42 protein-coding genes and 2 pseudogenes are annotated in these 56511 nt (G+C 60.7%); 23 read left to right on the forward strand and 21 right to left on the reverse strand.

The genetic code is table 11. The features are described 5' to 3' along the window. From DPV79_RS42890 to DPV79_RS36160, 7 genes are all read left to right on the forward strand, one after another. The coding region (locus tag DPV79_RS42890; protein WP_165843612.1) for a beta strand repeat-containing protein at positions 1-1673 on the forward strand (1673 nt) is incomplete at its 5' end. Between the two features lie 102 nt (positions 1674-1775). Next, on the forward strand, positions 1776-3653 hold the full coding sequence (locus DPV79_RS36135; protein ID WP_113047691.1) for a peptide transporter: 1878 nt from the start codon (positions 1776-1778) through the stop codon (positions 3651-3653). Between the two features lie 91 nt (positions 3654-3744). Further along, positions 3745-5559, forward strand: a complete 1815-nt coding sequence (locus DPV79_RS36140) for a methyltransferase domain-containing protein (RefSeq protein WP_113047660.1) — start codon at positions 3745-3747, stop codon at positions 5557-5559. 27 nt (positions 5560-5586) lie between these two features. Next, positions 5587-5907, forward strand: a complete 321-nt coding sequence (locus DPV79_RS36145; RefSeq protein ID WP_133295756.1) for a hypothetical protein — start codon at positions 5587-5589, stop codon at positions 5905-5907. 197 nt (positions 5908-6104) lie between these two features. Beyond that, on the forward strand, positions 6105-6461 hold the full coding sequence (locus DPV79_RS36150; protein ID WP_113047662.1) for a transposase: 357 nt from the start codon (positions 6105-6107) through the stop codon (positions 6459-6461). A 1183-nt stretch (positions 6462-7644) separates the two neighbouring features. Beyond that, positions 7645-8379 (forward strand): DUF2968 domain-containing protein, encoded by a 735-nt coding sequence (locus DPV79_RS36155; protein ID WP_113047663.1) that lies wholly within the window; start codon positions 7645-7647, stop codon positions 8377-8379. Between the two features lie 742 nt (positions 8380-9121). Then, positions 9122-9760 (forward strand): hydrolase, encoded by a 639-nt coding sequence (locus DPV79_RS36160; protein ID WP_113047664.1) that lies wholly within the window; start codon positions 9122-9124, stop codon positions 9758-9760. Positions 9761-10290: 530 nt separating this feature from the next. Here the strand turns inward: DPV79_RS36160 and DPV79_RS36165 are convergent. The 8 genes and pseudogenes from DPV79_RS36165 to DPV79_RS36200 all read right to left on the reverse strand — a co-directional run bounded on the left by DPV79_RS36165 (position 10291) and on the right by DPV79_RS36200 (position 16183). After that, a complete protein-coding gene (locus DPV79_RS36165; protein WP_244321864.1) occupies positions 10291-10632 on the reverse strand; it encodes a carboxymuconolactone decarboxylase family protein in 342 nt (113 codons plus the stop codon). Between the two features lie 111 nt (positions 10633-10743). Beyond that, complete coding sequence (locus tag DPV79_RS36170) at positions 10744-11799, reverse strand: aromatic ring-hydroxylating oxygenase subunit alpha (protein WP_113047666.1); 1056 nt, start codon at positions 11797-11799, stop codon at positions 10744-10746. Positions 11800-11852: 53 nt separating this feature from the next. Further along, the gene (locus DPV79_RS36175; protein WP_113047667.1) at positions 11853-12419 is read right to left on the reverse strand and encodes a nitroreductase family protein; all 567 of its coding nucleotides are present in this window, start codon (positions 12417-12419) and stop codon (positions 11853-11855) included. Between the two features lie 51 nt (positions 12420-12470). Then, positions 12471-13154, reverse strand: a complete 684-nt coding sequence (locus DPV79_RS36180) for an iron-containing redox enzyme family protein (protein WP_113047668.1) — start codon at positions 13152-13154, stop codon at positions 12471-12473. Between the two features lie 795 nt (positions 13155-13949). Beyond that, positions 13950-14346: pseudogene (locus DPV79_RS43505) on the reverse strand (GPW/gp25 family protein); the annotation flags it as partial. Between the two features lie 12 nt (positions 14347-14358). Next, a pseudogene (locus DPV79_RS36190) lies at positions 14359-14912 on the reverse strand (AAA family ATPase); the annotation flags it as partial. Between the two features lie 97 nt (positions 14913-15009). Then, complete coding sequence (locus DPV79_RS36195) at positions 15010-15759, reverse strand: DNA/RNA non-specific endonuclease (RefSeq protein WP_113047669.1); 750 nt, start codon at positions 15757-15759, stop codon at positions 15010-15012. Positions 15760-15829: 70 nt separating this feature from the next. After that, a complete protein-coding gene (locus DPV79_RS36200) occupies positions 15830-16183 on the reverse strand; it encodes a hypothetical protein (protein ID WP_341867644.1) in 354 nt (117 codons plus the stop codon). Positions 16184-17075: 892 nt separating this feature from the next. Here DPV79_RS36200 and DPV79_RS43700 point away from each other — a divergent pair. The 3 genes from DPV79_RS43700 to DPV79_RS36210 all read left to right on the forward strand — a co-directional run bounded on the left by DPV79_RS43700 (position 17076) and on the right by DPV79_RS36210 (position 22125). Then, positions 17076-17210 (forward strand): hypothetical protein, encoded by a 135-nt coding sequence (locus DPV79_RS43700; RefSeq protein ID WP_279636639.1) that lies wholly within the window; start codon positions 17076-17078, stop codon positions 17208-17210. Positions 17211-17331: 121 nt separating this feature from the next. After that, positions 17332-19656, forward strand: coding sequence for a LamG-like jellyroll fold domain-containing protein (locus tag DPV79_RS36205; protein ID WP_425267373.1), 2325 nt, complete (start codon positions 17332-17334; stop codon positions 19654-19656). A gap of 66 nt (positions 19657-19722) precedes the next feature. After that, positions 19723-22125: a sialidase family protein gene (locus tag DPV79_RS36210; protein ID WP_113047670.1), complete on the forward strand. Its 2403-nt coding sequence runs from the start codon at positions 19723-19725 to the stop codon at positions 22123-22125. Positions 22126-22433: 308 nt separating this feature from the next. Here the strand turns inward: DPV79_RS36210 and tssE are convergent, their stop codons facing one another. From tssE to tssK, 6 genes are all read right to left on the reverse strand, one after another. Then, positions 22434-22859 (reverse strand): type VI secretion system baseplate subunit TssE, encoded by a 426-nt coding sequence (gene tssE / locus DPV79_RS36215; RefSeq protein WP_113047671.1) that lies wholly within the window; start codon positions 22857-22859, stop codon positions 22434-22436. 12 nt (positions 22860-22871) lie between these two features. After that, positions 22872-25580, reverse strand: coding sequence for a type VI secretion system ATPase TssH (gene tssH, locus DPV79_RS36220; protein ID WP_113047672.1), 2709 nt, complete (start codon positions 25578-25580; stop codon positions 22872-22874). A gap of 133 nt (positions 25581-25713) precedes the next feature. Continuing rightward, a complete protein-coding gene (locus DPV79_RS36225) occupies positions 25714-26199 on the reverse strand; it encodes an Hcp family type VI secretion system effector (protein ID WP_113047673.1) in 486 nt (161 codons plus the stop codon). A 96-nt stretch (positions 26200-26295) separates the two neighbouring features. Next, the gene (locus tag DPV79_RS36230) at positions 26296-28077 is read right to left on the reverse strand and encodes an OmpA family protein (protein ID WP_113047674.1); all 1782 of its coding nucleotides are present in this window, start codon (positions 28075-28077) and stop codon (positions 26296-26298) included. Continuing rightward, the gene (locus DPV79_RS36235; RefSeq protein WP_113047675.1) at positions 28074-28805 is read right to left on the reverse strand and encodes a DotU family type IV/VI secretion system protein; all 732 of its coding nucleotides are present in this window, start codon (positions 28803-28805) and stop codon (positions 28074-28076) included. The genes DPV79_RS36230 and DPV79_RS36235 overlap by 4 nt, the downstream gene beginning before the upstream one ends. Beyond that, positions 28802-30154 (reverse strand): type VI secretion system baseplate subunit TssK, encoded by a 1353-nt coding sequence (tssK, locus tag DPV79_RS36240; protein WP_113047676.1) that lies wholly within the window; start codon positions 30152-30154, stop codon positions 28802-28804. Before tssK ends, DPV79_RS36235 begins: the two co-directional genes overlap by 4 nt. Positions 30155-30752: 598 nt before the next feature. On the opposite strand from tssK, the gene tssB reads away from it, so the two are divergent. The 12 genes from tssB (at position 30753) to tssJ (ending at position 49450) form a co-directional block, all read left to right on the forward strand. Continuing rightward, positions 30753-31265: a type VI secretion system contractile sheath small subunit gene (gene tssB / locus DPV79_RS36245; RefSeq protein ID WP_113047677.1), complete on the forward strand. Its 513-nt coding sequence runs from the start codon at positions 30753-30755 to the stop codon at positions 31263-31265. Positions 31266-31338: 73 nt separating this feature from the next. Next, positions 31339-32871 carry a type VI secretion system contractile sheath large subunit gene (gene tssC / locus DPV79_RS36250; protein ID WP_113047678.1) on the forward strand — a complete coding sequence of 511 codons (1533 nt, stop codon included), beginning with the start codon at positions 31339-31341 and terminating at the stop codon, positions 32869-32871. 88 nt (positions 32872-32959) lie between these two features. After that, positions 32960-35629 carry a type VI secretion system Vgr family protein gene (locus DPV79_RS36255; RefSeq protein WP_113047679.1) on the forward strand — a complete coding sequence of 890 codons (2670 nt, stop codon included), beginning with the start codon at positions 32960-32962 and terminating at the stop codon, positions 35627-35629. Between the two features lie 2 nt (positions 35630-35631). Beyond that, positions 35632-37536 (forward strand): phospholipase D-like domain-containing protein, encoded by a 1905-nt coding sequence (locus DPV79_RS36260; protein WP_113047680.1) that lies wholly within the window; start codon positions 35632-35634, stop codon positions 37534-37536. 3 nt (positions 37537-37539) lie between these two features. Next, positions 37540-38844, forward strand: coding sequence for an SEL1-like repeat protein (locus DPV79_RS36265; RefSeq protein WP_244321865.1), 1305 nt, complete (start codon positions 37540-37542; stop codon positions 38842-38844). Between the two features lie 96 nt (positions 38845-38940). Continuing rightward, on the forward strand, positions 38941-39189 hold the full coding sequence (locus DPV79_RS36270; protein ID WP_113047681.1) for a PAAR domain-containing protein: 249 nt from the start codon (positions 38941-38943) through the stop codon (positions 39187-39189). 10 nt (positions 39190-39199) lie between these two features. Beyond that, positions 39200-40414, forward strand: coding sequence for a hypothetical protein (locus DPV79_RS36275; protein ID WP_113047682.1), 1215 nt, complete (start codon positions 39200-39202; stop codon positions 40412-40414). A gap of 20 nt (positions 40415-40434) precedes the next feature. After that, a complete protein-coding gene (locus tag DPV79_RS36280; RefSeq protein ID WP_113047683.1) occupies positions 40435-43965 on the forward strand; it encodes an ImcF-related family protein in 3531 nt (1176 codons plus the stop codon). Next, on the forward strand, positions 43962-45548 hold the full coding sequence (gene tssA, locus DPV79_RS36285) for a type VI secretion system protein TssA (protein ID WP_113047684.1): 1587 nt from the start codon (positions 43962-43964) through the stop codon (positions 45546-45548). The genes DPV79_RS36280 and tssA overlap by 4 nt, the downstream gene beginning before the upstream one ends. A 12-nt stretch (positions 45549-45560) precedes the next feature. Further along, positions 45561-47375 (forward strand): type VI secretion system baseplate subunit TssF, encoded by a 1815-nt coding sequence (tssF, locus tag DPV79_RS36290; RefSeq protein WP_113047685.1) that lies wholly within the window; start codon positions 45561-45563, stop codon positions 47373-47375. Next, positions 47372-48466 (forward strand): type VI secretion system baseplate subunit TssG, encoded by a 1095-nt coding sequence (tssG, locus tag DPV79_RS36295; protein WP_113047686.1) that lies wholly within the window; start codon positions 47372-47374, stop codon positions 48464-48466. Before tssF ends, tssG begins: the two co-directional genes overlap by 4 nt. A gap of 453 nt (positions 48467-48919) precedes the next feature. After that, a complete protein-coding gene (gene tssJ / locus DPV79_RS36300; RefSeq protein ID WP_113047694.1) occupies positions 48920-49450 on the forward strand; it encodes a type VI secretion system lipoprotein TssJ in 531 nt (176 codons plus the stop codon). 458 nt (positions 49451-49908) lie between these two features. Here the strand turns inward: tssJ and DPV79_RS36305 are convergent, their stop codons facing one another. From DPV79_RS36305 to DPV79_RS36330, 6 genes are all read right to left on the reverse strand, one after another. Then, entirely contained in the window at positions 49909-50757 is an 849-nt protein-coding gene (locus tag DPV79_RS36305; protein WP_113047687.1) for an ABC transporter permease, read from the reverse strand. After that, on the reverse strand, positions 50729-51919 hold the full coding sequence (locus tag DPV79_RS36310; RefSeq protein ID WP_113047688.1) for an ABC transporter substrate-binding protein: 1191 nt from the start codon (positions 51917-51919) through the stop codon (positions 50729-50731). Before DPV79_RS36310 ends, DPV79_RS36305 begins: the two co-directional genes overlap by 29 nt. Before the next feature lie 28 nt (positions 51920-51947). Next, the gene (locus tag DPV79_RS36315; RefSeq protein WP_048022032.1) at positions 51948-52712 is read right to left on the reverse strand and encodes an ABC transporter ATP-binding protein; all 765 of its coding nucleotides are present in this window, start codon (positions 52710-52712) and stop codon (positions 51948-51950) included. Beyond that, positions 52709-53788, reverse strand: coding sequence for an acyl-CoA dehydrogenase family protein (locus tag DPV79_RS36320; RefSeq protein WP_113047689.1), 1080 nt, complete (start codon positions 53786-53788; stop codon positions 52709-52711). The genes DPV79_RS36315 and DPV79_RS36320 overlap by 4 nt, the downstream gene beginning before the upstream one ends. Further along, complete coding sequence (locus DPV79_RS36325) at positions 53785-54351, reverse strand: carboxymuconolactone decarboxylase family protein (RefSeq protein ID WP_113047695.1); 567 nt, start codon at positions 54349-54351, stop codon at positions 53785-53787. The genes DPV79_RS36320 and DPV79_RS36325 overlap by 4 nt, the downstream gene beginning before the upstream one ends. 91 nt (positions 54352-54442) lie before the next feature. Beyond that, positions 54443-55423 carry an AraC family transcriptional regulator gene (locus DPV79_RS36330; RefSeq protein WP_244321866.1) on the reverse strand — a complete coding sequence of 327 codons (981 nt, stop codon included), beginning with the start codon at positions 55421-55423 and terminating at the stop codon, positions 54443-54445. 388 nt (positions 55424-55811) lie between these two features. Here DPV79_RS36330 and DPV79_RS36335 point away from each other — a divergent pair, with 388 nt between their 5' ends. Further along, a complete protein-coding gene (locus DPV79_RS36335) occupies positions 55812-56024 on the forward strand; it encodes a hypothetical protein (protein ID WP_021162876.1) in 213 nt (70 codons plus the stop codon). 76 nt (positions 56025-56100) lie between these two features. On the opposite strand, the gene DPV79_RS36340 is transcribed toward DPV79_RS36335, so the two are convergent. Further along, a partial coding sequence (locus DPV79_RS36340) for an NUDIX hydrolase (protein ID WP_244321867.1) occupies positions 56101-56511 on the reverse strand: 411 nt, incomplete at its 5' end.

Here is a 56511-nt window from a genome sequence, read left to right on the forward strand (position 1 = left end):
GCGTGGGCAACACGACGGTGTCGGGCGACAACGTGACGGTGGGCACCGGCGGCGACATCGGCGGTGACAACGTGACGGGCCACGCGAACCAGACGTGGACGCAGCAGCCGAACAGCACGGTGGCGGGCAACACGAGCACGAACATCACCGCACCGAACCTGAACATCGCGGGCAACACCGGGATGGCGGGCGTGGGCAACACGACGGTGTCGGGCGACAACGTGACGGTGGGCACCGGCGGCGACATCGGTGGCGACAACGTGACGGGCCACGCGAACCAGACGTGGGCGCAGCAGCCGAACAGCACGGTGGCGGGCAAGACGAGCACGAACATCACCGCACCGAACCTGAACATCGCGGGCAACACCGGGATGGCGGGCGGGGGCAACACGACGGTGTCGGGCGACAACGTGACGGTGGGCGCCGGCGGCGACATCGGCGGCGACAACGTGACGGGCCACGCGAACCAGACGTGGACGCAGCAGCCGAACAGCACGGTGGCGGGCAACACGAGCACGAACATCACCGCACCGAACCTGAACATCGCGGGCAACACCGGGATGGCTGGCGTGGGCAACACGACGGTGTCGGGCGACAACGTGACGGTGGGCACCGGCGGCGACATCGGTGGCGACAACGTGACGGGCCACGCGAACCAGACGTGGACGCAGCAGCCGAACAGCACGGTGGCGGGTAAGACGAGCACGAACATCACCGCACCGAACCTGAACATCGCGGGTAACACCGGGATGGCGGGCGTGGGCAACACGACGGTGTCGGGCGACAACGTGACGGTGGGCACCGGCGGCGACATCGGCGGCGACAACGTGACGGGCCACGCGAACCAGACGTGGACGCAGCAGCCGAACAGCACGGTGCATGCCAACACCAGCCTCAACCTCACTGCGCCGAACTTGAATCTGTCGGGCAACATGGCGACCGGTCCAAATGGGACCATTGATATCAGTGGGAACAACGTTGGCATTCACGCACCAGCCGATATTTCGGGAGGCGGCCAGGTCACTGTCACCGGCAATCAAAGTGTCACCAGCGATCCCGGTAGCACGCTCGACGGTCATCCATTGATCATCCATTCACCGAGTACAACATTGAATGGCCGAGTCATTGGACTTCCCGGAAATGGGAGTTCGAATTCAAACGCGAGCACGAGCACGAGCACGAGCGCCAGCAATTCGGGTGAGGATAGTTGGGTGACTCCTGCCGCGGCGTTTGGTGGCGTTGGCCTGGTTGCATTGGCGGAATATCTGATGTCGAGTGACGCACCGGATCTCTGCCAAGGCACGATGATGGTCGACGGTGCGCCGCCGGCAAGTGCTGCATCGCAGTACACATTCCGTGCGACACCTGACAAAGGCGAACAGTCCGTCATTCTGCGTGGGGAAAGTGAATACGGAAACAGCTTTGGCCAGCCGATGAAATTGGCTGATAGCGCCAACGGCGTCATGCGTTACCGGTATTCGGACGACACGGGCTCGAGAACGGCCGAGCTGACCCTGAACTCTCAAACCCATGCTGTTTTCTACACCGAGGAGTCTCGCGTAACCGATGCGACTGGCCAGCATCTGATCTATCAGATGCACAGTCATGGCTGGTGCTCGAAGCCCGGCGATCGGTCGACAGCAGGTGAATCCTCTGGGCTGACATCAAACTAGTCGAGCAATCCTGGAAGCACTTCCACACATGAATAACCGAGGCGGGGCATCGGCCCCGCCAACGGAGGAATGTCTCCGTTTTGCGATATACAAGAGATCATCATGAAATTCAATCTGGAAAAATTCGAGAAACTTGTATATCGGCGCAGCTATGAGCTGGCAGGCCGAGAGCTTTTGGCATTACTGAATACACTAGATAGAAATTATGGGACCTTTGCCGGAAACTTCCTTGGAAGAGTTCAGTCGTCGAGTGTTCGAGACGAGCGTGACGAGCACCTGCTTACGCGTTTGACTGCTGCTTTGACATCCCTGGTTACGGATGACCGATTCCAGTTCTCGGACAGTGGATTTGCCACCACACTCAATCTGCATCGCTGGCTATCAGCCGTCTTTGCAGCAAGTCCTTTTCGTAACGCAGATCATATTCTTCGTTCATTTGGCGAAGGGGAGTTTGATGTCCAGAATCTGACTGTAAATAAGCGGAATCTGAAAAAATTCCAGTTGTTCTATTTCTTGGACTCGGAGATTCCGATCGACATGGAGGCTATCTGGCAGTATGACAAAAAGCTGATGGCCGGGCTTGCAATGGCACTTTTGTCGCCTCGCTTTCTTGGGACGGAGGTGGCTCATCAAAAACGAAATGCACTTCTAAAATGGCTTCCGTCAAGGCTTGATGAAGTTGATCTCGGGGATTTGCCGGGAGCGATCCTGCACGACGTATATATGCATTGCAGTTACGCTGATTATTCAGGAAAGCACGAGGTCAAGAAACCTATAAATAAAATCATACGTCGGAAGTTGCTCGAATATGGACTTGATGATCTTCGTTATGCCGCACAAACTCCGGCGAACGGTGTCAAGCCTGTTTTAATGGTTGTGCTGGAATGGTTCACCGCGAACCATTCGATATATCGAACGCACTCGCTGACGATCCAGGGTATGAGGGATCATTTTTACGTGATTGGAGTGGGGTATGGGGACAAGGTTGATGAAACTACAAGGCAAGTATTTGACGAGTTCATCCAATTGAGTGGGGATGGGATCTGGTCGGACATTTCTCAGGTTAGAGATATCTCGATGATCCGAGATGTGCAGGTTTTATATATGCCGAGCGTCGGAATGTTCCCCTTGACTATGGTGCAATCAAACCTGCGAGTCGCCCCGATTCAGATCATGGCGCTTGGGCATCCCGCAACCTCTCATTCATCTGTTATGGACTACGTTGTGGTGGAAGAGGATTACGTCGGAGATCCCGATTGCTTCAGTGAAGAACTATTAATCTTGCCATCTGACGGAATGCCTTATCGCCCGCCCGTCGGGATGTCCGCCATGAAACCGCTTGAAAAGCGTGCCAGTAATGATGGTGCGGTCAGGATCGCAGTTGCAGCGACAACGATGAAGCTGAATCCTGGTTTTTTGAAAGCATGTGGGCAAATAGCCGCCGGTGCAAAATTCCCTGTTGAGTTTCATTTTCTTGTTGGTCAGGCGATTGGATTGGTTATGCCTCAGGTAAGGCGTTTCGTAAACCGATACCTAGGCGAGAAGGCGATTGTGCATGAGCATCAACCATACGAAGAATATATGAATCAAATTTCTCGGTGTGATATTTTTCTCAACCCATTTCCTTTTGGGAACACTAACGGGATTGTTGATACCGTATATTCCGGTCTCGTGGGTGTGTGTAAAACGGGGCGTGAGGTGCACGAGCATATTGATGAGGGGATGTTTCGGAGGTTAAATTTCCCATCTTGGTTGATCGCGGACGATATTGAAAAATATGTCGATGCGGCATTGCGATTGATCAATGAACCGGAAGAGCGTCGTGCGCTCGCCAATGCTCTGAGCGGTCCGAACGCGTTGACGAGAGTGATTTTTACCGGTCGCCCGAAGATCTTGGGTGACAAGATATGGAATATTTGGCAATCCAGGCTAGCGAGTACGGTGGATGTGAATGCAAAAGAAAGAAATATTGTGGCATAAGGTATGTGTTTAATTTTGGGGGGATCTCCTCTTGTGTTGTGTTTTATGGTTTTTTGGTATTGACAATAATTAGTCACTGTCGGAGTGCTATATGCGTGAAACGGAAAAGGCGGTGCGTCGAAGAAGAAGTGATCTCGTCTTTCAGGAGCGCTATTTTCTTGGGGATGGGATTGATATCGGAAGTGGAGATGTGCCGTTGTCGTTATATCTTTCCGATTTTCCTCGGATGCAATCTGTGAGGGCATGGGACATCGGAGATGGTGACGCTCAACTTATGAATGACGTGAGTGATGATACATATGATTTCGTTCATTCCAGTCACTGCCTCGAACACCTTGAAGATCCTCACGAAGCTTTGCGGAACTGGCTTCGAATTCTAAAACCGGGTGGTTACTTAATTGTTACCGTACCGGATGAAGTCTTATATGAGCGTGGCATATGGCCGTCACGCTTCAATCCAGATCATAAATGGAGCTTCGCCATCCACAAGACCAAAGGGTCGCTACCTAAAACACTTGGTGTAGTGGATCTCCTACAGGAATTTCGCGATTTCGTCGAGTGCGAGCGTATCACTCAGCTTCGCACGCATTTTGACGATGCTGCATCGGCGGCTATGGATCAAACGCTTGGCGATGCCGAGTGCGCGATCGAGTGGGTATGGAAAAAGAGATGTGGTGTAGTTCAGCAGGAAAAACTCCCAACGGATTGGCTCCGTGAGGGGTTCGTTGCAGAACATCAGGAGCATGATGATGTTCGTGCGGAACTTGCTTATCGGAGGGCGTGTGCCGGGGAGCATCCATCATTGGACGCGTATTTGAGCCTGGCTCACCTGCTAACTCGCTTGAAGCGTTACGACGACGCCGAAGTGCTTTGGCGAGAGGCCGTGTGCCGGGTTCCCGGTAAACAAACGCGACTCTTTCAGGCACTTTTTCTATTGCAGCTAGGGCGGTTTAGAGAGGGTTTTCGTATTCGTGAAGCTAGCATAGCTGATGCAAGACGCACACCGACGTTGCCTGAAAATGGTTGGAGACGTTGGCAGGGGGAGCGATTGGACGGTAAATCGATCGCTCTCTGGACTGAATTTGGGCTTGGTGACGAAATCATGTTTAGCCGCTTTGCGGGCGAATTCAAGGCCAAATTTAATGCAGATCGTGTATTTCTGGTTTGTCAAGATCCACTGTATCCAGTGATGAAGCGGCTGAGTGGCGTGGATCAAGTCTTTCCTGTATCTCGTCATTCTGAACTTTTGCAGCCGGACTACTGGGTATTTCCTCATTCAATACCAGTATACAGAACATTGGAAATTGGAAATATTCCTCGAGATCCGTACTTATCGATATCTGATGAGGCAAAAAAATCATGGAAGGTGCGGTTGGGATTGAAGGCGGGGGCACGTAAAATTGGTATTGTTTGGAAAGGAAATCCAAGTCACGAAAACGATGCGTACCGTTCGCTCCCATCGCTGGAAGTATTGGGCCCACTACTCAACACGCCAAATACTACATTCGTAAGCCTGCAAAAAGGAGAGGGCGAACGCGAGGCGCTTCAGTTTGCGGAACGATATGCAAATTTTATTGCAGCTGGTCAGGAAATTGAGGATATGGCCGATACTGCTGCGATTATAGCCAACGTAGATCTTGTTGTGTCTGTCGACACATCGGTGGCTCATCTGGCGGGTGCGATGGGCCGCCCGGTATGGTTGTTTCTTCCCACATTATGTGATTGGCGATGGTTGCTGGAGCGTCACGATAGTCCTTGGTATCCACATATGCGGATATTTCGGCAGCAGCGATTGGGGGATTGGATTCCCGTCGTCGAGAAAATGACATTGGAGTTGTTGCGGTTGCAGGTTGACTCTCGCAATGGAGAGAAATCCGTTCGACGATCACCTCCAGTCCGCAAGTAGTTAACGATGGATTTAAAGGTGACTGAGATGAGCAAAGAGTATGTCGCTGACCGAGTAGTGAGTGGGGCATTGGTCGCAATCTTGACGAGCGCTCTAATGGTGTCGTTTATTAGGTATTTGAATGATCAGTTTTACATTGTGGATGAGAAAGATTACATCTGGTTAAAATTGATTTGTTTCTTGATTTTGGCTATGGTTTTCTTGGCGGGGCCGTTTTTTTGTGCATTCATTTCGAAGAGAGTGACATGTTTTGATAGCAAGGATGTGTGCGTTGCGATTTTGTGTGGTCGATCTATAGGGGTGGTGCTTGGTCTGTTGATCGGAGTGTCTGTTTCAGGTGGTTTTTGAGTCTGGGCGATTTCCTTTCTGTCTGGTGGGTAATATATTAGGATCGCGAATTACTGTGTGCGAGATAGGGGTCGCTTTTTCGTAGTGTTGTTGGGTGATTGAAGGCGTAGTGCTTTCTGAAATATATTCATGAGAGTGCGTGACTCGGAAACGTTGGGTTTTATGAATTAATTTTATTAATTGAATGTAAGCTGATTATGCTAATAAGTGACGAGGAGTGGAGTGCTGTCTCGACATTTGCCGATGATGCCCCTGAGACGAGGCTGCGGCGCGGGCGGAATCGAGTGGATCGGCGCGCGGCGTTGAGCGGTATTGTCGACATTATCACTGGCGATATTGCTTGGCGAGCATTGCCGACCGAGCGCTATCAGGTGTCGGGCAACACGTGCTGGAGACAATTTCGCCAATGGGTGGCCGATGGTACATGGATATCCATTGAGTTCGCACTTGTTCACAAGTGGTTGGAACTGGGGCAGAACGAAAGGGCCGCTGCGCTGATGTATTTTGCGGACAAGCGAATCGAGGCCGCTTTCCGACGAGCTTCCAAGGGGTAATCTAGAAGCTTCATGGAAAAACGGTGTTTTTGATAAGCCATTGTCCTGGGTCGCGCGAGTGAATAGCATCCCAATATCGGTGTATGGTGAAATGAGTGGGCATGTTGTTGGGAGGATTTATAGTATCTGTTTGCAGTTCAATGATTTGATGTGTTTCGATATCAATGTGATTTAATCGTTAATTTTTGAAAGTTGAGTGGCTGTGTAGGTGGTGGGGCTGCTATATTAAAAAATGAAAGGTTGAGAAGTGTCTGCATCTCTAACCGATGCGGGTGCAGCGTTGGTCGTGAGTGTGGAAAAGGTTTGATTGGAAAGTACTAGTCGGGACTGAGGTCGCATTCTCCATACTCCCGGTGCCACACACTGCGTTTAACGACAGTTCAAGAATGGAGTGATAGTGCAGATGCCGAGGGATAAGATGAAAGCGTGGCTGGGTGTGCCGATTGTATTCCCTCTATCAGGCGTACCAGCTCCGTTCGGACGGGCATGGTCATGGTTGCCGCCCTCCCAGTGGGCTCATGTTTCGAGTCGACTGTATATGGTGAGGCATTGTCAAAGGGTGATTCCATCGATTCGCCGAGTCGCTGGCAACCGCATGCGATGGCCGGTAGCCTTGGTCGGTTTTCCGATTGGAGCGGCACTGGGATGCCTTGCGGGGGTACTGCTACATATATCGTTCGAGTCAGCAGTTCCGCATGCGGCTACCGCGGTCCAGATTGTAGCTCCGCAATCGGCGTCGTCGGTTCGTTCGTTTGCGCAATTGCCAACAGCGCCATTGACGATGTCAGCCGACGTGTCGCCGTCATTCAATGCTGCGGCAGCGCGAACGGCTGTATTGCCTGCAACCGCGACTGTCGGCGGTGCGAGAGCCGTTCGTAGTTATCCTCATGAGGCCTTGTATCGTTCCCGGCAAGCCCAGAGTGCCAAGCACGTACTAGCTCCATCTTGGGTAAAAAGAGTCAACCGTTTACGTCCCCTGACGCAGCCGCATCTTCCGGCGCGAAAGTTCGCATCAGTGCAATCGCGGTACGATGCCCGGGGAAATGAATCGCAGGAGCGAGCACGTCCAGCTATGAATATGTCGGCGACAACGCCAAGTGACTGGATGAATTACTTGTCTCAACGCCGCCTAACGGAAGTCCCGGGGCGTTTTTCTCAATAGGGTGCGAAGGGGGCGAAAGGAATGGCTGTATTCGAACGGTCGCTTCAGCGACAACAGAATGGTCGCGATGGTTGGATGTTGCCGTGTCTTATCCGATGGGGCAAGTGGGGCGCAATCGTGTGCCTGTTGGCTGCCTCCGGTTGTACACGGCATCAGGCCGCAGCCCGGCCGACACCGCTGACCGCGATTTCCTCGCAAACGCCAAGTACTGTGCAGTTAGACAGCGTGCCGGCACAGTCGCAGATGAATTCTGACGTTGCGGGCGAAGTGGGCATGCTGCAGTCCTTGATTCGGGATCCGCAACTTAAAGAGTTGCGGACAATGTACCACGGTGTGTACGGTGCTAGTCTATTCTTCTATGCCACGAGCCTGACATACTATGTCGCGTTGTTCCAGGACGGACATTTGTGGCGCGTAGTTTCTACTGCAAATGAGACGAGAGCTGAATCGATTTTTGCGAGCTTTGCCGACCGCGCCAGACAGTTGGCGGCGAACGAGATTGGCGTGTCGGTCGCGCAGGCAAAGCAACAGCACGACGCGCAGCAGATTGTTATTCTCGAACAGCAAATGCAGCACTTGCGCGCGGATCTTCAGATCGAGCGGGAAGAGACTGAGGCGGTCCGGCAGCGACAGCAGCAAGCCAAAAGCCAGGTAAATGAGTTAAGAGTTCAGAAGGGACAATCTAGCGAAAAGCTGCGACTACTTCGAAAGAACGTGCATGTATTGCAGCGGACATTGGAGGGTAAGTCGCAATGAGGCATGATAGGCCTTCTGCGTCCTCCATGGCTCAAGCCAACACGGGACCTACTAACTTTGGATCGCCGACTTCACCCGTGCGCATACATCGGCGCGGGGCTTCGGGAAGTGGAGCCTTTGCCAGCCATCCGAGCGTGTTCGCTCGCAGTTTTCGTCATCTTCTGCTGCGGTTTACGCTTGGACCTTGAGAGCCGAACGTGCGTTGCGAAGAACCTGATCTCCAGTTCGCCATTTGGCGATTGCTACGAGGTCTTGATGAGCTGCCCCAGGCAGTCGTCGTCGGTGTGCGCGTTACGATAACGAAAAGCCCGCGTCCAAGCACTGTCGCGCGTTACGCAGTCTTTCAAAATGACTGTCCAATTGCCCTCAAGCTGCTTTTCATGCGGTACATACTTGCCAGAGTCAACCGAAATCGGCGATCATTGATTGTATCGTGATATTCTCCGTCTAAGCGCCGTGCTTTGATTCATGAAGTTCGTCTGCTGTGACAATTTCATGTGTGCGGGATTTTTAAATAATTTTTAAAAAGTAAAATTGCAAAAACAACTGCGCGTTCATTTTTATTGATTAATTAATATGATTTAATATCATATGGAGGGGTGGGAAAAATATTTCCCGGTGATCGTCGGGCGGAACGGATGCGGATGATGTGCCATTGATCGTTCGTGTCCGTTGTCTGTACCAACATGCAAATCTGAAGTTCAGTGTAGCTGAGATGCTGTATCCAGCAAGGAGAAAACTCATGGCCAGCGAGCCTATCCGCGATCCGAAGAAGGATCATCTGCTCACCCCGCAAAATGCGGCGTTCGTCGTCATCGACTATCAACCACCGCAGGTGAATACTGTCGCTTCGATGGATCGCCAACTTCTCGTCAACAACATTGTTGGTGCCGCGAAGGCGGCCGTTGTTTACGGTTTGCCCATCGTCCATTCCACGGCGAATGTAAAGAATGGTTTGAACCAACCGCCTATTCCGCAACTGCGAAAGGTATTGGACCGATATCCCACATATGACCGTACCACCGTCAATGCATGGGAGGACGTCGAATTTCGTAGGGCAGTTGAGGCGACGGGGCGCAAGAAGCTCATCATGACAGCTTTGTGGAGTGAGGTATGTCTTGCTTTTCCCGCACTTGATGCGCTGGAGCAGGGCTACGAAGTCTATGTTGTCGCAGACGCGGTCGGCGGCACGTCGATTACCGCACACGACATGGCGTTGCGACGCATCGAGCAGGCTGGTGGCAAGATGATTAGTGTTCCACAGCTCTTCTGCGAGTTGCAGCGAGATTGGGCACGCAAGGAAACCGTCGCGCAGTTCGTCAACCTGTTCATCGAAACGGGCGGTACGGCAGGGGTCCAGTTCGCATTAGGACACGAGTAACGACAGGTGTGGTGATCGCTAGGTATCGACCTCGCGATCACCGTACGTGGCAGCCTCAATACCAGACTTCGACTTTGACAAGTGCTTGTTTCAAAATGGGGGATCGGTAGGTCAGGCTTGGTTTTCAGCCGCCCCAACGGCGCCAATCGATGACGAATCGACAGCGGCTCGCGAGAAGTCGATCTGGTTTGGCTACTCGCTGCTTCACGGGCAGCTCTGCTTGTGTAGGCGACTCTGCCGATCTATTGCCAGTTGTGCAGTCTACGCCAGAAGCTTGTGCCCGCGCCCCGACTACATGCCCTCCAAGCTGAGAGCGGTCTGCAGGAAATCCATCGCATGGCGCCTCGATCGTGGGCCGAGCGTTACCGATGCATTCGTGTCACGAGGCACCTTCACCGACGTTGGGATACTAATCGACGAATTCGTGGAGGAGTTCTGAGGGCGATCTCGATTCACGCGACGCGCTATTTCCGGGCGGCGAGTATGACAGGACTTGAATGACTGTCGGAGCACCCATGTTTGTCCATTGCTCATTCGGCCATGTTCAAACCGGGAGGATGAAAGATACGGCGCGCGATCTGCAGAGCCGAATGCGCCGTGGGCCAACCGGAGTAAAAAGCAAGATGCGTCATCAACTCGACGAGTTCATCACGCCCAACACCGTTCTCCAGCGCCTTTTTCACGTGAACTTCAAGTTCGTTGGTACGATAAAGCGCCGTCAGCGCTGCGACGGTTACGAGACTGCGATCGCGCGGCGAGAGCCCTGGCCGCAACCAAACGTCGCCGAATAAAACATTGTCGGTATATTCGGCGAGGGCGGGTGCGAAATCGCCGAATACTTTGCGTCCTGGAGACATATCATCTGGCGGCATGGTGGCTCCTTCAATGCAACGTGTGCTGAATGAATTTGGTAGTGCGTCGCGGCTGTCTGCGCGCAGAGACGAGTGTCGCAAGCAGCACGGCGACATGGCTGGATTCTCGAGCTATGCAGGGTCTGTCGGGGTCGACTCGGAATGCTCGGCGCGAAGTAGCTGTTCGACAACCCGCCGCATGCGGACCGGTGCGGAGTCGACTGAAAGAAGGGTCGGTTTCATCGACCAGAAGTCGGCATCGCCGAGTGCGGCTTGCTGGGCATCGAGCATGACCTTGTCCTGTTCAGCGAATGCGAACCGCCGCATTTCGGCGTACCGGGATTTCTCGGCGTCGGTCAGTTGCGTGCCCAGCGGCAGCGCCGCCGCGTAGAAATAGTGTGTCGTGCGTTCGGTTTCCGGCGTCAGGATATGCTGGCCGTACCACCAGCCGTGATCTTCTCGTTCAGTCACGTCGAGTGCATGAACGCCGCCATCGAACCAGAAGTGGCTTGGTGCTTGCCACTGTATCTCGGTCCACATGGCAACGGGTTTCCCATCACGTCGGTAAAGCAGATCAAAAATCTTCGGCACGCTGCTCTTTGGCACCCAGCGCCGACAGATAATTTTGCCGTCTTCCTCGCGTACAGATTGATCGGAATCGACCTGATCGCGACTGCCCAGCAGACCGTCATGCAGATACATCAGGTGACTCAAATCCAACAGGTTGTCGCCCATCAACAAATAGTTTGCCGAAATGTGGAGGTAGCCACCGGTAACAATCTGATAATCCGATGTCGCGTCGATCAAGCTGTAGTCGGGTATTCGCGCAGGATCCGCCGTGGAGTCTCCCATCCAAACCCATATCAGATCGTGCCGCTCCTGTACCGGATAGGCTCGAATGTGTGCGGCATCGGGGATTCGGCCATTGCCATGTGGATTTTTCACGCAGCGCCCGGCGCAGTCGAATCGCAATCCGTGGTATCCACACTCGATTTCGTCTCCGCGCAACATGCCGAAATGCAATGGCACGAAGCGATGTGGACATCGATCGACCAGCGCGGCTACCGAGCCGTCGGCTTTTCGATAGAACACGATCTGCTCGCCCAGCAGCGTGCGGTGAAACATCTTGCCGGAAACAACTTCGGTGCTCCAGCCGGCCGCGTACCATGCATTCCTGATAAACGTCATGTGGGGACTCCGGGAAATTGTGCTTGCTTATTGATAAGTCGAGGGGCAGGTGCCTAGCGTGCCACAGGCGTCGAGTGGATCAATACCTTGTCGGTGGGAAAGCAACGTGCCGAAACGTCTGTGGCGGCGCGCATTCCCACATAAATGAAGCCAACGATTTCGTCATGGCGCCTGATACCAAGCGATTCACGAACAACCGGACTCGTAGCCCATGCCCCGGTCTTCCAGATTGCGGCGAGCCCGAGCAAATGAGCACTTAGAGTGATTAACTGGCAGGCAGACACCGCCGAAAATAGCTGGTCGCGGAACGGAATCTTGCATTCGCGTCGCACGGTCGAGACACAGATCACAACCGGCGATCTGAAAGGGGCTGTCTCGGCCTTTTTGCACCGATGCGGCTCTTCGTGCTCGGCAATGGCGTGTCGAACGAACGCGGCCGCCAATGCCGCCCTGCCTTGACCCGTGAATATTCGAAATTCCCAGGGCTGAAGTTGCCCATGATCATTTCCGCTCATTGCGGCCTTGAGGATGGTTTCAATTGCATCGGCTGCGACCGGATCATCGCTAAATTCGTGGCATGAGCGACGCCGAAGTATATCGACGATGGTAAAGGATCTCATTATTTGGTCCTCGTGGCTCGCTGGAAGAGCAAAGATTGCGTGCTCGATTTTCTAGTTGAGCATGTCGTTGTAAAATCCGATGTATGTATTCGCAAACAATCTACTGCCGAATCGAATACCATTCTTGATCAGATCTTGCGATCGAGCGTTGTTCCAGTCTTGATTGACAACCTTCAGAAAATCTTCCGCATGTTCGATGTCCAGTGTGCGATGAAGGCCGTAGTGAGTGATGCGCTCGGCGGGCAGCCAACCATGGGCGACAATGGACTGAAAGATCATGGTTGAGATGTCAACGAAGGCTCTTTCGATTCCGGCGAACGTGGCGGTAGAAAAGCGATAGTCTTCGAAGGAGGACACACTGCGCAGTGTTTCATTGAAGATTCTTGCGTTTGGAGTTGGCTGGCTCAAATCGATTTGTGCGGAGTCACCGCCAAGTCGATCGATGAGCGTAAGAATGGTCTTGCCGTGTACGTTCTCCTTCACGCCCTTCCCATGCTCCTCCCATAGGTTGCCGACGAGCGCAACGCGCGGCAGGGGATCTGGAACATTGGCAATGACTTGTGCCATTGGGCGGCTAAAGAAATGAACCATTGATGCAAATTCGACCTGACTTCTTAGAAACTGCTGCTTCGACATCTCTCCGGAACATAGGGATTTGAAATAGGGGTTTTTTGTAAGGTTGAGATCATTGATGCACGATTCCAAATAATTTTTCAACCCAGCATGAAGACTCATGATGTTTCCCCGACGGTTGAGTAAGTTGCAATTTGAGTGATGCGAATCAACGACCAACAAGTCGGAATGTTAGGTTGTATTTGAAGGTTGTCAAGGCCAATCTTGCGCATCTTTTGTCGCAAAATTTATCTTTATGTTAATGTATTAACAAATTCGCGTGGTTTTATTTATATTGGAATGTTGACCTGAAGTAAGCACTCGGGTAAGCCGTAGCGTAAGTCGCTACCGGCTGGGGATTATCGATGCTATTGGATGGGTTCGGCGTGAGGAGTTGACGGCAGCGATGGTGTCGCGCTCCTCGGCGACTGTTCGTCGAGGCGGTTGACCGAGTGGTCAGCGATGCCCACGAGCATGTCGGCGAGATATGTCGCGGGATCAAGGCCAGTTGGTGCACTGTCGATCAGGTTGTATACCGCGACGGCATGTTCTCGAACCTCATTCGAATAGCGTTTCGCGCAAGCAATGGTCAAGAGTGGGATACGCGGTTCGAGTGTAGAGTTCGTTCCGAGGTTAGCCTTGGCAGCGAGTTGCTAACCATATGCACCGGAATAGCCGAGACGGAGGGGATATGCAAGCCGGTCTTCGACGAAGAATTGTGAGCACTGGTCGACCATTACTTCCTGCCCCAAGTTGCAGCGCGAGAAGAACCTGCCTGAAAAAGATGGGCCGGCTCAGGTGCGACATGTTGGCAACGGTGAACGGCCACGCGATCGGCAGGCTGCCGGCGTTTGATACCGCTTGGGCGAGCGGCTGCTCGCGAGACCGCGCGCAAAAATAGTCGTCGAATTTGCCGTGCTCCTGAATCCGGCGCTTCACGCGCATGCGCCCCTGCGGCTCGAAGTAGGTGCCGAATCGAAACAAGCCGGGCCTCCTTCAGGTGGCAGGTTATCTCGAAGCTGACCAACACGCCGGGGTCGTAGTTCTCGATGATCTCGACGTCGATCAACCGGATACGCGGTCCATACGTGAGAAGTGTGGCCTCCATCTGCTCCTTGAGTAGATGGGCAGACGCCGGCAGGCCGTAGTCGGGCTAGTCGGGTAGGTGCTTGAGTGCGCCCGCACGCGTGTTCAGGATGCGCTGGACGTTCTGCTAGACACTCAAACATTCGAGCGTCCGATCATCGCACGTGTTCAGCGGCTCGCCGCCGATCTGGCCGAGCAGCATGTCGTAGAGAGAAGGACAGGCCGGCATCGCATCGCTCCGTTACGCGACGGCCGGCGCAGGCGCTGCGGCGCGTGCCGCCTCGTCGCGGTCGATGAAATCGATCGTGAGGTTCCCGTCGGCCGAGCTCGACAAGGCGATCTTCGCGGGCGCACCGCCGCTTGCCATGCGCGCCAGCAACTCGCGCGACACCGGCGGCAGGATGCGCTGGTTGAGGAACATATCGACGTTGCGTGCGCCTGATTCGCGGGAGTGACACAGTTCGGCGATCGCGTCGATCGGCGATTCGTTGCAGGTCAGCGCCACGCCGTGCTGACGGTGCAGGCGATCGGCGACCTTGGCGAGCTTCAGTCGCACGATGCACGCAGTGCCGTTGCATCGTGCGGTCGATAGACGAGCGTCTGGAAGCGCGCGAGCAGCGCTGGCTGGAAATGCGCGAGGAGTTCCAGGTGGATGGTCTCGAGCAGTGCGGGGTGTGCGATGTCGGGGTTGTCCACTGTCGCTTCGGCGATCTGTGCGCTGCCAAGGTTGGACGTCATCAGGATCACGCAGTTGCGGAAATCGATCTCGCGCCCATCGCGATCGCGCATCGTGCCGAGCCCAATATGGGTAGGATTGTGGGTAGGAGGCTATCTGTAACTGCGGGAGTCTTACCTGGCGGGTCTGCGCGACCGATGGTTGCAGTTGGCTGCCTTAAACTCCATTTAGACCTCCGATACGTGTGTCCTTCAGCGATTCCGGTATCCCGGGGAATCGCAAACCGCTTTGTGCTTCGAGCTCGTGTACGGTCGCGATCGTGTAGCGTTTGGTCGCGGTGTTGTTCGCGACGACCGCGAACGCGAGCCGCTTCTGAGGAACGTAGACTACCTTGAAGAGTTGGGTGGGCACGACGACTCCGCTTTTGCCGATGGTCGTCAGTTCCGCGCCCTTGAACAGCGGGCCCGTGACGACATAAGTATCTGCCACGTGCAGGCCAATCCGGCGAACTGCTTCCTCGATATGTGCCCACAGGTGACGGTTGTTCGTCGGATTCTGCGGCACCATGTTCGCCAGCGTAAAGGATTCGGCCATTGCCCGATCGTTCCAGCGATCGCCAGCCGGGCTCATGTGCCCGCGATCGTAGCCGCTTTTGCGATAGTCCGCGAGTCGCGCGCGTTCGCCGTTCGGTAACCGCGGCTCCTCGAAGAATCGGTTCGTGCGGATCTCGCTTTTCGCTGCTTCCAGATGCGTGCGGGTCAGGTGCTCGGCCGACCAAAGCGGTCCGTGCGTGATGCTCGAATGCAGCACTTCAAAATCCGAATAGCACAGAACGCGCGTCGTCGCGGCGATCCGGGGATTGACGACAACTGGAGATTTTCCTTTGGGGGTGAATTGGGGGCAGGAGTTGGACGCAAAGGCGTGTGTGGCGAGCGCCATGAGCCCGCAGGTGAGGAGTTTCCGCATTGAATCTTGGTGAATGTTGAGGCGAGATCGCGGCACGGTGATGGGCATGATGCCGTTGGTCGCGATCGGATCATACAGCGGCGGCGAGCGCCGCCGGGTATCGTTCTATCGGGACTGCCGTTGGCTCAACAATCGCCTTTCTTTTCGTGCCCGGGCGGGCAGTGACGATGGCCGCCGCCATGGTGGCGATCGTGGCGGGACGCTCGTTCCACTCGTCACGTGTCCAATAGCGGTTGCCGTCGTAATAGCGCTTACCGTACCAACCTGGCGTGACTACGTTCACGCGAGAAGGAACGGTAAGCGCCGGGGCTGGCACGACGGGCGTTGGCATACCGATGTTGATTCCGATATTGGTTGCGTTGGCGGTGGCCGTAAGTCCGGCTGCTGCCCCGACGGTGCATGAGAACAAGAGCGCTTTTTTCATCAGGGTATCCAAGCGGTATTCGCAGAGGCGAGACACTTCGCCCCTCGCCCCAGAGAAACGTCGCATCGCGCGGTGCGTTGACGGCGCGATTCGTTCCAAAGCCCGAGTTGACCATGTTTGATGGTTATACCTTCGAGCGCGTTCGCTACCTCACTGTCCATGCTTGCGATGTCGATCGGTCAGGGTACGGCTTCATCGCCAGACGCTTCGCATGCTGTAGGTCGGGTTCGGGGATTGCCGCGCACCGTCCGGGCTCGTCGGGCAGCGCGAGTTCGGTTGTGTTGCTTCCGGTTGGCGGCGCGAAGGTAGAAGGAGGGGGCATCGGCGACGTCGATGACGGGGCATGCACATATTGAGCACGAGTCGTGGGGACAGTCTATCCCGGACTCGGATCCGGATTTGGCGAGAAGTCTAGAAATGATGAGATAACAGGATGAATGTTGTGTTGTAAATGTTATGAAATTTAAAATATAAATATAAAAATATCGGATTCCATGGTAATCGGTGTGTTGCGGGGCGGATGGCCTGTTCTTTTAACATGGAAACTAAAATTTACTAAAAGTAGACATATACATATCGGATGTAAGGTTGTGGTGCTGTGTAATGTGCGATGAATAACGCGATCTCGGCGAGAGGTGATCCGAGCGTGACGATCTGAGCTGCGATTCGATTCGGATTTGCTGTTGTTCATAAGTTGACGTGACCGGAATTCACACGAATAATGCGCGCCTCGCGCCGGTTTTTTGTCGTTATCCCCGCCTATAGCGAGGGAGCGGGATGATGCCTCGATTGCTTGGTAGTCGATCTATGTTTATGTCATATGAATAGGAATCCTTGTCGATATGGTCAGGGCCACGAACGCGCTGACAAGCGTAACGACGGAAGCGAGGTCTTGAACCAGAACCCGGAGATCCGACAGGAATCCTCCATGCGCGCGGGCAGCGGCGATGGTGCTGGCGAGGCAACGGTCAAGGAACTGATGTCCGGGCAATTCGAGCGCGAATCGATCACGCGAGTCCGAACCTGATGACGTACGCGCTCGCGGGCCAGGATATCGACCAAACCACGCTGTGCGTGCGCAAGGTTGCGGCTATTCGCTCGAATACCCGTGCCGACCGTTTGGCGACAACTAGAAACAGGACAAGTGTATGAACGACGATCAGGTGCAGTGGGCGACGCTTTCGGATAATGCGCGCGAAGGGGGCCGTATCCAGAGCACCTCGCGCCGGCACTTCATGGTGGGGATGGGGGCGTCTTTGCTGGCCGGTTGCGGAGGTGACGGCGATGGTGCTGCTGCCGTCAGTGCGGATGCCGCACCGGCAACGACGGGCAGCGACGATCAACCCGGTGCGAGCACGCCGACATTGTCCGATGTCCCTGCGCCGGCGAAGCCGCCAGTCCCGCCGTCCGAGAGCATCGTGCAGATGCATGGCTTCACGCATCCGGGCCTGCTGCACACCGACGCGGATTTCGCGCGTATGCGCGCCAAGGTCGGGGCCAAGGCCTCGCCCTGGATCGACAGCTGGAATCTGCTCGTCGCCAACGGTCACACGCGCCTGACGAACACGCCGAACCCGCAGGTCGGCATCTATCGCGGCAATGATCCGACGCATGGCCAGAACTACGGCGCCCTCTACAACGACATCGCCGCCGCCTATGGCGACGCGCTGCGCTGGAAGGTGTCGGACGACACACGCTACGCCGACAAAGCTGTGGAGTATCTGGACCAATGGGCCGCGAAGCTGACGACGCTTGGCGGCAGCGACGTGGCGCTCGCCGCCGGCATCTACGGCTACGAGTTCGCCAACGCAGCCGAAATCATGCGCGGCTACAGCGGCTGGAGTCCGGCCGGACTCGCCGCGTTTCAGGCGATGATGCGCAACGTGTTCTACCCGGTCAGCCATGCGTTCCTGACCCGTATCGACACCGCGATGGACACGCACTACTGGGCCAACTGGGGCCTGGCCAACATCGCATGCGTCCTGGCCATTGGCGTGCTGTGTGACGATGCCGAACTCGTCAACGAGGCCGTCACCCATTTCAAGAGCGGCGGCAGCAACGGCTGCATCCGGCAAGCCGTGTACTACATGCACCCCGGCAACCTCGGACAATGGCAAGAAGCCGGCCGAGATCAGGGCCACAGTGTGCTCGGCATTGCATTGACCGGCGCCATTTGCGAGATGGCCTGGAATCAGGGTATCGACCTGTACGGCTATGACAACAACCGCTTCCTTGCGGGCGCGGAATATGTGGCCAAGGCCAACCTGACGCAGGCGGACGGCGCGTTCTACACAGTGCCCTTTGTCACGTACAAAAACAGCGCCGGCGTCATCCAGACGCAGATGTCCACCGGTGGGCGAGGCGGCGCCCTGGGACGTCCCTGCTGGGCGCTGGTGGCCAACCATTACATCAACCGCAAAGGCCTGGCGGCGCCTTACACCCAGCGCGCTGCCGAGCGTGTCGCGCCGGAGGGCGGCGGCGGCAACTACGGCCCCAACAGTGGCGGCTTCGACCAGCTTGGCTACGGCACGCTCACCTGCACGCTCGACCCCGGCACCCCTGCCGCCACGCCGACCGGCCTGACCGGCTACGCCAGCGCGGGCAAGGTGGTGCTGTCGTGGTGGGGCAGCAGCAACGCCGTCAGCTACAACGTCAAGCGCGCCACCATGGCCGGCGGACCGTACAGCACCATCCGGAGCGGTATCACCGATCTGCTGACCTACACCGATATGCCAGCCGGTGACGGCACGTATTTTTATGTCGTGACAGCGCAAACGATTGCGGGCGAATCGGCGCTTTCCAACGAAGTGAAAGTGATCACGGCGCAGCAGTTGCTCGCGCATCTCCCGTTTGATGAAGGCGGCGGCATCACGGCCGCCGATCGCTCGGGCAACGGGCGCAATGGCACGCTCAACGGCGCAACGTGGGCAGTGGGGCGCAGCGGCAGCGCGGTCTCGCTCAACGGCTCGGGCGCATATGTGGCCTTGCCCGACGATCTGCTGGTCGATGTGTCGGACTTCACCATCGCCAGCTGGGTGTTCTGGAACGGCTCGCAAACGTGGGCACGCCTGTTCGACTTCGGCACGGGCTTCCACCGCTACATGATGTTCACGCCGCGCGCGCAGTTGCGCAGCGGCTGGACGGGGGCGCGCTTCGCCATGACGACCAACGGTCCCGGGGACGGCCCTCCCGAACAGATCATCGACGCGCCCAATGAACTGCCCAGCAAGCGATGGGTGCATGTGGCCGTCACGCTGTCGGGCTCGACCGGCACGATGTACGTGGATGGCATGCCAGTCAGCACCAACACGGCGATGTTCCAGGCGCCGTTCCGCCTGGGCAGTACCACGCAGAACTGGCTGGGCAAATCGCAATACAGTGCCGACGCCACCTTCAGCGGTCTCATCGACGACTTTCGTATCTATCGCGGTGCGCTCAGCGCCGCGCAAATCGCATCGCTCATCGCGAATTAATTGCCGCTCTGGGCCCGACGGCGGGCCCGCCAATTCGATGGACCTCTTCCTTCAAGGATTTCTCCGATGACCGTGTTTTCTCAACGATGGATTGCCGCTGCGGCGATGGCGTGTACGCTATTGGGCTGCGGTGACGGATCGGATGGCACACAGGGAAGCAGCACGGCAGCCGCGGGCAGTGGCGCCGGGACACAAGGCGGTGCCGCTAGCGGTACCACGCCCGCGACCAGTGATGGCCAGGCCGGCGCGGTTCGCGGTGGAAACACCGGAGGCAGCACATTCGGCGGCAACCTGCCGGCGGCCAGCTGGACCAGCGTCAAGTGGGGCGGGGGCGGCTATGTGACCGGCCTGATCTACCATCCGACCAACGCGAGCCTGCTGTACGCACGCACCGACGTCGGCGGCGCGTACCGCTGGAACGCGACCAGTTCGACGTGGACGCCCATCACCGACGGCATCGGTTTCGGCGCAGGCGAGGGCGATTTCCACGGCGTCGAAAGCCTCGCGCTCGACCCGAACGACGATCAGCTCGTCTACATGATGACCGGCGTTACCGTGACGCAGGGTCACAACGGCCGCATCTACATCTCGAGCGACCGTGGCAACACCTGGGCGCACTACGACCTGCCGTTCCCGGTGGGCGGCAACGACAACGGCCGGGGCACCGGCGAGCGCCTGCAGGTCGACCCGAACAATCCGTCGACGCTGTTCTACGGATCGCGCACGGCCGGCCTGTGGAAGAGTGCCGATTCGGGCCGCACCTGGGCGCAGGTCGCGGGGCTGTCTTCCACCACGATCAGCGGCGGCAGTTCCCCGATCGGTGTCGAACAGGTGATCTTCGATACGTCGGGCAAGGGTAGTGGCCAGCCGACCTGGATCATGTGGGCGACTGTCGCTCCGGACTACGCCAACGCGGCGGGCCTGACGTCGACCCTGTACAAGTCCACCAACGGCGGCTTCTCGTGGACGCCGGTGCCCGTCCCGCCGACGGTGTCCGGCTACTACATCCCGCACGTCGTGCGCACTGCCGGCGGCAACTTTTACGTGGTGTTCAACGCGGGCGTCGGCCAGGGCATCGGCGGACCGAGCTATCTCTACCAGTTCGGCGGCAGCAACAACAGCAACTGGACGCTGCTCAACAGCTCCAACAGCAACGGCTTTGGCGGCCTGTCCGTCTCCGGTCTGGGCTCGTCCGCCCGCATCGCACTGGGCATGACCGGCTGGAGCGACACCAGCAAGATCATCCAGCTATCCGACGACGGCGGCAGCACGTGGCGCGAAATCGAGGCCGGCATGCCGCATACCGGCACTGCCTCGGGTGGCTGCGCCGGCTGGGTGGAAGGCGTCACCATCGACCCGGCCAATCGCGATCACATCATGCACGTCCACGGTGGCGGCATCTGTGAAACCATGAACGCCTCGTCGCCCACGCCGACCTGGAGCGCCAAGGTCGACAACCTCGAGGAAACCGTGACGCTGGCCCTCGTCACGGCGCCGCCCGGCGCGTCGTACAACTTCATCAACAGCGCCGGCGACATCGGCACGTGGGTCAATACGGATCTGTCGACGAGGCCGACGAAAGGCCCGTTGAACACGTGGAGCAGCGGCAATTCGGCCGATATGTCGTGGTCCGATCCGACGTACATCGCCGCCGCGGGCGTCGACAACGCCAACGGCCATGCCACCAAGGGCTTCTGGTCGGGCGACAGCGGCAATAGCTGGGCGACGTTCGCGTCGCTGCCCAACGGCGCCGCGGCAAGCCAGAGCAACGTGGGCAACCTGGTCGTCCCGTCCCGCAACCACGTGGCCTGGGCACCGCCGGACTCGGTCCCGTCGTACACGACGAACAATGGCGCCAGCTGGACGGCGACCAACCTGCCGGCGTTCAGTGCCACCTGGAACGGCTTCCCGCGTGCCTACCGCCTGGCCGCGGACCGCAAGAACCCGAACAAGGTCTATGCCTACGACTCAGGCGGCGCACCGTGGAGCTGGCAGCGCGGCAAGATCTATGTGTCGACCGACGGCGGCCATACGTTCACGCTGAGCCAGGGCTCGGTGAACGCGAACCTGGCCTGGAATGCGTGGGGGGAGACGTCGATGGTGGTCAATCCGAACGCGGAGGGCGATCTCTGGCTGGCCGATGGCACGGCCGTGTACCACTCGGTGGACTCGGGGGCGACCTGGACGAAGCGCGGCGCGTTTGCGTCGGCCAACGGCACGCTGGGCGCCACCGTGATCGCGTTGGGCAAGGCACGGAGCGGTTCGCCGTATTCGGCCGCGGTCTATGTGGAAGGGACGCTGAACGGCGTCTGGGGTATTTACCATTCCGACGACGGTGGTGCAACGTGGGCGCGCTTCAACGATGACGCGCACCAATTCGGCGACTCCGGCGTGATGGCGGGTGACTGGAACCGATATGGCCGGATTTACGTCAATGGCGCCGCTCGGGGGCTGATCTTTAGCAACTGAGATTGATCATCTGCCGGCCGTCCGGTTGTGGCTCGCAGCCGGACGTAAAGCTTAGGTGAATGGGGCAACCCATTTATCGAATCGGGAGGTACGGCAGGAGTCCAGTTCGCATTGGGACACGAGTAACGACAGGTGCGGTGATCGCTAGGTATCGACCTTGCGATCATCGCGCTTTCGAACGGGCAGGATATCAACGGCGTCGGGCGTCAGGACCGAGCGCTTGTCCTGAGGCTTGTGCATTAGCGTGCAGTATTTCGCGAATTTTGAAGCCGCTCCACGTAGGCGTCATTTCAGAAAAAGCCACCGAATCAGCCGCGCTCCCGAACCCGCCGCTTCACGCGCATGCGCCCAGGCGGTTCGAAGTACGTACCGAATCGGACCAGACCGGCCTTCTTCAGGTGACAGGTCATCTCAAAGCTCACCAGCACGCCGGGGTCGTCATTGTCGATGATCTCGACGTCGATCGATCGGATACGCGGCTCGTACGCGAGAAGCGTCGCCTCCATCTGCTCCTTGAGCAGGTGGGCAGACGCCGGCAATGCCTTGTAGATGTTGGTCAGATCCGGCAGGCCGTAGTCGGGCAGGTGCTTGAGCGCACCCGCACGCGTGTTCAGGATGCGCTGGACGTTCTGCTGAACGCTCAAACATTCGAGCGTCCGATCATCGTACGCGTACAGCGGCTCGCCGCCGATCTGACCGAGCAGCATGTCGTAGAGAGAAGGGCCGGCAGGCATCGCGTCGCTCCGTTATGCGGCGACCGGGGCAGGCGCTGCGGCGTGTGCCACCTCGTCGCGATCGACGAAATCGATCGTCAGGTTCCCCTCCGCCGAGCTCGACAACGCGATCTTCGCGGGCGCGGCGCGGCTTGCCATGCGCGCCAGCAACTCGCGCGACACCGTCGGCAGGATGCGCTGGTTGAGGAACGCATCGACGTTGCGCGCACCCGACTCACGGGCGAGACACAGTTCGGCCATTGCTCCGATCAGCGAGTCGTCGCAGGCGAGTTCGACGCCGTGCTGACGGCGCAGGCGATCGCCGACCTTGGCAAGCTTCAGCCGCACGATGGACGCGAGCGCGGTCGCGTCGAGCGGCCGGTAGACGAGCGTCTGGAAGCGAGCGAGCAGCGCCGGCTGGAAATGCGCGACGAGTTCCGGGTGGATGGTCTCGAGCAGCGCGGCCTGTGCGATGTCGGGGTCGTCCACTGTCGCTTCGTCGATCTGCGCGCTGCCGAGGTTGGACGTCATCAGGATCACGCAGTTGCGGAAATCTATCTCGCGCCCCTCGCCATCGCGCATCGTGCCGCGGTCGAACACCTGGTAGAAGATGTCCAGCACGTCGCGATGGGCCTTCTCGATCTCGTCGAGCAATACGACGCTATATGGGCGCTGGCGCACCGCCTCCGTCAGGATCCCGCCACGGCCGTACCCGACGTAGCCCGGGGGCGAGCCCTTCAGCTGCGATACCGTATGCGATTCCTGGTACTCCGACATGTTGATCGTCGTGAGCGCCGCTTCGCCACCAAAGAGCAGGTCGGCCAGCGCCAGAGCGGTCTCCGTCTTGCCCACGCCGGACGGTCCGGCTAGCAGGAACACGCCGAGCGGCGCATGTTCGTTCTTGAGACCCGCTTTTGCGGTGCGAAGGCTCTCGGCCAGCGCGGCGAGCGCATCGTCCTGCGCGACGACACGCGTCGCAAGCTGCGCCTCGAGCGTGAGCAGGCTCAGCAATTCGTCCTCGACCAGGTTGCCCACGGGTACCCCGGTCCATTCCGCAATGACGCGCGCGATCGCTTGCGCATCGACGTCGGCAAAAATCAACGGCGCTTTACCTTGAGCGCCGGCAAGCGCCTGCCGCGCTTGAGCCAGCGAAGCGTCGTCGCGAGCCGACGGTTCTTGTTCACGTTGCTCGTGCAGCGCCTGCACGAGCTTGAGCTCACCGTCATAGCGAGCCTGCAGATCCGTCAGTTCCGACTGCGCGCTCACAAGCGCCGCATCGAGTGCCGCACGGCGTGCCGATGCGTCGTCGATGCCGGCGTGCGCATCCTCTTCCACTGTCGCGTGTTCGAGTTCCAGCGCCGCGACCGCCGCGCGGGCTCGTTGCAGTTCCGCGGGTGCAGATTCGAGGCCGATGCGAACACGCGCGGCCGCCGTATCGATCAGATCGACGGCCTTGTCCGGCAGCTGCCGCGCGGGAATGTAGCGACGAGAGAGTTTCACAGCGGCGACGAGCGCCTCGTCGCGGATGTGAACACTGTGGTACTTCGCGTAGCGACTCTTGAGGCCGCGCAGCATCAGGCACGCCGCGTCGTCATCGGGCTCGTCGACCTTGATGATCTGGAAGCGTCGCTCGAGCGCCGCGTCGCGCTCGAAGAATTCCTTGTACTCCGACCACGTGGTGGCCGCGATCGTGCGCAGCTCGCCGCGCGCGAGTGCCGGTTTCAGCAGGTTTGCGGCGTCGGCGCCGCCGGCCGCATTGCCGGCGCCGATCAGCGCATGCGCTTCGTCGATGAACAGCAGGATCGGCACGGGCGAGGCCTGTACCTCGTCGATCACGTTCTTCAGGCGTTGCTCGAATTCGCCCTTTACCCCAGCGCCGGCCTGCAGCAGGCCCAGATCGAGCGTGAGGATGCGCACATCGCGGATCACGTTCGGCACGCTGCCCTCGGCCACGCGCAGCGCGAGCCCCTCGACGAGGGCGGTCTTGCCCACACCCGGTTCACCAACGAGGATCGGATTGTTCTTGCGTCGACGCGCCAGTACGTCGACCATCTGCTGGATCTCGCGATCGCGACCGAATACAGGGTCGATGTGGCCGCAGCGTGCCTTCTCGGTCAGATCGATCGCGAAGCGGGCAAGGGCGTTGCCCTCGACGGATCGTTGAGGCGAGGGCGTTCGTGCGCTCTCGCTTGCAGCGGACACTGGCCGAACCTCGTCAGCCGGTGCGCCCGCCGTGTCATCTGTTTCCGTTTCCACGTCTTCTGGCTCGTTTTCGCACGACCGGTGACCGAGACGTGGCAGAAGCCGCTGGATTTGCGCGCTGCTGACGGACAGCAGCGGCCACGCGTTCTGCGCGCGCAGCACGTGCGGGGCATCGACGATGGCCTGCAGCAGGTGACCTGAGCGGATGGCGGCGTCATCTGTCTCGGCCGTGGCGCGTAGCCACGCGTCCTGCAGGACGACAGCCAGTTGCGGCGAAAGCGCCGGCTTGCCGCGCAGATTGCGAGGCTGGTGCTCGATCGCGGCAATCAACGCATCCCAGACAGCATCGATCGCGATCCCGTAATGCCGCAAGATCGTCGGAATATCACCGTCCCCGGCCTCGATGAGCTTCAACAGCCAGTGTTCGACCGTGATTTCGTCCGAAAGTCGTCCTTGGCAAAGGCTGGCGGCCGCCTCGAGCGCCTTCGCGCAGTGCGGGTTGAGTCGGCGGAGCAGGTGGGTAGAGTCGCGCAGCGTCATGGCGGAAACAGGTCACGATGGGAACGGTGCTGCCGACAGCAGGCTGGCTCCCAGATGGAAAAGGACCAGCCCGCATTGCGAGCTGGCAAAAGGATCGGTTGCAGCAAGCGATCCGGTCACCACATTCAGGCGATCAGGAACGCTCGGTCCAGGTGTCCTTGTGAATGATGTTGCCGTCCTTGTACGACCAGGTGATCGTCTCGTAGCGCAGCTCCACGTTCTCGAGGTGGTTGTGCTTCTCGTAGTCCGGGTTCTTGATGTCGTGCATCACCGGGTTGACCGCCACGATCTTGACGTTGTCGAGCTTGGTGTTGAAATATTCCTTCTCCTTGCCCGCGTCGTCGATCTTGTACCACTTGATCTCGACCGACTTGAGCGTCTGGCCGCTCGTCACCGCCTTGTACAGGTACGGCGTCGACGCATCCGTTTCCTTCGTCAGCGTGATCGGCTTGTGCACGCGCGTGCCGGTCAGCTTGCCCGTGTTACCGTCGGTCGGGATATGCACGCCGTGATTGAACGCGACGAGCTCGACGCTACCTTCACGGCCTTGCACCGTCACCGAACCCTTGATGTCGGCGCCGCCGTCGTCCTTGAGCCACATATAGGCCGGAATTGCCATTGAAACACTCCTTCTACTTACTGCCAAAATCGCCCGGAGCCAGCCCCCGAGCCTCAGAATCCCGAAGCAGAACGCTCCGGGGGATAAGAATTTCCTTCACTGCCCGCTGCGGCCGGCCACAGTCTCCGGAACCAGCGTGATCTCCACGCGCCGGTTCCTCGCGCGTCCGTCCGGCGTGTCGTTGCTCGCGATCGGCCGCGTATCGCCGTAGCCCTGGATCGCGAACTGTGTCGCCGGAATGCCGGACGCGTCGATCAGCCAGTCGCGCACGGCTTGCGCGCGCGCCGTCGACAACCTCAAATTGCTGTCCGGATTGCCTGCGTTGTCGGTATAGCCAGCGACGAGAATGCGTTTACCCGGGTGTGCCTTGATCATTTCGATGGCGCCCACCATCGCGCGGTTCGAGCCGGGCTTCAGTTGCGCTTTGCCGCTGTCGAACAACGACATGCTGTCGAGCGTCACCACCGCCGGCGGTGGGGGCGGTGGCATGTACGAAGCAATCGCGTCGTCGAGCGCCGGCATCAGTCCAGCGCCGCGGTACATGCCGAACGACAGGCGAGGCGGAATGCCAGTGCGGGCGTAGCGGTCGAGCTGGTCCCGATCGGCGACGAGCGCCTGCAGCGCGTCGCGCTTCGCCGCATCGTGTGCGGAAGTAATCGCCGAATAGCGGCCAAGATCGGCACCAATACGGGTCAGCAGCGCCTCGTTGTTCTTGGCCGACGCCCAGAACGCCACGGCGGCCGCGCACGCGAGGATCGTCAGCGCATGGGCGAACGCAGCCATGCGCGGCGATGCCCATTGCCGGCGCGGCATCGCTTCAATCAGCGGCTGAGGGAATGGCCAGGGCAGCGCGGAAGCCGCGGCGTCTGCTCGCATGACGCAGGTTTGCATCTCGACGTCGCGTTGCCAGGGATTGCCCGGACCGCTTTCGGGTCCGCAGTCGATCCAGCCGGCACCGAACAACGCCCACGGCGTGGCCGGCTGCTGCCGGTCCGTGAGCGCGCCGATCACGACGCGTTGCGTCCATCCGACGATCGATGCAAGCGCCGCTGCACGAGCGGCGACCGCGCGCTCGCCCGCGACGTGCTGCACCTCATCTTCGGCGGCCCGGAGGACCGGCTCGAAACGGCCCGCGTCGACAAGGCGCGTCGCCGAAGACACGCCGTACCAATGCGCTACGGGCGCGCCGTTCGTATCCGACCAGCCCGATTGAGGGATGGCCTGCGCGTGCACACTGTCGCCGGAGGTTAGCCGTTGGTAGACGGCGACGTAGCCGGGCAGGCGGGTGCCCAGGGTGCGTGCCGCGTCGGCCACGGCCTGGCGCACCAGGCGTAGCTTCTGCGTCAACACATCCGCGCCCGTATGCAAAGCCGGCGCGACGGACAGCACAATGCCGTCCGGCGCGCGACCATCGCGCCACTGCCGGACCGCGACGGCAAGCCGCGGCAGTTCCTGAGGACGATCGACGCGCAGCCAGATGGCGCCGTCGCCCACGTGTGCGAAGCGCTCTTCTGCGTGACGGTTGAACAAGGCGGCCAGACCGTCGCCCGTGACCAGCACAAGCGGCATACGCGTGCGCAACCTGACGGGAATATCGGACGTCGCCGCACCCAACGCAGTCAGAACCTGCGCACTGTGTTCGCGGGCACGTGCAAGCCGTCGGGTGTGCCAGCCCAGCAGCGCGAGCACGACGATTCCGATGACCGCCGTGAGCGTCCAGGCGAAACCGCGGGCAACCGGTAGCATGAGCCAGATCACCGCCAGCGCCAGTGCCGCCGCGAACACGGTTATCGCGCGAAACGGATAGCCGAGCCCCTCGTGCCCATGATCCGGTGTCTGCACCGGCGCCTCGGATAGAACGGGCAGATCCGACTTCACGGCTGGCGGACCTTTGCCGGCACCAGGTGCGCGAGCTGAACATCGAGTGCAGCGGCCCACACCCACCATACGACCAACGCGATCGCGCAGGCGATGCCGGCAATCGCCCAGGGTGAAAGCCGGTAAAACCGGTCGGACAGGCGCCGTCCCGCACGATCGGCAATGAACGGCCGTTCCGCCGACGACCGCAGCTTCTCCAGTTGGGTATTCAGCGATGCGATCAGCGCCGTGCGCTTCGCTTCGCCCTCACGGGCATAGCGCCCAACGAATCCCATGCCGAGGATCGCCGCGTAGCACTCGAGGAGATCGATCCGCGGCGACGTTTCACGCATACGCGCGTCGAGCAGGTCGAATACGCGCTCGCCTGCGTCGTGCAGGTTGAACCGCTCGACCTGCAGCGGCTTGAGTTCCCAGCCGGCCCGGCTATCGGCCGGCAGATGGCGCAAAGCGGTTTCGTCGAGCAGCCCGCATTGTGCGATCAGCGCTTCCTGCCGCACCTCGTCCGGATAACCCCGCTGCTCCAGCGCGTTCGAGAAACGCTCGATGAGCTGTCGGCAACGATCGCGGAAGCCGGCCGCATCCGGGGCGTGACCTCCGGAGCCAAGCGTGGTCACGAGCAAGGCCGTATCGCGCAGCAGATCGCGGATGCCTTCGCCGGCTACACGCGCCGTGCCTGGCTGGCTATCCATAAGCGCCGTCGCGTGACGGCTGGAATTCAGCGTGTTCATGAGCGCAGCACCGCGTAGAGTTCAAGCGCGGCATCGGGCACCGACGCCGGCAGATAGATCTGGCAAGCGCGCGCGGCGAGCATTTTGGCGTGTGCCGTGCTCGTCGAATCCAGTGCGAAGTACTGGTTGTCGAGGCGCACGGGAATCGCAGCCGGCACGCGCTGGACCGCCTTGAGCGGAATGCCGAGCAGCGCGGAATTGACGATGTGCTCGACATCGTCGGGCGCGCCGATCTTGCACAAACGCGGAAACTGCTCGACGAGCTCGAACGCGGACATCGGCGCGTTGACCGACAGATACCAGTCGGCGGCGTCGCCGACGATCCGTTCGTCGAGAAACTGACCGGACCACGTCGTCGGCGTCTTGCGCGCGAGCCCAATCGACACGACGCGCGACGGAATGATCGCGTCGAGCAGGTCGCGGATCATCGACTCGAGCTTCGCGAACACCTCGTCGGCACGCGTATGGTCGTACGCCGGGATATCGGCGAGTTGCAAGAGCGTGGAGAACGTCATCAGCGCACTGGCAAGCTGCGCCAGCGTGACATACAGGTGCTCGGGCGATCGGTTCGGGTGTGTCGCGTACAGCCGCAGTTGCGGCCAGGCGGCATGAATGCAATGCAGCAGCCAGAACAGCTGAACGTCGGCCACCCCATATTCGGCAACCTGTTCGATGCGCTCGCTGCGGCGTGCTCCGAGCGCGAGGCTCTTGGCCTGCAGAATGTCGGTGAGCCGGATGACGCGTTCGACGTGCAACACGTGGCTCGAAAGCGTCAGGCACGGCGGCACGAACCGGTGATCGACCTGGAACTGGCCGTTCGTCGAACGCGTGAGCCGTGCGATCGCGCAGACCGTGTCGTCGGCGTGAGACTCGAAATCGAACAGCAGCCGCACCGCGTGACGTTCGGCCGCAATCTCCGATTCGCTGCTGCCGTTCAGGTCCGTGACCTTCACGAATTCGCGATACGCGCGGCGGGGGCGCGCCAGCGTGGCTTCATCGAAGCGGCAGTTGTTGCCGTTCGCGTCCGGCAGCGCGAGCGCCGCGAGTACGACGACGCTCTGAAGATCAGCCGGTACCCCTTGCGTCAGATCGCGCGCAGACGGCAAAGCGTCCGCGAGCGACGTGTCGATCGGCGTGCCGTCGGGAAAACGAAGTTTCAGGCGCGTCAGTTTGACACGCCCCGTCGCCAGCGCCTCTTCATCGACCTCGACGCCCAAGGTGCCCCATGGCTCGGCGAGCGCGGCGCTCGCGAACTGCTGCATCGCGAATCCGGCCCAACGATCCTGCTGCTGGAAGTGCTGCTGCGTGAGGATCAAGCCCTCATGCCAGAGCGGTTTGTCGATCCGCATAGGTGTGGTGTATGGCTTTCTGTTGATTCTGTTGGAAGGGCGATTCTATTGCTACAAACGTCTTCCGTATACGAATTTATTGATTTGGAGTGCAAATCGTAAAGAGATCGTGGTCAATCAGTCGAGTTGAGTGGCCAGAAGGACGGTCGCATCAAACCGGGTAGCTTTTATAATTTTTTTGTCTTTTGTCAGAAACTGTCAAAGCGAATGTCGTCAATTGTTAAATTATGGCCATTCCCCCTTGCAAAACAAGGCTAGGAGGCCGATAGAGCGGTGCCTTGCAAGGCGCTCGACAATATCGGATAAATCATATCGAATTGAAAAATCTATAGGACATTTACGAAAACTGGGTATCTTGATAATCTCTGACATTGCGTCTCTTCTTCGCGACATCGAATACCCTTTGACGCAAAGCGGGTAAACCTGTCTAATACGCCGTTGCAATGACGGCGCATGAATGAAGGCCGCGCTATGAGGTGCTGTCGGTACTCCTTTACGAGGGGCGCATACGCGTTCTTGCAAGCGCAACCGAAGGGGGCACCGCGACGCAACGAGCGAGTTCTGCGGGTGTCTTGAACTTGAGTAGATGAGGAATACTATGGATAGCTTCCAGCGCGAAATCCCGAAGAGCCGGGTATCAATCACATTGGATCTGCACACGGGCGGGGCGCAGAAGAAGGTCGAGCTGCCGCTCAAGCTGCTCGTCGCGGGCGACTTCAGCGCGGGCCGTGAACAGGCGCCGCTGGCTGAGCGCAAGAAGGTCAATATCGACAAGAACAACTTCGATGCCGTGCTTGCCGATTACGCGCCGGATCTAAAGGTCGCAGCCGAGAACACGTTGGCCGGTGACGGCTCGGAGCTGCCGGTGAATCTGTCGTTCCGCTCGATGAAGGACTTCGAGCCGGAACAGGTCGCACGCCAGATTCCGGAAATGCAGGCGCTGCTCGCGATGCGCAATCTGTTGCGCGATCTCAAATCGAATCTGCTCGACAACGGTACGTTCAGGCGCGAATTCGAGAAGATTCTGAAGGATAAACGGCTGTCTGAAAAGCTGCGCAGTGAGCTCGCGCAGGTCGCGACGGCGGCGACGCAGCAGGAGGGGCATGCCTGAGCGCGGACGGCCCAAGTCGGCCTTCACCGCATTCCGCAACCGGGCGTCCATACCAACGCAGACAGGACCACACATGAAACAGAACGAAGCCCGTCAGGGCGCGACCGAGACCGTTGTGCTCGAGAATGACAGCGTGTACGCATCGCTGTGCAGCAAGATCAACCTGAATACCGTCGCCGAGGCGCGTCCGCTTGAAGCATTTCGCGACAACGATACCTTGTCCGAGGCATCGGCCGACGAACGCGTCGCCCGCGGCATGGACGCGCTGCTCAACCTGATCGCGAAGGAAAGCAAGCCGGTCGATCGGCTCGACAAATCGCTGCTGGACTTCTACATCAGTCAGCTCGACCGGCAAATCAGCCGCCAGCTCGACGCTGTCATGCACACGCCGGAATTCCAGGCGCTCGAGGGCCGTTGGCGCGGCCTCAAGATGCTGGTCTCGCGCACCGACTTCCGCCGAAACGCGAAGATCGAAGTGCTCGACGTGTCGAAGGATGCGCTGCAACGCGACTTCGAGGACACGCCGGAGCTGATCCAGAGCGGTCTGTATCGCCTTGCGTACATCGAAGAGTACGACACGCCGGGCGGTCAGCCGATCAGCGCGATGATCAGTGACTTCGAGTTCGCGAACTCGCCGATGGATGTCGCACTGCTGCGCAACATCTCGAAGGTCGCGGCAGCTGCTCACATGCCGTTCATCGGCTCGGTGGGCGCCGCGTTCTTCGGCAAGAAGTCGATGGAAGAAGTGGCCGCCATCCAGGACATCGGCAACTACTTCGATCGCGCCGAGTACATCAAGTGGAAAAGCTTCCGCGACACCGACGATGCCCGCTATGTCGGCCTGACGATGCCGCGTGTGCTCGGCCGCCTGCCGTACGGCAAGGATACGAGGCCCGTGCGCGCCTTCAACTACGAAGAAGCGGTCAAGGGCCCGGATCACGACAAGTATCTGTGGGTCAACGCATCGTTTGCGTTCGCGGCCAACATGACGCGCAGCTTCGTGAACAATGGCTGGTGCGTGCAGATCCGCGGTCCGCAGGCCGGCGGCAAGGTGGAAGACCTGCCGGTACACCTGTATGACCTCGGCACCGGCGTGCAGCCTAAGATCCCGACCGAAGTGCTGATTCCGGAGACGCGCGAGTTCGAATTTGCCAATCTCGGCTTCATTCCGCTGTCTTTCTACAAGAACCACGACTTCGCGTGTTTCTTCTCGGCCAACTCGACGCAAAAGCCCGCGCTGTACGAGACGAAGGAAGCGACGGCCAACAGCCGCATCAACGCGCGCCTGCCATACATCTTCCTGCTCTCGCGCATCGCGCACTATCTGAAGCTGATCCAGCGCGAAAACATCGGCACGACCAAGGACCGGCGTCTGCTCGAGCTCGAGCTGAACAACTGGATCAAGGGGCTCGTGACCGAGATGAAGGATCCGGGCGACGAACTGCAGGCATCGCACCCGCTGCGTGAGGCGAAGGTGACGGTCGAGGACATCGAGGACAACCCGGGCTTCTTCCGCATCAAGCTCTTCATCATCCCGCACTTCCAGGTCGAAGGCATGGACATCGGCCTGTCGCTGGTCTCGCAGATGCCCAAGGCCAAGAGCTGATCCTGTCGCACGTATGTGCGTGTCGCCGGAGCCTTGACAGCTCCGGCGTCGCTGTTTTTGTCGTTTGCTCGCTCAACGGAGTTGCTGCATGTCGTCGATCCTACCTACCCAGGCTTACGAGTTGAAGCTGGCGCCGCATCCGGCGCCAACCTCGGTTCTGAAATTCGCAGGCAGGGATGCCGTGAGCGAGCTGTACCGGTACGACATCGAGTTCACCAGCCCCGAGGCCGGCATTCCAATGGAGCAGGTGGTGGGCCGTTCCGCGAAATTCATCATTGCCCCGGTGGATCCGAATATGGACTATCTGCGCAAGATGTTCGGGGAGAATGCGGAACAGTTCAGCAAGATGCCGGCCGCGTACACGATCCACGGCGTGATCACGGAGTTCGACGAGTATGCGACGTCGGCCGATCAGACGCACTATCGGGTGCGGCTCGAGCCGAAGCTCGCCGACCTGAACCGGGGCGTCACGAGCCGGCTGTTCCAGAAGCAGTCGGTCGAGGAAATGGTCACTGACACGCTGCGCCACTACGGCTACCGGGCCGGCGTCGACTTCGAGTTCAAGCTGCGCCGCCAGTACAAGCGGCACGAGTACGTGACGCAATATCACGAGACGACGTTTGCCTTCATTCAGCGCATCTGTGCGCAGGAAGGCATCTGGTTCCGCTGGGAGCAGAAGAAGGACCGCGCGGTCATGGTGTTCGGCGACGATCTCGACGCCTATGCGCGCAAGCAGCGTACGGTGCTGTACCGGCGTGACTCGGGGCTCGAGAGTTCCGGAATGGACGCCATCAAGACGCTCGAGAAGCGGACCCGGCGTGTGCCCGAGGCGGTGCGGTTGCACGATTACAACCATCGCGAGGCCGGCGTGTCGTTGCTCGTCGAGGAAAATGCCGCGCGCGACGACAAGACGACGAGCGGGATCGATTATCGCTGGGGCGAGCACTACCAGACGCTCGAAGAGGGCAAGGGCGTGGCGCGGTTGCGTCATGAGGAACATCTGGCGCAGCAGATTACCTTCAAGGGAACCGGCAATCCGTTCTGGCTCGAGGCGGGCGAGGTGATGCGGGTCGACCCGAATCCCGCGGACGCGAAGCACGGGATCTTCGTTACCTCGATCGAGTCGAGCGGTGGCCGCGGCGACTCGTACTGGGTCACCTTCGAGGGGATTCCGTCGGATCGGGTCTGGCGTACGCCGATGCTGTCGATCGAACGACCCAGCATCGACGGTATCCTGCCGGCCCGGATTACGTCACCGGGAGACTACAAGTACGCGTACCTGACCGAGCAAGGTTGGTACGTGATCAAGTTGCCGTTCGACCTTGATGAGTGGAGTCCGGGTGGCACGAGCAGGCCGGTGCGGTTTGCGAAACCGTATAGCGGGGACAACTACGGGCACCACTTCCCGCTGATCGACGGGGCGGAGGTGGCGATCGTCTTTACGGATGGTCATCCGGACCGGCCCGTGATCATCGGCGCGATGCACGACAGCCTGCATCCGGATCTCGTTAACAACCTGAACCACACCCGCAACATCGTGCGCACGGCCGCGCAGAACGAACTGCGGATGGAGGACAAGGAAAACGTCGAGCACATCCACCTGACGACGCCGTTCCAGACCAGCGAACTCAATCTGGGGCACATGGTCGACGGGAGTCGCAAGGAGCGAGGTAGGGGCGCCGAGTTGCGAACCGACGAGCATGTGGCGGTGCGCGGCGGGAAAGGAGTCTACATTTCTGCTGATGCGCAGGTAGGAGGCAGTGGCAAGCAGTTGGACATGCGGCTGGCCGAGGGGCTCCTCGAGCAAGCGCTGCAACAAATGCAATCGCTTGCAAATGCGGCAAAGGCCGCCGAAGCAATCGCAGCAGACTACACCAAGCAGAAGATGTTGCTGGACGACACCCTGAGTGATCTCAAGAAAGCGGGCATCCTCATGAGCGCACCGGCCGGAATCGGGATCGCGTCCGGCGATCACCTCCAACTGTCGGCCAACAAGAACCTCATCGCAACCGCGGGTGGAAATGCAGATATCGGTGTCATCAGGCGATTCACAGTGGCTGCCGGGGAACTCGTGTCAATATTTGCAGAAAGGCTCGGTATCAAGCTGTTTGCTGCGAAAGGGAAAGTGACGATTCAGGCGCAAAGCGATGAGATGGCGCTGGCTGCGCTCAAGGACGTGACCATCACTAGTTCCGAAGGTCGTCTCATACTGTCCGCAGCTAAGGAGGTATGGATTGGTGCTGGAGGATCGTATATCAAGATCAACGCCAATCGAATTGAGAACGGCACGCCGGGCGACATCCTGGAAAAGTGCGCGTCGTGGAACAAACCTTCTGCTGCGTCTGCTCAATTCAGTTCGACACTCCCGACTAGCCTTCCTGCCCAACCGTTGATGCTCAACCTGGCAGCATCGCCGTCATCAAAAGGCACTGTCTTCGCTGGTATGCCCTATACGCTTCATGCCGACGGGGCTCTGATCAAGGAGGGTGTGATCGATCACAGCGGGCAGATACCGATCGATCACAGGGTGACGACCCGCGAATACCAGCTTGAACTTGCCAACGGCGTGAAATACTCAATTCCTGTCGCTGACACATATCGTGGCGATGCGGGTAACGGCGAGCTGGCGAATCTGGGCTTTCACTATCACGAAAGCGGCACCGATGGTGACATTACCCCAGCAGGCGATCGCGCGATCCATCGTGAGCGATATAGCTCGCTGCTCGATCTGCGTTCCGAGGCTTCTTCTGAAGAGTGACCATGGCCAATCCTTCAAAAATCGTTGCTCCCATTGCACTCAACGAGACCTCCGCTGCGAGGCTTTGTCTCCCGTGGTTTGTAGACATGACACCAGAAGGCAAAGCAGAATTCCATCCGGTGCCGGCCTCGTACAAGCCGCTCGTCAACGGAGAAGAGGCCTTTGGCGCGTTGTATGATGCGATCCTTGCCGCAAAACACTCGATCGACTACATATGCTGGGGTTTCCAGCCATCGATGTATTTCAGGCGGGGTGGCGGTGACTCGCTCTGCATCGGCGACCTCCTGATTCAGAAAGGACGGGAGGGCGTGAAGGTCCGCATTCTGTGCTGGGCCGATACATTCGCAATCGCGCAGAAACTTGAAAATCCGAACCCGGGATATGATCTGGTGCGAAGGGCGTTTACGCAGAATGAGAACAATACCCAGCTCGAGTATGACCGCGAATGGTACTTCCGGGCACGCATTGCGCCGTCACCGGAACAACAGGAATTCTCCGACACGTTGCGTCGCTCAATGGCGCCCGACGCTCAAGGCGGCAAGTCCAAACCAAGCCTCACTGTCAGGCCGCTGGAGAATATTCAGCTGGTCACACGTGATTTCTCCTTGAGCGATCGATGGGAGATCATGTACCGCGAATCAAGGTTTCGCTCAGACACCAATCTCAGCGAAGCAGGCGTAGTTGTCGGCTACGGCGGGGGGCCGTCGCATCATCAAAAAATGGTACTTATCGATTACGAAGCACCGAGCCAAGCAATCGGCTTCGTAATGGGGCACAACACCCTCGACGCTTACTGGGATGACGACGCGCATCGCTTTGGACGGATGCATCCGCGCTTCGGCCGCAATGGAGAAACTCCTCGCCAGGATATGTCCGCACTCGTTACGGGCCCAATTCTGGAGCATCTGAATGTTAATTTTTGCCGCGCATGGCAGCGCAGTGCAAAGGTCGATCTCCTGAGCAAGCGCAAAGCGTATGCCCCGCAACTGAAAGTGCGACCAGATTTGGGCACGCCTGTGATGGCACAGGTCAACCGCACGCAGTCTCAGGAAGGCGTGCGCAACATCAAGGCCCTCTATTTACAAGCAGTCAACAACGCGACGCAGTTCATCTACATCGAGAATCAGTATTTCCGATGGGCGCCACTCGCTGAGAAGATCAAGGCTGCTGCCCAGCGACACGTTTCGGCCGGGCGCGATCCTGGTATTCACGGATCACTTCACCTATTCGTAGTGACGAACTCGACCGATGATGCCGTGGGCATGGGGACTGGTACGACGTACGACATGCTAAACAGCCTCGGCCGCGCGGACACGATGCCCAATGTAGCGCGAATTTCTCGCTCCGAACAACTTGGAATTGAGGTCGAGCGTGCGGTCAACGAGGTAGCAACGGCTCGGTTCGACCGTAGCGCGAATGGTCCAGCACGCCAGAAAGTCGCAGAAAAGAAACTGGAAGAGCTGCAGCAGAAGTATCGAGACAACGGCAACGAAAACAAGCCAATCCTGCCGCAAGAGGTTCCCGGTTTGAAGATTCATGTGTGTACGCTGGTCGCACCCGATTCGCCGCCAAAGCAATGGATGCCGGTCTACGTACACAGCAAGATCATGATCGTGGACGACGTGTTCCTCACACACGGTTCGGCAAACGTCAACTTGCGCAGCATGGAAGTGGATAGCGAACTGAATATCTGTCACGAGCATTCTGGGGTGACGCAGGCTCTACGGCGGCGGTTGTGGAACATTCACACGCATGGAATGGGAGCGCAGGACTTGCCGAGTGAGGCGTTTAAGCAATGGGACCGTGTCATCAAGAGGAACGCTAGCAATCAAGCGAAAGGACTGGCGCCATATGCATCGCTAATTGGTTTCATGCGTATTTCAACAAGCAGACTCCGATTGGACTGATTCATGAAAACAATCTTCCTCTCGCTCTTCCTCATCCCATTATTATTCGCGTGTTCGAACAAGGATAGCAACGTGCCCTCCCAATCTGAGATCAGCGCGGTGCGCGCCAATCTGGCTTTCACGTGTGTTCACGAGGCGGATCACCTACCGCCGCTCGACCCCGAAGCAGACAAGCTGTTCAAGTATGGACTGTTTCTGGAAAAATTGGACGGCCATAAAGACCTCAATGCTGCCGCCCGCTATTACCGAATTGCCTCCGCCTACGGTCACTACAAGGCCAACCACAACCTGCAACTGCTGGTCTCGCAGGGGCGTGCAGATTCTCCGCATCCTGATAGGGAGACTATTGATTTAGTCGAGAAACTGATCAAGGCAGGAGTACCGGGTGGTTACTACGACATGGGCCATTACCTTGAGCTTGGATACGGGGTGGAGCAGAACGCTGACAAGGCGCGCCGCTATTTCCGCAAGGCCGCGGATCTGGGTAGTCCGGAAGCACAGGCCTACGTTGCCAATCTGCTAGCGCCCATCGACAAGGCACCTGATATCGCTCGACAGATGCGTCAGTGTGCCGTCGATCAGGGTCAACGAGACGCGGCTAATACATTGGGTATCGATCTCCAAACTGACAAACTTTTTCCGGAAGCTGTAAAAGTTTTTCAGAAAGGTGTAGCAGCTGGGGACACCCTGTCAGCATTGGCTCTTGAGGAGGGATTTAAGGCGCCACCTGCGACAAACGAACTGAACTATCTCGCACTAGCTAGCGACCCGGAACGGTCTCGCCGATACAAATTGATCGGAAAATTCATTGACGAGAGAGAGGGCCACAATCCGAAAGTGCCGGACATCGACAAAATCGTACCGCTACCGCCGGCCAAACTGCCGCCGTGGGACGGCACGTTCCAGTGGCAGAAGGAGCAGGACGCTGCTGTACCACCACAGAAGCCGTCCGAGGAACTGGTCCACAGGCTTGCGAAGTCGAAAAACCTCGACCCGGCGACCGGCTTGCCGCTTTCGTCGGGAGAGGCTAAAACCTCCCAAGTCGATGAGCCCGCCGAGCCCCGCGCTCGTACGCCTATTGGAACCACCGCGAAAGCGGGCGCTCGGTGTCCCGAGAGTGGCGTGTGGTGTGCACAGATTCGTCCGGAGCTTCAGGCCAATACGACGCGAACATTCAGCAAGGGCGACGTGTTGCCGTTGCTCGATGTGTACGAGCCGCGCCCGCTGGCGCTGCTCGACAGCGTATTCGGAAAGCGTCGCTACACCACTGACGTCATCTGGAAACTTGTCGCCTATGAGAAGGCGTAACGGTAGATCGGCTATTCGCATTGCATGGGTGTGTATTGAAACGATACGTGCGCGCGAACTCATTTCCCGCCTTGTTCGACATTTTCAGGAGTTTCCATGATTGATCTCATCCGTCTTGGCGATGCCACCGATCATGGCGGCAGAGTCATAACCGCATCGGGCACGATGTGCTTCGAGGACCGATACGTCGCGCGTAAGGGTGACGAGGTGACATGCCCGAAACACGATATCCGGCCCAATCTGATCATCGATGGCGATGAGACGATGCTGGATGACGGCGTGCCTATCGCTCGGCACGGATATCGGGCCATGTGCGGGTGCCGCCTGATTTCGAGCCTGTTGTAAGAGGACCGTCATGCCGGTAGAACTTCCCGAGGTCGAGCCATCCGGCGATGCCCCGAAACCGCCGCGCGCGATTGTCTGGCTCGGCGTTTTCGTCGTCGTCATGCTCGTCGGCGTCGTCGTTGCCTTGTTGACCTGGCCTAACGGCGAGCCAACCAATACCGTCTGGTTCTGGGTACGTCTCCTCGTATTCCCTGCGTTGGCGTGGTGTGCGCTGTTTGGCCTGCGCCTCCATTACTACGACGAGGCAACCCAACGGCGGCAGGCGCAGCATGACGTTCGCGCTGACGATCGGGCAAAAGCGCTGCTGTTTGCAAGCGAGCCGCTAGCCGTACTTGGCTGCACGTATCTGACCGCACCGGGCAGCGCGCATGTCGCCGCCAAGATCGCCAATGGTGAACTCGTATTGACTGCCGAAACTTCGCCTGCAGGCACTGATGCGGTGCGACACACGGCGTTGGCGTTCCAGGAAAGCAGTAAGCTACCCGAACGATACCGAGCGTGCTTCGGTGCCCTGCTTGAGCGGATCGCCGGTTCCGTGGCCGCGATACCCAGCAAGGTACCGCTGAGCGTTCATTTGCATTTGCCGACCGACGTGGATCAGGAAAGCCTGCTCAATCTATGGCAATCCTGCTGGACCGCGAAGGGCCTTCGGCCCATGAAGGCGAAACTGCTAGGTGCCGCTCCGGGGGTAATGATCCTGGACGAATGGCTGGATATCCGTGGCGGCCCGTCCCTTGAAAAGGCCTCCCTTATTGTTTCAGTACAACTGCACGATGCCCCGCCGCAATCGAGCGCTGAAGCCGCCGTTGGCGTGCTACTTGCGTGGGCTCCGCTCGCCGAACGTTGCGCGTTCAAGACGCTGGCATTGCTGCACCGCCCAGTGGAGGTCGGCGCGGACGGATTGGACGGCGCCATTTCCAAAGCCCTGCTTTGGGGCAAGACAAGCGCAAATGACGCCCGCGATCTCTGGCAGGTCGGTCTATATAAATCCGACAAGGGCGCGTTGCTTCAAGCCGCGTCGGATACAAAGCTAGCTGTTTCGCAAACGGACGGGTTCACGGGCGTGCACGATGTCGATCTCGCGATCGGCAATCCCGGAATCTGTGCTGGTTGGCTCGCTATTGCACTTGGCGTAGAGCATGCGGTGCAGATCGGTGTACAGCAACTCATTGCATGGCACGAGGGCACGCCGCGGCTCGCCGTGATCCGTGCTTCTCGCGCATAACAACAAACGGCCTCGAACGCATGAGCATTCGCAAGATTTTCGGATTCTGGGTCCTCGTCCCAGCGCTAACTGCAATCGTAGCGCTCTTGGTGTATTTCAAGGGAGCGGGGCTGGATCCGTCACCCGCCCATCGTGTCGGCACGGTTGTGTTCATTGGGCTGGTGGTCCTGCTCTTGCGTGCACCACTAGCCGCTGCATGGCGAATCGTGGCTCAGCACGACCGCGGCCGCGCAGCGAATCGTTACGATCGCGATCCATTGTCTCGAATCGGCGCGGCACAAGTTGAAGCACCGATTGACCTGAATGCGCACCGAGCGGAAAGCCTTCGAGAGGCACTGCGCGATCGACATGGCTGGCACTGGCGCTATCGCGATCGTTGGGTACTCGTTGCAGGTGACGAGCCGATCGTCAATCGACTGGCTCCTGGGCTTGCAGATGCCGGCTATGTCGTCAGTGGCAACATGGTACTGCTTTACTCGAAACAAGCCGGCGCCGTACTCGACACGGGTTGGCTCGATCAGATCCGACGCGTGCGCCGCCGACGTCCGATCGACGCGATCGTTGTTGTGACCAGGAATCGCAGCTCGGGCACTGCGCCATTTGATACCGACGAAATCGGCCAACGGCTGGCCCGTACTACGCGTGCCCTGCGCTGGGCGGCGCCCACATATCTACTTAACGTCACCGATTTCGGCAGCGAAACGTCGGGCCCCGACGAGGCGATCGGCTTTACGTGGTCGAACGCGCGTGTAGCCGCGGATGAGATCGACACGTCGCTTCAGGATCTTTCCTACAATCTCGCCGATGCGGGCGTCGTGCGCCTCATCAAGGACGCCGGGGACCGCTATCCCGCCGCGCTATCGCAACATATCTCGAGCCTGCGTGGTGCGCTCTCCGAACTCGTGTTGCAGGCGGCGCAGTCCCGTGAATGGAGGCACCCCGTTCATGGGCTACTGTTTACGCCGCTGTTCAAGGAACAGGAACTAGCACCTTCAACATCGAGTGCGGAGACAAGCGATGATACGGCGATAGGGCCACAGCGCCGGACGATCTGGCAAACCATTGCGGAGCATAGCCGCAAGATTCACGGCCGGCGCGTTGGCTTCTCGGTGTCGACGACAGCAGCATGGATGACAACGGTTCTGATTGGCTGCTGGATCGGCGGCACAATGATGTCCGGACTTGTCAACCGAGCAACGATCCAGAACGCGGCCGATACCGTCGCGAAACTGTCTGCCGCGCAAGACGGCACGCACACCTTGCAAACCCTCAACAGCCTCGACAAACAGATCGACACGCTGGAGGTCCGGCAGCGCGAGGGGGCCCCCTGGCAGACACGCTTCGGCCTGAACCGCGATGGCGCGCTGCTCGATGCACTGTGGCCGGGTTACGCCAACGCGGCAAGCCGCATCCTCGTTGCGCCGATTCGCCGGAAGCTCGAAGAACGTCTGCGCCAGCTCGCGTCCCTGTCGGACGCAGAAATTGCCGGCGGCGGCAATGCGCAAGTGCAAGCGGCCTACGACACGCTGAAGGCGTACCTGATGCTCGCAAAGCCCGAGCGGGCGGTCGCAGCATTTCTGACGCCGCAGCTCGATGCGACGGCCGTGCCGGCGCGCCCAGACAACGCGCCGGTATCGCCGGGCACATGGAACGACCTGCGCCAGCACACGATCGCCTTCTTCGCGAACCACCTGGGCCGAGATACCGCATCCAACGTGTCGGCATTGGCTATCGTGCCCGACGGCAATCTGATTGCATCGGCCCGCCAGACGGTCATCAGCGTGCGCGGCATCCAGAACTCGACCGACGCGGTCTACCAGCAGATTCTCGACGACGCGAAGGCCAAATATCCGCCCGTGTCGCTGGCCACGCTGCTTGGCGACACGACCAGCCGCGGCCTGTTCAATACGACGGCGGCTGTGCCGGGCGTGTTCACGCGTGCAGCGTGGGACGAGCGCATCGCGAAGGCGATCGACGAAGCGAGCGAACGGCGCAACGTCGCGGGCGACTGGGTGCTCTCGGACGTCAAGGCGACTCAGGCTGCGCCGTCGACGCTCAAAGCCCAGCTTCACCAGCGCTACTTCGACGATTACGCGCGTGCGTGGGCGCTGTTCCTCAACAGCCTGCGCTGGCAAAGTGCCCCGACGCTATCGGCCACGGCCGACCAGCTGACACTGCTGGGCGATCCGCAGCGCTCGCCGCTCGTTGCATTGATGAACGCGGTTGTCTACCAGGCAGGCGCGGGCGCGAACGCGCAGTCGCTTGCCGACAACCTGATCAGCAAGGCACAGCAGCTCGTCGGCGGTAGTGAAAAGGACCCGTCGAAGCAGACCCAACCACAGCTTGCGCCGCTGGCAACGGCTTTTGGGCCGATCCTGCGCCTGACGGGCAGCGATCTGGTGTCCGGCGCGCCGGCGAACAGCAAGGCCGCGGCGCAACTCGCCGCGACCGGAGACCTGAGTCTCGCGCGCTACCTCGAGCGGGTCACGGCCATGCGCCTCAAGGCATCACAGATCGTCTCCGGCGCTGATCCGGATGCGATGGCGCGTCTTGCTGCGCAGTCGGTGCTGCAGGGCAAGACGTCCGACCTGGCCGAGAGCCGCGACTACGCGAGCCGCGTCGCGGCAAGTCTCGGCGAGCAGTGGTCGGGTTTCGGCGAGCTGTTCCAGGCGCCGTTCGACCAGACCTGGCAGGTCGTCGTGCAGCCGGCCGCATCGAGCCTGAACGAGATCTGGCGCACCGCGATCGTGGCCGACTGGAACAGGGTATTCGGCGGTCGCTATCCGTTCGCGGATTCCGACAACGACGCGTCGCTGCCCGAAATGGCGCGCTTCATCCGTGCGGACAACGGCGTGATTACACAGTTCGTCACGACGCAGCTCGCCGGCGTGGTGGAACGGCAGGGCGACCGCTGGGTGGCGGCACAGGGTGCCAATCACGGGGCGCTGACGATCGATCCCGCGTTCCTCGCCAGCCTGAACAAGCTCACGCGCATCTCGACGGTCCTTTTTCCATCCGGCGATGCGCACGTGCGTTTCGAACTGCAGGCGGTGCCGACCCCTGGTGTCACCGACACGAAATTCGTGCTGTCAGGTCGTGAGTTGCACTACTTCAACCAGAAGCAGGAATGGATGCCGTTCGAGTGGCCCGGCCAGTCGCTGGAGAATCTGTCGCACATCGAATGGCAGACCGAGCACGGCGGCCTGCGTACGGCGCTCGATTCGCAGGGGCGGTTCGGTTTGATCCGGCTGCTGGAGCGAGCGAAGGTGTCTCAGCAGGATGGCGCACGCTATCTGCTGACGTGGACGCCAGATACGAGTCAGGGTATTCCACTCAAGGTGCAGCTGCGCAGCGAAGCCGGTGCAGGGCCGCTGGACGCGCTCGAGTTGCGTCGTTTCACGCTGCCGACGCGGGTATTCGTGACCGGCACCGCCAATGCGGCGCCAAAGCTCTCGGCTATCAGTCCACCGCCGTTGCCGCCGTCCATGATCGCGGCGGCAAAGCATGCGGCGATGCCGCTGCCGCGCGGCACATTGCCGGAGGCCGAATGATGCTGGGTGGACTTTTCAAGAGCCTTTTCCCGGCGCGTGATGACGCCGAGCAGCTCGCGCGCTCGCGCCTTGACGCATGGAGCAGCTGGCTTCAACCGCTTCCCGGTGACGCCGGCGTGGGTCGCGACCCCGGCTACGAGGATACGTTTTTCGAGCTGCGGGAAGAAACGCAAAAGCTTTCCGGCATCGATGAAGGGCTGATCGTGCGCTCCTGCGAGCAGCTCCTGAAGGACACCGGCAAGGACCTGCGGCTGGTCGGCTATTACGCGTTCGCTCGGCTGCGCCAGGATGGTCCGGCGGGTCTCGCGGACGGCCTCGAGCTGGCAGCGGCGCTCGTCGACCGGTTCGGGGAAGCCGTGCTGCCCGCGCGCGCCGAGGCAAAGAGGGGCGCGCTCGAGATGCTGGCTACGCCGCGCGTGATTGAGCTGCTGGAAGGTCGTGGCGACTTCGCACCAACGGACCTCGAACGCGCACTGGCCGCGCTCGACGTCCTCGTCGCGCACACGGGGACGTGGCCGGAAGCCGCGCGGCCGAACCTCCAGGCGCTCGTCGCGCGCTTCGAGCGCTGGGGTGAATCGGTACGCAGCGTGGAAGACGCCGACCCGGTGCTCGCCTCGCCGTCGTCGACAACGCCGACGTCCGGCTCAATTGCGTCAACGCGGGATCTGCTCGATCAGGCCCGCACGATGGCGTTATGGCTGCGCGACCAGGAAAACGGCTACCTGCCGTCGGTGCGGCTCGTGCGCAGCGTGCGTTGGGACACGCTGCACGACGTGCCGCCGGCCGACGCCGCAACCCGCACGCGCCTGGCACCGCCGCGTGGCGAACTGCGGCAGCAGATGAAGCGGCTCGTGCTGCAGAAGCAGTGGCACGAACTGCTCGAACGGGTGGAAGGCGCGTTCATGGAGGGCGTCAATCACCTGTGGTTCGACCTGCAGTACTTCCAGCACGTCGCGCTCGATCACGTCGGTACGCCCTACAGCACGTGGCGCGAGCTGCTGCGCGCAGACTTCGCGCTGTTCCTCGAACGGCTGCCCGGCATTGAGCGACTAGCCTTCAACGACGGCACGCCGTTCGCAGATGATGCGACGCTCGAATGGATCGCGCGGCACGCGGTCGTGCGTGATCTGGAAGCAGGCGAGTCGGTGGCGCCGCTGCCGGTGTCGGCCGACAGCGAGGACGGCGCGGCCGGCGACTGGCCAGAGATCGAAGTGCAGGCGCGTGAGCTGGCCGGCCGCGAAGGCATCGAGGCCGCCTTCGGCTGGCTCGAGGCGCTGCCCGGACTGAAGACCGACCGTCATCGCTATCTGCAGCGGCTCGTGATGGCGCGCCTGGCCGATCACGCGGGCCGCGCGGACACGGCACTGGCACTGCTGGCCGAGCTTGACACCACCTCGCACTCGTTACCGCTCATGCGATGGGAGCCCGTGCTCGTTTTCGAGGTCAAGCAGCAGCTGGTTCGGGCGTTGAAGGCGATGAGCAACCGCAAGGATGCCGACAAGCCTGCGCTCGCGCGCCGCATCGGCGAGCTGCAGGCGGAACTGACCGTGCTCGATCCGGCGCGCGCGCTGACTCTTTCATAAGAAAACACATTGATGGAAAACGACGATCCGATCCTGCGCTATTACGAAGCGGAGATGCGCTACCTGCGCGAGTCCGGCAAGGAATTCGCGAAGGCGCATCCCGACCGCGCGCGCCTGCTCAACCTTGATCGCGTGGGTGACCGCGATCCGTATGTCGAGCGACTCTTCGAAGGATTCGCGTTCCTCACGGGACGCCTGCAACAGAAACTCGACGACGAACTACCGGAGTTGACCGAAGGGCTGGTGAGTCTGTTATGGCCGCACTACCTGAGAATGATTCCGTCGCTGTCGGTCGTCGAGCTGATTCCGCATACGGAAAAGCTCCAAAAAACCGAAGTGGTGCCGGCCGGTGTGCCCGTGCGGTCCGCACCGATCGCCGTACCGCCGGTGGCCGGTGCCGAGGGCTCGACGCCGAAGACCGTGCAGTGCCTGTACCGGACCACGCAGCCGGTGACGCTACAGCCGGTCACCATCACGCACGCCGGGCCGACGGTGCGTCACGATGGCCGCTTCGTCATCCGGCTCGGCTTCGCACTCGATGGGTCCGCGCGCCGCAAGGAAACGGATCTGTCGCGGCTGCGCCTGCACCTGAGTGCGGATCTGCCGACTGCGTTCGCGATGCATCTTGCGCTCACGCGCCAGGTCGATTCGATCGCGTGGCGCATCCCGGAGGTGCGCGACGGCGAAGCCGTGCCGCTTGTCGACGTCACGCTCGAACCCGCGGGATTCTCGACCGAAGAGCGGTTGTGGCCGAAGGCCGACGCCGCGTTCTCCGGCTACCAGCTGCTGCTCGAGTACTTCACGTTTCGAGAGAAGTTCTTGTTCGTCGACCTGTGCGGGCTCGACCTCACGAAGCTGCCGGAGAACTCGACCCACTTCGAACTCGAGATCGTGCTGAAGCACACGTATCCGTCGGACCAGCGTTTCACCGCGGAGAACGTGCGACTCTTCTGTACGCCGGTCATCAACCTGTTCGAGCTCGATGCCGAACCCATCGAGATCGATCATCACGAGACGGAATATCGCGTACTACCGGCCGGCCACCAGGGTGAACACGTCGAAACGTACTCGGTCGATGCGATCGAGGCGTTCGATCACGAGACCGCCGAACGATACGAATACGTGCCATTCGCGACGTTCCGGCATCGTGGCGGGATGCTGCGCCATGAAGCGCCGGAGCGGTATTTCCATGCGCGTGTACGCCCCGGCGTATCGGGTCTGCATGAGACGTGGGTCATTCTCGGCGGCCACGCGTGGGAAACCATGGATACCCTGCCCGAGGAAAGCCTGTCGCTGCGCGTGACGGGTACGAACGGCATGTTGCCGCGCAAGGGATTGCGCGAAGCCAGCATCGCCGAGCTTGCGGCGAGCACACCGAACGTTGTGGGCGTGAAGAACCTTGTCGCGCCGACGCTGCCCCTCTATCCACCAACGGACGACCGCTTTCAGTGGCGGGTGCTGTCGCACCTCGCGCCGAATTTTCTATCGTTGATGGACGCCGAAGTGCTGCGCGGCGCACTCGGGCTATACGACTGGACTAGCGACGAGCTGAACCGCCGGCGGCTAGCCGGCATTCTGTGGGTTTCGCAGGAACTGCTCGAGGAGGTCTCGGGCGGCTCGGTTGAACGGGGCGTGCTCATCGAGGTGACGCTCGATTCTCATGCATTCGCCGGCGACGGCGACGTGATGCTGTTCGGCGAGCTGCTCCATCGCTTCTTTGCCCAGTATGCGGAAATCAACCTGTTCACGAAGCTGTCGATCGTGAGCTTGCCGTCGCAGACGCGAACGAACTGGCCGCGCAGCAAGGCGCAACGGGCTCCGCTATGAAGTTGCACGACCTGCCGAATCTGGACCCGCTCGTCGCGTCGCTGCTGGCCCGCGCGCCGAAGATGAATTTCATGCAGCTGTGCCGGCTGCTCGAGGTGCGCGTATCGGCGCAGCGGGCATTCGGCTCGCGCGATACGGCCGAGCACGAACCGGTTCGCTTCCGGCCGCGGCCGAGCGTGGGTTTTCCGGCCGGCGAGATCGCTTCGGTCGAATTCGACGACGAGCGGCCCGATGCGCCGCCGACCGTACGCACGACCTTTATGGGCCTGTATGGCGTCGACGCGGCCATGCCGCCGCACATGATCGACGACATCGTGCTGCGCGAGGAAGGGCACGAGGTCGTCGAAACGTTTCTCGACCAGTTCAACCACCGTTTCGTCACGCTGCTGTACCGCGCGTGGAAGAAGTACCGCTATCCGGAAAGCTTCCGTGCGGGCGGCGCCGATGCGCATTCGCGCAATCTGCTGTGCCTGGCGGGATTCGGTTGGGGGGACAAGCCGGAGCGGGCCGGCTTGCCGGATTCGCGCATGCTCGCGCTGCTCGGGCTACTGATCCAGCGCACGCGCACGCCGGAAGGTCTGGCCGGCGTCATTGCGCTGGCCGTGCCGAGCGTTGGCGTGCGCGTCGACGAATTCTTCCCGGCCATCACGCGTGCTGGGCAGCCGCGGCCGCTGACGTCCGTGGGCCATCCCGCTGCGTCGGATGATAATGCGCGCCGGGGTCTGGGCGGCGGCTACGTGCTCGGCCGGCGGCTTGCCTACCGCAGTCGCGCGGTGCGTGTGACGGTGCGGCCGGCCGACGCGCAGCAGGCCCACGATCTCCTGCCCGGTGCATGGTTGCATCGCGAGCTGATGGCTTTCATTCAGTTGTATGTCGGCACGAAAGCGGACGTCCACCTGCGCATGGAGGTTTCTTCGCGGCTTGCGCCCAAGCCGGCGATCGGGCCGGCGTCAGCGGGTCCGGCGCCGCGCCTCGGCTGGACGACTGTTCTGCCCGCCGATGAAGAACGCTTCATCAACATCGCGCTCGGCGTCTACGAAGCGTTCCCCACGCCGAAACCCAATCCGCACCTTACCACCTCGCGTGCATGATGATGCATATGTGCCGCTAGCAAGATAGAAATCCATGGGACCTTCCGAATATATCGCGCGTCTGGTGCTGCCCGCATTCGTGGCAGAGATTATTGCGGTTCCTGTTGCGGTTGCATGCAACCACAACACAACGCATTCCGGTGGGTGGCAAGATTTGGCTGTCGGCCTAGGTGATGTGTTCATACTCGGCGGAGCCATACTGTGTTCATTTTTATGGGTTATTGCGGCATTCACTCAGCTCAAGAGGTACAAAAAACTGCCCGCTCCGGATGACGGGGCTGCAAATCACTGCGCCGTCGGATTGCTACTTCACTGTTCGGCAATATTCGCGCTCTCTATCGCAGGCTGCTGCTTACTATATTGATCGACCGATTCAAAACGCCCTGGAAGGCAAGGGCACCAACGGCCGCCGTGCTTTTCCTGGTGGAATACATGACAATTTCAGGAACGTCGATGTCTATCCGTTTCGTTACTTCATCGCTTGCTTCTCTCGTGCTGCTGTCAGGGTGTGGTGCTTGGCAGTCCGTCTCGGACGCGTCGTCCAGCGCGTATCACGCCGTGTTCTTCAAGCAGGTCAAGGTGCTCAACGTCGATCTTTCCGCTCGCGAAGCGCTTAATCCTGATGACGCTGGTCGCCCGACGTCGGTCGCGGTGCGCGTGTATCAGCTCAAGGACCGCAAGATGTTTGACGGGGCATCGTACGACGATCTGCTGAAAAATGACCGGACCGTGCTCGCGCAGGATCTGCAGGCTAGCATCGGTTCCGTGCTGAACCCGGGGGCGTCTGCGAGTCTCACGCAGCCGATGCAGGCCGACACGAAGTACGTGGCAATCGTCGCGTTCTATCGTAACCCTGGCAACGGCGATGGCTGGAAATACGTGATCGAGAAGAAAAAGCTCGATGCCGACAAACCGTTGAAACTCGAACTGGTCGACCAGTTGCTTATTGCTTCGGGTGGGACGTCGCAGAACTCCGCCCGGTGACGCTCAAGGCGATACAAAGCCGGTCGACCGGCGGTCGCCCATACGGGGAACCGCTCCGAGACAGTCGGTCCGCGTGATTTTTGTGTCGCAGCGGTTGGTATCGACATTCGTTCTCAATCCAATCATGACGGATACCCTGCGCGATTTGCTGGTAGAGCTGGAACAACTCGATCGCGAAATTGAGCGAGTCCGCCCCAAGAAGGCGGCGTCGCATGAGCGTCCCGAACGCAACCGAGCCCGTGAGGGCAACTTTTGGGGCATTTGGCGGGCAACTGCTCGGCGTCCCTTTGCCATCGGGGAGTTGCGGCCGATATAGGATTGCTGCTGAGTCCGATATGGGTAGGATTGTGGGTAGGAGGCTATCTGCAACTGCGGGAATCTTACCTGGCGCGTCTCCGCGAGCGATGGTTGTAGTCGGCTGCCTTCCGCCACTCAACGCATCCCCGACTCTCCGGAGTCTACCGATCACCCCCCGGCATATCGCTCGACAGCCGGGCCGCGACCGCGCGCGCGGCCAGATCGAGCAGGAAACCGAGCACGCCGATCACGAGGATCACGGCCGTCAGCTCCGAATACGCGAGCCGGTCGCGCGTGTCGAGAATCAGGTAGCCGAGCCCCGCGCTCACGCCGAGCATTTCCGCCGGGACCAGCACGATCCACAAGATGCCGATCGCGAGGCGCACGCCGGTGAGCACATGCGCGGCGATACCCGGCACGTAGATGTGCCAGAGCATTTCCGCGCGCGTGGCGGCAAGGCTTTCGCCAAGCTGGACCCAGCGCCGGTCGAGATGCGCGACACCCGATGCGGTGCTCATCACCAGCGGCCACACCGCGGCGAACGCGAGCAGAAAATACACCGCGCGATCGCCGACGCCGAGCGACATCACCGCAAGCGGCATCCACGAAAGCGGCGAGATCATGCGAAGAAACTGCAGCGTCGGCGACAGCGTCCGTTCGAGCCAGCGCAGACGGCCGATCGCGAATCCCAACGGCACGCCGACCACGAGTGCCCACGCCAGCCCGACGGCGATGCGCCTGAGGCTGGTCGCCACATGCACGAGCAGCTGGTCCTCGGCGACGAGCGACGGCAGCGCTTCGAACGCACGCTGCGGCGCGAATTGCGCGGCCATCGCGTTGTGGCCTGCGAGCAGCGTGACGGCGAGCCACCACAGCGCCAGGGCGGCTGCCAGTCCCGCACCGCCCAGCATGATGCTGCGCCAATGCGCGGACGCGGGCACCGGACGCCGCGCCGCCGCCGACGTTTCCCGAACGAGCACGCTAGACAACGATCGTCTCCTTGCGTGCATAACCGCCATCCTGGCCGAACACGGACAAGCCACCCAGCGCTTCGATGCTCTTCTTCACGAACCGGTCGTCGACCAGATCGCCGGCAACCCGTTTCGGATCGAGCGACGCGAGGAACTGGCTCGCGCCTTCCACCTGGGTCGTTTTCAACCGGCGCACGAGTTCTTCCGTATAGCTCGGATACGGATACGGCTGGAAGTCGATGCGTTTCACGCCCCAGTTCGCGTGCTGGATCGCGCGATCGCCGAGATAGCGCCCCTGATCGGCTGCTTGCGGTGCGAGCACGCGCGCGAGCAGTTGCGCAGGATGCGGCGTGTAGCGGTTCGGGCCTTCCTTCGACAGCAGCCTGGCCGCCTCTTGCGGATGGGCGCGCGTCCACAGCTGGGCGTTGACGATCGCATCGACGACCTTCTGCGACCACGCCGCGCGTTGCGTCAGGTCCTGCTCGTGCATGAAGATCACGCAGCACGCGTGGTTGCGCCACACGTCGCCCGTGAAGCGGAGAATCTTGCCGATGTTCAGCTGCTCGGCGGCCGCGTTGAACGGCTCGGCGACGATATATCCGGCGATCTTTTTCGACGCCAGCGCGGGCGGCATGTCGGACGGCGCCATCACGACCAGGTTGACTTCCTTCGGCCCCGGCTGCCCCGACTGCTTGAGCACGGGCGCGAGACCCTGCGCGCGCAGCAGGTCCTGCAGCACGACGTTATGCACCGAATACCAGAACGGCACCGCAACCGTCTTGCCACCGAGGTCCGCCACGGTGTTCACGTCGGGCGCAACCGTCAGCGCAGAGCCGTTCACGTGATTCCATGCGACGACCTTCGCGGGCGCCTTGCTGCCATAGCGCGCCCACACGGTCATCGGCGACAGCAGATGCACGACGTTGACCTGTCCCGACAGAAACGCCTCGACCAGCTGCGCCCAGCTTCGCAGCAGCGTCGGCTTCTCCGCCTGGATGCCGGCCGCATCGAAGTAGCCGTTGTTGTGTGCGACGAGCAGCGGCGCTGCATCGGTGATCGGCAGGTAGCCGATGCGAACGGGCGCATTCGGATCGGCTGCCGCGCGCGCGTCGGATGCTTTCAGCAGCGGCGCCGCGCCCGCGACGGTAAAGAGCGACGCGAGCTTCAGCCATTCGCGTCGTGACATCGGTACGTTGCACATGAGGATTCCCCGCTGGTATCGGCCGGATTCAGGCGGCTGCTGAAATCGAGTTCTGCAGCGCCTGGAGAATGGAGATGCGCAGCTCGCCGAGCGAGCGCACTTGCGTGTGCCGCGGCTGCGGCAGTTCGACGGCCCAGCGTCCGACCAGCGTGCCGCGCTTGCCGAGCAGCACGATCCGATCGGCGACGAGCAGCGCTTCGTCGATATCGTGCGTGACCAGAAGCGCAGACGCGCCGGTGTTGCGCACCGCGGCAATCAGGAGCTGCTGCATGTCGGCGCGGGTCACTTCGTCGAGCGCGCCGAACGGTTCGTCGAGCAGCAGCGCGCGCGGCGCCCGCGCCAGGCAGCGCGCCAGCGCCGCGCGCTGTGCCATGCCGCCCGACAACTGCGACGGCAGCGCGTGCCGTGCATGATCGAGCCCGACGGCGGCCAAAGCGTTCGTCACGCGTTCCTTGCGGTCTGCACGTGTCAGGTGCGGTTGACGCGCGAAGGTCAGCCCGAACCCCACGTTCCGCTCGACCGTGAGCCACGGCAGCAGGCACGGGTCCTGAAACGCGAGGGCGACCTCCGGGCGCGGGCCGTCGACGGGCTCGCCATCGACGCGAATCGTGCCGGATGCGGTTCGCGTCAGGCCGGCGATGGCCCGCAACAGCGACGACTTCCCGCAACCGCTCGGCCCGAGCAGCGCAACGAGTTCGCCGGGCGCAACCGACAGGTCGACGCCGTTCAGCACGCTGCGCGATCCGTACCGCAACGTGACGCCGTTCGCGACGATATGCGCGCCTTGCGTCATGCTGCCGCCGCCCGTCGATGCCGCGCGAGCTGCGATTTCAACTGCACGAGGCTCGGCGTCACGATCGGGATGAACGACGCTTCGCGCACGCGCCGCGCGCTGCCGCTCTGGCCGCGCAGATAGCCGCGCCCTCCGGTGGCTTGCACTTCTAGCGAGACCGCCTGCGAGACGGTCTCGACGAGCGCGATGCGCAGTTCGAACATCGTCGCGGGCGCGTGGAGGAAGGTGCCGTCGAGCACGCCGCGCTTCAACTGCGCGGCCTGATCGGCGAGCGTCGTTTCGAGTTCGCGAATTTCCGCGCCGAGCGACGCGCGCGACGGCTCGCTGGCATCCAGCGTGGCCAGCAACGCGCGCCGCGCCAGCCCGATCGACATCCCGCATTGCAAGCCGAGAAACGCCGGGCGCACGCGCGCGAGCCAGGCAGGTGCGTCGGCGGCGAGGCGGTACGATTCGTCGAGGACGGTATCGCTCACGCGCAGCGCGGCCGTATTGCTCGCGCGCAGGCCGATCAGGTCGAGATCGTCGCTGCGCTCGACGCCCCGCGCGTCGTGCGGAATCGCGAAGACGGACGGCGGCGTGCCGTCGTCATGATCGAACGCGGCCGCGGCGATGAAGCCTTCGCGCCGCAGGTTCGTGATCCACGGCAGGCTGCCGTTCAGCACGAACGCGTTGCCGCTGCGGGCCGCGTGCATCTGCAACGGCTCGATGTCGGACAGGTACTTCATCGCGTTCGAAAGACCGGTGGCACCCGCCACTTCGCCGTCGAGCAGCGGCGTCAGCCAGCGCGCACGCAGCGCGTCGTTGTCGCTCTGCAGTACGTATTCGATGAAGGTGCGATGTCCCCACAGCACGAATGCGGCCGTCAATGAGCGTTGTGCGACGGCGGCCACCGTGTCGATCGCGTCCGCGATCGTGCCGCCCGTGCCGCCCATGACCTCCGGCACACCAACGGCGACGGTGCGCGAGCGCACCAGCTGCGGCAGGATGTCCGCCGCACGCGACGGGTCGACGTCGAGCGCGTCGGCATTTGCTTCGAGCCATGCGTCGAACGCATCGGAGCTCGGCGGCGCGGTCATGCTGCGCGCGCCGTCGGCTCCCAGCGATACGCTTCGAGCTGCGGATTCAGTTCGTTGCGCGCCAGGTTGTTCGCGAAGTTGCAAAGCGTCGCGAGGCTCACGCCGAGTACCACTTCAAGCGCGCCGGCATCGCTGTAGCCGGCCGCCTTGAACGCGGTGAGCGCTTCGTCGGACACGGCGCCGCGCGTCGCGATCACGTCGCGCGTGAACGCGGCGACCGCATCGAGGCGCGCGTCGGACAGCGGGCGCTGCGCGCGGACCTCGTCAACGAGCTCGGCGGGCAATTGCGCCTTCTTCAGCGCGACGGCCGTATGGCCGGCCACGCAGAAACCGCAGCCATGAACGGCGGCGGCGGTGATCTGCACGATTTCGCGCTCGGCCAGCGTGAGGCCGCTGCGTGAATTGATTTCACCGACGGTCAGGTACGTTTCGAGCGCAACCGGTGCATTGGCGAGTGCGGCTACGAGATTCGGCAGGAAGCCGTTGGCGGCTTGCGACTTCTGGAGAAACGGGCGGCTGGCTTCGGGCGCGCTTTCGACGGTTTGGAGGGGCAGGCGGCTCATGGCATCCTCGATCGGAAAGCCGTCATTGTTGGCGGCGCCGGTCGAGCCGGCAATGCGCGGCCGTCTCTGTTTCATGCGCGTTTGTCTCGCGTCAATGCACGGGTGTCGCGCCGGTGCGCTCCGGGGCGCGGCGGCAGGTGCCGGGCGGCAGGCCGGTGACGCGCTTGAATGCCTGCGCAAAGGCGGATTCCGACTGATAGCCGACATGCTCGGCCGTGCTGAGCGTGGATGCCCCCTGCCGCAGCATCTCGGCCGCGACCTTCATGCGCAGCAGCGCAAGGAACTGCGCGGGCGGCTGTCCGCATGCCTGCGCGAACTGCTTGCAGAAGCGCGCGCGGGACATGTGGCAAAACGCGGCCATCGTGTGCGTGGTCCAGTCGTCGCCGGGTTTCTCGATGATCGCGCCGACGAGCGGCGTAAATTCGGCGCGCCGCATGACCGACCACAGGCCCGGCGCAAAGTCGTCGCTGCTCGCGACGGCACGGAGTGCATAGAAGAACAGCGCATCCGTCAGACGATTGACGAGCGGCGACGGTGCATCCTGGGCACGCGCCGCTTCGATGCGGATCAGGTCGAACAGCGTGCGCGCGCCCGCCAGCTTCGCGTCGTCGTGGCGCGCCAGGAGGTGGTCGGGCAGCAGGCCGGCGATCGCGTCGCCAAGATCGGAACGAAACTCGAAGAAACCGCATGCCAGCGCGACGTCGCCCGATGACGACGCCGGCTCGGCAAGCGGTGTCATCGTGCCGATCCGTACCGTGTATTCGTCGTCGGACGGCGCAATCGCGTCGGGCGTCAGGCAATGCGTCATGTCGTGCATCAGGAACACCGCGTCGCCGGCGACGAGGCGCGTGCTGTGCGCGGCGCGGCCGTTCCGGGCGGGCAGGTGCAACCAGCATGCGCCTTCGAGCACGAGGTGGAAGCTCGCGCGCTGATGGCCGGCCGTCGATGCGCGATAGACGCCGCAATACCGGCCCACGTGAAACAGCGTGCTGCGCAGTTCGAGTCCGGAGAGCAGCCAGTCGGCGGCCTGTTCGGCGGAGTTCGGCATGGTGGGCGAAGGCGGGGAAGCCATTGGGAAGTCGACGGCGGGTTCCGAGCTTAGCGCCGCGACGTTGTGCGGTAAAACAAGCGATCGTGGAATGCATATGGGCGTGCGGCATATGCGTTCTTCGGTGACCGGCGCCGGCTCGGCCGAGCCGGATTGCCGATCCGTTCCGGGCACTCGCGGATGTGTGTGTACCGACGTCGGCGATACCGGGCACGTTTGCTGGACACCGAGACTGCAATCCGGAGCGGCATCTTTGACAACAGCTCGCCCGGGCGGCCGCGATCGATAAAACTTGATCGGTAGAAGCACTGAAGCTTCAATGATTTTTTTCCGGGCTATAGTGGAATCACTGAAGGTAGACGCGGCGTTCTTTGCCGATACCGTTCAGGTAATGACTGTAGACGGGTGCTGCATGCAAAATAAAATCGACAAGACCACCGGACCGATCTGGGGCGTGGCTGCAGGATTGCTTCTCGCGGCCGCAGGATTGAGTCTCGGCATATTCCCGGCGTCCCTGCACGGTTCGGGTAGCGCAAACGACTTCATGGCGTCCGGTGCCGCGATGCTGGGCATCTTCCTCGTCGTCTATTCGACGCGCGAATTGCGCAGAAAGCGCATGCACTGAGCGGTCGTGCGTCGCGGGTTCACGACCAGCGACTCGAGTCGGCCGCCGGCCGACCGATGCGCTCGTCCGGCGCGCGCTACGCCTTGCGGATTTCGTGTTGATGGACGAGTTCGACGATTCGCTTCGTCGGAATGCTTGCGCGCAATCCGTCGACGCCGTCGATCGGAAACCACTTGCATTTCTCGATCTCGTTGTTCGCTTGCGGCGTCTGGTCCGGGGCGACTTCCGCGAAGAACACGTGATGGATCTTTGCGAGCCCGGTGAACTGCATCGAATAGACGAGCGTCTGGCCGGTGATGCCGGTTTCTTCGGACAACTCGCGATGTGCGGCTTCGAGCGGCGATTCCCCGCGCTTGATCGTGCCGCCGGGAAGGGCCCAGCGCGACGCCGCGCGGGCAACGAGCAGGACTTGTTCACCGCGGTAGCAGACGACAGTCGCGCGTTCCTTGACGGGGACGGCGGGCGTCTCGGGGGCGTTGTTGGGGGC

The sequence above is a fragment of the Burkholderia reimsis genome, from assembly GCF_003294055.1.
GTDB classification, from domain to species: Bacteria; Pseudomonadota; Gammaproteobacteria; order Burkholderiales; family Burkholderiaceae; genus Burkholderia; species Burkholderia cepacia.

What these genes read in the sequence shown, in the direction of transcription:
- DPV79_RS36135 (WP_113047691.1), top strand. Translation starts at nt 1,776, where the DNA reads ATGAAATTCAATCTGGAAAAATTCGAGAAACTTGTATATCGGCGCAGC.
- DPV79_RS36140 (WP_113047660.1), top strand. Translation starts at nt 3,745, where the DNA reads ATGCGTGAAACGGAAAAGGCGGTGCGTCGAAGAAGAAGTGATCTCGTC.
- DPV79_RS36145 (WP_133295756.1), top strand. Translation starts at nt 5,587, where the DNA reads ATGAGCAAAGAGTATGTCGCTGACCGAGTAGTGAGTGGGGCATTGGTC.
- DPV79_RS36150 (WP_113047662.1), top strand. Translation starts at nt 6,105, where the DNA reads ATGCTAATAAGTGACGAGGAGTGGAGTGCTGTCTCGACATTTGCCGAT.
- DPV79_RS36155 (WP_113047663.1), top strand. Translation starts at nt 7,645, where the DNA reads ATGGCTGTATTCGAACGGTCGCTTCAGCGACAACAGAATGGTCGCGAT.
- DPV79_RS36160 (WP_113047664.1), top strand. Translation starts at nt 9,122, where the DNA reads ATGGCCAGCGAGCCTATCCGCGATCCGAAGAAGGATCATCTGCTCACC.
- DPV79_RS36165 (WP_244321864.1), bottom strand. Translation starts at nt 10,632, where the DNA reads ATGCCGCCAGATGATATGTCTCCAGGACGCAAAGTATTCGGCGATTTC.
- DPV79_RS36170 (WP_113047666.1), bottom strand. Translation starts at nt 11,799, where the DNA reads ATGACGTTTATCAGGAATGCATGGTACGCGGCCGGCTGGAGCACCGAA.
- DPV79_RS36175 (WP_113047667.1), bottom strand. Translation starts at nt 12,419, where the DNA reads ATGAGATCCTTTACCATCGTCGATATACTTCGGCGTCGCTCATGCCAC.
- DPV79_RS36180 (WP_113047668.1), bottom strand. Translation starts at nt 13,154, where the DNA reads ATGAGTCTTCATGCTGGGTTGAAAAATTATTTGGAATCGTGCATCAAT.
- DPV79_RS36195 (WP_113047669.1), bottom strand. Translation starts at nt 15,759, where the DNA reads ATGCGGAAACTCCTCACCTGCGGGCTCATGGCGCTCGCCACACACGCC.
- DPV79_RS36200 (WP_341867644.1), bottom strand. Translation starts at nt 16,183, where the DNA reads ATGAAAAAAGCGCTCTTGTTCTCATGCACCGTCGGGGCAGCAGCCGGA.
- DPV79_RS36205 (WP_425267373.1), top strand. Translation starts at nt 17,332, where the DNA reads ATGAACGACGATCAGGTGCAGTGGGCGACGCTTTCGGATAATGCGCGC.
- DPV79_RS36210 (WP_113047670.1), top strand. Translation starts at nt 19,723, where the DNA reads ATGACCGTGTTTTCTCAACGATGGATTGCCGCTGCGGCGATGGCGTGT.
- tssE (WP_113047671.1), bottom strand. Translation starts at nt 22,859, where the DNA reads ATGCCTGCCGGCCCTTCTCTCTACGACATGCTGCTCGGTCAGATCGGC.
- tssH (WP_113047672.1), bottom strand. Translation starts at nt 25,580, where the DNA reads ATGACGCTGCGCGACTCTACCCACCTGCTCCGCCGACTCAACCCGCAC.
- DPV79_RS36225 (WP_113047673.1), bottom strand. Translation starts at nt 26,199, where the DNA reads ATGGCAATTCCGGCCTATATGTGGCTCAAGGACGACGGCGGCGCCGAC.
- DPV79_RS36235 (WP_113047675.1), bottom strand. Translation starts at nt 28,805, where the DNA reads ATGAACACGCTGAATTCCAGCCGTCACGCGACGGCGCTTATGGATAGC.
- tssK (WP_113047676.1), bottom strand. Translation starts at nt 30,154, where the DNA reads ATGCGGATCGACAAACCGCTCTGGCATGAGGGCTTGATCCTCACGCAG.
- tssB (WP_113047677.1), top strand. Translation starts at nt 30,753, where the DNA reads ATGGATAGCTTCCAGCGCGAAATCCCGAAGAGCCGGGTATCAATCACA.
- tssC (WP_113047678.1), top strand. Translation starts at nt 31,339, where the DNA reads ATGAAACAGAACGAAGCCCGTCAGGGCGCGACCGAGACCGTTGTGCTC.
- DPV79_RS36255 (WP_113047679.1), top strand. Translation starts at nt 32,960, where the DNA reads ATGTCGTCGATCCTACCTACCCAGGCTTACGAGTTGAAGCTGGCGCCG.
- DPV79_RS36260 (WP_113047680.1), top strand. Translation starts at nt 35,632, where the DNA reads ATGGCCAATCCTTCAAAAATCGTTGCTCCCATTGCACTCAACGAGACC.
- DPV79_RS36265 (WP_244321865.1), top strand. Translation starts at nt 37,540, where the DNA reads ATGAAAACAATCTTCCTCTCGCTCTTCCTCATCCCATTATTATTCGCG.
- DPV79_RS36270 (WP_113047681.1), top strand. Translation starts at nt 38,941, where the DNA reads ATGATTGATCTCATCCGTCTTGGCGATGCCACCGATCATGGCGGCAGA.
- DPV79_RS36275 (WP_113047682.1), top strand. Translation starts at nt 39,200, where the DNA reads ATGCCGGTAGAACTTCCCGAGGTCGAGCCATCCGGCGATGCCCCGAAA.
- DPV79_RS36280 (WP_113047683.1), top strand. Translation starts at nt 40,435, where the DNA reads ATGAGCATTCGCAAGATTTTCGGATTCTGGGTCCTCGTCCCAGCGCTA.
- tssA (WP_113047684.1), top strand. Translation starts at nt 43,962, where the DNA reads ATGATGCTGGGTGGACTTTTCAAGAGCCTTTTCCCGGCGCGTGATGAC.
- tssF (WP_113047685.1), top strand. Translation starts at nt 45,561, where the DNA reads ATGGAAAACGACGATCCGATCCTGCGCTATTACGAAGCGGAGATGCGC.
- tssG (WP_113047686.1), top strand. Translation starts at nt 47,372, where the DNA reads ATGAAGTTGCACGACCTGCCGAATCTGGACCCGCTCGTCGCGTCGCTG.
- tssJ (WP_113047694.1), top strand. Translation starts at nt 48,920, where the DNA reads ATGTCTATCCGTTTCGTTACTTCATCGCTTGCTTCTCTCGTGCTGCTG.
- DPV79_RS36305 (WP_113047687.1), bottom strand. Translation starts at nt 50,757, where the DNA reads ATGCACGCAAGGAGACGATCGTTGTCTAGCGTGCTCGTTCGGGAAACG.
- DPV79_RS36310 (WP_113047688.1), bottom strand. Translation starts at nt 51,919, where the DNA reads ATGTGCAACGTACCGATGTCACGACGCGAATGGCTGAAGCTCGCGTCG.
- DPV79_RS36315 (WP_048022032.1), bottom strand. Translation starts at nt 52,712, where the DNA reads ATGACGCAAGGCGCGCATATCGTCGCGAACGGCGTCACGTTGCGGTAC.
- DPV79_RS36320 (WP_113047689.1), bottom strand. Translation starts at nt 53,788, where the DNA reads ATGACCGCGCCGCCGAGCTCCGATGCGTTCGACGCATGGCTCGAAGCA.
- DPV79_RS36325 (WP_113047695.1), bottom strand. Translation starts at nt 54,351, where the DNA reads ATGAGCCGCCTGCCCCTCCAAACCGTCGAAAGCGCGCCCGAAGCCAGC.
- DPV79_RS36330 (WP_244321866.1), bottom strand. Translation starts at nt 55,423, where the DNA reads ATGGCTTCCCCGCCTTCGCCCACCATGCCGAACTCCGCCGAACAGGCC.
- DPV79_RS36335 (WP_021162876.1), top strand. Translation starts at nt 55,812, where the DNA reads ATGCAAAATAAAATCGACAAGACCACCGGACCGATCTGGGGCGTGGCT.